This window comes from Desulfosarcina widdelii (assembly GCF_009688965.1).
Classification (GTDB): Bacteria; Desulfobacterota; Desulfobacteria; order Desulfobacterales; family Desulfosarcinaceae; genus Desulfosarcina; species Desulfosarcina widdelii.
Genome location: NZ_AP021875.1, coordinates 6,393,207 through 6,450,877 on the forward strand (window position 1 = coordinate 6,393,207; position 57,671 = coordinate 6,450,877).

Annotated in this window: 46 protein-coding genes and 2 pseudogenes (1 of these 48 only partly in view); 16 read left to right on the forward strand and 32 right to left on the reverse strand. The window is 50.8% G+C overall.

The window, feature by feature from the left end:
* Nucleotides 1-14: 14 nt before the first annotated feature.
* The 5 genes from GN111_RS29215 to GN111_RS29235 all read right to left on the reverse strand — a co-directional run bounded on the left by GN111_RS29215 (nucleotide 15) and on the right by GN111_RS29235 (nucleotide 7,247).
* Nucleotides 15-1,484: an NAD-dependent succinate-semialdehyde dehydrogenase gene (locus tag GN111_RS29215; RefSeq protein ID WP_155307131.1), complete on the reverse strand. Its 1,470-nt coding sequence runs from the start codon at nucleotides 1,482-1,484 to the stop codon at nucleotides 15-17.
* A 165-nt stretch (nucleotides 1,485-1,649) separates the two neighbouring features.
* Nucleotides 1,650-2,885 (reverse strand): nickel pincer cofactor-dependent isomerase, group 22, encoded by a 1,236-nt coding sequence (locus GN111_RS29220; protein WP_155307132.1) that lies wholly within the window; start codon nucleotides 2,883-2,885, stop codon nucleotides 1,650-1,652.
* Between the two features lie 15 nt (nucleotides 2,886-2,900).
* Nucleotides 2,901-4,787, reverse strand: a complete 1,887-nt coding sequence (locus tag GN111_RS29225; protein WP_155307133.1) for a TRAP transporter permease — start codon at nucleotides 4,785-4,787, stop codon at nucleotides 2,901-2,903.
* Between the two features lie 208 nt (nucleotides 4,788-4,995).
* Nucleotides 4,996-6,144 (reverse strand): TAXI family TRAP transporter solute-binding subunit, encoded by a 1,149-nt coding sequence (locus tag GN111_RS29230; protein WP_155307134.1) that lies wholly within the window; start codon nucleotides 6,142-6,144, stop codon nucleotides 4,996-4,998.
* A 131-nt stretch (nucleotides 6,145-6,275) separates the two neighbouring features.
* On the reverse strand, nucleotides 6,276-7,247 hold the full coding sequence (locus GN111_RS29235; RefSeq protein WP_155307135.1) for a phosphoglycerate dehydrogenase: 972 nt from the start codon (nucleotides 7,245-7,247) through the stop codon (nucleotides 6,276-6,278).
* A 370-nt stretch (nucleotides 7,248-7,617) separates the two neighbouring features.
* On the opposite strand from GN111_RS29235, the gene GN111_RS29240 reads away from it, so the two are divergent.
* The 5 genes from GN111_RS29240 to GN111_RS29260 all read left to right on the forward strand — a co-directional run bounded on the left by GN111_RS29240 (nucleotide 7,618) and on the right by GN111_RS29260 (nucleotide 11,712).
* Entirely contained in the window at nucleotides 7,618-8,334 is a 717-nt protein-coding gene (locus GN111_RS29240; protein ID WP_155307136.1) for a FadR/GntR family transcriptional regulator, read from the forward strand.
* 340 nt (nucleotides 8,335-8,674) lie between these two features.
* The gene (locus tag GN111_RS29245) at nucleotides 8,675-8,980 is read left to right on the forward strand and encodes a UxaA family hydrolase (RefSeq protein WP_155307137.1); all 306 of its coding nucleotides are present in this window, start codon (nucleotides 8,675-8,677) and stop codon (nucleotides 8,978-8,980) included.
* Nucleotides 8,980-10,167, forward strand: a complete 1,188-nt coding sequence (locus GN111_RS29250) for a UxaA family hydrolase (RefSeq protein ID WP_155307138.1) — start codon at nucleotides 8,980-8,982, stop codon at nucleotides 10,165-10,167. Before GN111_RS29245 ends, GN111_RS29250 begins: the two co-directional genes overlap by 1 nt.
* A gap of 67 nt (nucleotides 10,168-10,234) precedes the next feature.
* Entirely contained in the window at nucleotides 10,235-10,525 is a 291-nt protein-coding gene (locus tag GN111_RS29255) for a UxaA family hydrolase (RefSeq protein WP_155307139.1), read from the forward strand.
* Nucleotides 10,526-10,551: 26 nt separating this feature from the next.
* A complete protein-coding gene (locus GN111_RS29260; RefSeq protein WP_155307140.1) occupies nucleotides 10,552-11,712 on the forward strand; it encodes a UxaA family hydrolase in 1,161 nt (386 codons plus the stop codon).
* A gap of 159 nt (nucleotides 11,713-11,871) precedes the next feature.
* Here GN111_RS29260 and GN111_RS29265 read toward each other — a convergent pair whose 3' ends face one another.
* Nucleotides 11,872-13,320 (reverse strand): amidohydrolase family protein, encoded by a 1,449-nt coding sequence (locus GN111_RS29265; protein WP_155307141.1) that lies wholly within the window; start codon nucleotides 13,318-13,320, stop codon nucleotides 11,872-11,874.
* A gap of 51 nt (nucleotides 13,321-13,371) precedes the next feature.
* Nucleotides 13,372-14,199, reverse strand: coding sequence for an alpha/beta fold hydrolase (locus tag GN111_RS29270; RefSeq protein WP_170302509.1), 828 nt, complete (start codon nucleotides 14,197-14,199; stop codon nucleotides 13,372-13,374).
* Between the two features lie 397 nt (nucleotides 14,200-14,596).
* Here GN111_RS29270 and GN111_RS29275 point away from each other — a divergent pair, with 397 nt between their 5' ends.
* Nucleotides 14,597-14,959 (forward strand): DUF4186 domain-containing protein, encoded by a 363-nt coding sequence (locus GN111_RS29275; protein ID WP_155307143.1) that lies wholly within the window; start codon nucleotides 14,597-14,599, stop codon nucleotides 14,957-14,959.
* Between the two features lie 95 nt (nucleotides 14,960-15,054).
* On the opposite strand, the gene GN111_RS29280 is transcribed toward GN111_RS29275, so the two are convergent.
* Nucleotides 15,055-16,350: a tetratricopeptide repeat protein gene (locus GN111_RS29280; RefSeq protein WP_155307144.1), complete on the reverse strand. Its 1,296-nt coding sequence runs from the start codon at nucleotides 16,348-16,350 to the stop codon at nucleotides 15,055-15,057.
* 1,320 nt (nucleotides 16,351-17,670) lie between these two features.
* On the opposite strand from GN111_RS29280, the gene GN111_RS29285 reads away from it, so the two are divergent.
* The 3 genes from GN111_RS29285 (at nucleotide 17,671) to GN111_RS29295 (ending at nucleotide 22,594) form a co-directional block, all read left to right on the forward strand.
* Nucleotides 17,671-19,053 carry an IS4 family transposase gene (locus GN111_RS29285; RefSeq protein ID WP_155304909.1) on the forward strand — a complete coding sequence of 461 codons (1,383 nt, stop codon included), beginning with the start codon at nucleotides 17,671-17,673 and terminating at the stop codon, nucleotides 19,051-19,053.
* A gap of 903 nt (nucleotides 19,054-19,956) precedes the next feature.
* The gene (locus tag GN111_RS29290) at nucleotides 19,957-21,240 is read left to right on the forward strand and encodes a hypothetical protein (protein WP_155307145.1); all 1,284 of its coding nucleotides are present in this window, start codon (nucleotides 19,957-19,959) and stop codon (nucleotides 21,238-21,240) included.
* Nucleotides 21,241-21,376: 136 nt separating this feature from the next.
* Entirely contained in the window at nucleotides 21,377-22,594 is a 1,218-nt protein-coding gene (locus GN111_RS29295) for a B12-binding domain-containing radical SAM protein (RefSeq protein ID WP_231715819.1), read from the forward strand.
* Here GN111_RS29295 and GN111_RS29300 read toward each other — a convergent pair.
* The 7 genes from GN111_RS29300 to GN111_RS29325 all read right to left on the reverse strand — a co-directional run bounded on the left by GN111_RS29300 (nucleotide 22,591) and on the right by GN111_RS29325 (nucleotide 28,781).
* The gene (locus tag GN111_RS29300; protein ID WP_155307147.1) at nucleotides 22,591-22,854 is read right to left on the reverse strand and encodes a hypothetical protein; all 264 of its coding nucleotides are present in this window, start codon (nucleotides 22,852-22,854) and stop codon (nucleotides 22,591-22,593) included. The genes GN111_RS29295 and GN111_RS29300 overlap by 4 nt on opposite strands.
* Before the next feature lie 293 nt (nucleotides 22,855-23,147).
* Complete coding sequence (locus GN111_RS34250; protein WP_269433797.1) at nucleotides 23,148-23,282, reverse strand: hypothetical protein; 135 nt, start codon at nucleotides 23,280-23,282, stop codon at nucleotides 23,148-23,150.
* Nucleotides 23,283-23,695: 413 nt separating this feature from the next.
* Nucleotides 23,696-24,328, reverse strand: a complete 633-nt coding sequence (locus tag GN111_RS29305; RefSeq protein ID WP_155307148.1) for a class I SAM-dependent methyltransferase — start codon at nucleotides 24,326-24,328, stop codon at nucleotides 23,696-23,698.
* A 23-nt stretch (nucleotides 24,329-24,351) separates the two neighbouring features.
* Nucleotides 24,352-24,849 carry a hypothetical protein gene (locus GN111_RS29310; protein ID WP_155307149.1) on the reverse strand — a complete coding sequence of 166 codons (498 nt, stop codon included), beginning with the start codon at nucleotides 24,847-24,849 and terminating at the stop codon, nucleotides 24,352-24,354.
* A complete protein-coding gene (locus GN111_RS29315) occupies nucleotides 24,812-25,306 on the reverse strand; it encodes a hypothetical protein (RefSeq protein ID WP_155307150.1) in 495 nt (164 codons plus the stop codon). The genes GN111_RS29310 and GN111_RS29315 overlap by 38 nt, the downstream gene beginning before the upstream one ends.
* A 228-nt stretch (nucleotides 25,307-25,534) precedes the next feature.
* Nucleotides 25,535-27,436, reverse strand: coding sequence for an adenylate/guanylate cyclase domain-containing protein (locus GN111_RS29320; RefSeq protein WP_155307151.1), 1,902 nt, complete (start codon nucleotides 27,434-27,436; stop codon nucleotides 25,535-25,537).
* A 544-nt stretch (nucleotides 27,437-27,980) separates the two neighbouring features.
* Nucleotides 27,981-28,781, reverse strand: a complete 801-nt coding sequence (locus GN111_RS29325; protein WP_155307152.1) for a glutaminyl-peptide cyclotransferase — start codon at nucleotides 28,779-28,781, stop codon at nucleotides 27,981-27,983.
* Between the two features lie 149 nt (nucleotides 28,782-28,930).
* Here GN111_RS29325 and GN111_RS33570 point away from each other — a divergent pair, with 149 nt between their 5' ends.
* Nucleotides 28,931-29,290: a site-specific integrase gene (locus tag GN111_RS33570; RefSeq protein WP_176603304.1), complete on the forward strand. Its 360-nt coding sequence runs from the start codon at nucleotides 28,931-28,933 to the stop codon at nucleotides 29,288-29,290.
* A 210-nt stretch (nucleotides 29,291-29,500) separates the two neighbouring features.
* On the opposite strand, the gene GN111_RS29335 is transcribed toward GN111_RS33570, so the two are convergent.
* Entirely contained in the window at nucleotides 29,501-30,661 is a 1,161-nt protein-coding gene (locus GN111_RS29335) for an adenylate/guanylate cyclase domain-containing protein (protein WP_170302510.1), read from the reverse strand.
* Nucleotides 30,662-31,485: 824 nt separating this feature from the next.
* Here GN111_RS29335 and GN111_RS34545 point away from each other — a divergent pair.
* The 5 genes and pseudogenes from GN111_RS34545 to GN111_RS29360 all read left to right on the forward strand — a co-directional run.
* Nucleotides 31,486-31,620 (forward strand): annotated as a pseudogene (locus tag GN111_RS34545) (helix-turn-helix domain-containing protein); the annotation flags it as partial.
* Nucleotides 31,621-31,658: 38 nt separating this feature from the next.
* A pseudogene (locus GN111_RS34050) lies at nucleotides 31,659-31,766 on the forward strand (methyl-accepting chemotaxis protein); the annotation flags it as partial.
* 238 nt (nucleotides 31,767-32,004) lie between these two features.
* Nucleotides 32,005-32,613, forward strand: coding sequence for a type IV toxin-antitoxin system AbiEi family antitoxin domain-containing protein (locus GN111_RS29350; RefSeq protein WP_231715597.1), 609 nt, complete (start codon nucleotides 32,005-32,007; stop codon nucleotides 32,611-32,613).
* Entirely contained in the window at nucleotides 32,610-33,518 is a 909-nt protein-coding gene (locus tag GN111_RS29355) for a nucleotidyl transferase AbiEii/AbiGii toxin family protein (RefSeq protein WP_197740453.1), read from the forward strand. Before GN111_RS29350 ends, GN111_RS29355 begins: the two co-directional genes overlap by 4 nt.
* A 2-nt stretch (nucleotides 33,519-33,520) precedes the next feature.
* On the forward strand, nucleotides 33,521-33,970 hold the full coding sequence (locus GN111_RS29360) for a TOTE conflict system archaeo-eukaryotic primase domain-containing protein (protein WP_155307155.1): 450 nt from the start codon (nucleotides 33,521-33,523) through the stop codon (nucleotides 33,968-33,970).
* Here GN111_RS29360 and GN111_RS29365 read toward each other — a convergent pair.
* From GN111_RS29365 to GN111_RS33740, 8 genes are all read right to left on the reverse strand, one after another.
* The gene (locus tag GN111_RS29365) at nucleotides 33,928-34,671 is read right to left on the reverse strand and encodes an ISL3 family transposase (RefSeq protein WP_155307156.1); all 744 of its coding nucleotides are present in this window, start codon (nucleotides 34,669-34,671) and stop codon (nucleotides 33,928-33,930) included. The genes GN111_RS29360 and GN111_RS29365 overlap by 43 nt on opposite strands.
* A gap of 587 nt (nucleotides 34,672-35,258) precedes the next feature.
* Nucleotides 35,259-36,824, reverse strand: a complete 1,566-nt coding sequence (locus GN111_RS29370) for a long-chain-fatty-acid--CoA ligase (protein WP_155307157.1) — start codon at nucleotides 36,822-36,824, stop codon at nucleotides 35,259-35,261.
* Between the two features lie 56 nt (nucleotides 36,825-36,880).
* A complete protein-coding gene (locus GN111_RS29375) occupies nucleotides 36,881-38,902 on the reverse strand; it encodes an alkyl/aryl-sulfatase (RefSeq protein ID WP_197740454.1) in 2,022 nt (673 codons plus the stop codon).
* 75 nt (nucleotides 38,903-38,977) lie between these two features.
* Nucleotides 38,978-40,561 (reverse strand): GMC oxidoreductase, encoded by a 1,584-nt coding sequence (locus GN111_RS29380; protein WP_155307158.1) that lies wholly within the window; start codon nucleotides 40,559-40,561, stop codon nucleotides 38,978-38,980.
* A 47-nt stretch (nucleotides 40,562-40,608) separates the two neighbouring features.
* Nucleotides 40,609-42,588: an aldehyde ferredoxin oxidoreductase family protein gene (locus GN111_RS29385; RefSeq protein ID WP_231715598.1), complete on the reverse strand. Its 1,980-nt coding sequence runs from the start codon at nucleotides 42,586-42,588 to the stop codon at nucleotides 40,609-40,611.
* 187 nt (nucleotides 42,589-42,775) lie between these two features.
* Nucleotides 42,776-44,644 carry a sigma 54-interacting transcriptional regulator gene (locus tag GN111_RS29390; RefSeq protein ID WP_155307159.1) on the reverse strand — a complete coding sequence of 623 codons (1,869 nt, stop codon included), beginning with the start codon at nucleotides 44,642-44,644 and terminating at the stop codon, nucleotides 42,776-42,778.
* 331 nt (nucleotides 44,645-44,975) lie between these two features.
* Nucleotides 44,976-45,731, reverse strand: coding sequence for a tyrosine-type recombinase/integrase (locus GN111_RS29395; RefSeq protein ID WP_155307160.1), 756 nt, complete (start codon nucleotides 45,729-45,731; stop codon nucleotides 44,976-44,978).
* Between the two features lie 266 nt (nucleotides 45,732-45,997).
* The gene (locus GN111_RS33740) at nucleotides 45,998-48,463 is read right to left on the reverse strand and encodes a mechanosensitive ion channel family protein (protein WP_197740455.1); all 2,466 of its coding nucleotides are present in this window, start codon (nucleotides 48,461-48,463) and stop codon (nucleotides 45,998-46,000) included.
* 67 nt (nucleotides 48,464-48,530) lie between these two features.
* On the opposite strand from GN111_RS33740, the gene GN111_RS29405 reads away from it, so the two are divergent.
* Entirely contained in the window at nucleotides 48,531-49,889 is a 1,359-nt protein-coding gene (locus GN111_RS29405) for an ISNCY family transposase (protein ID WP_155301899.1), read from the forward strand.
* A gap of 792 nt (nucleotides 49,890-50,681) precedes the next feature.
* Here the strand turns inward: GN111_RS29405 and GN111_RS29410 are convergent.
* From GN111_RS29410 to GN111_RS29445, 8 genes are all read right to left on the reverse strand, one after another.
* Nucleotides 50,682-51,533, reverse strand: coding sequence for a hypothetical protein (locus tag GN111_RS29410; protein WP_155307161.1), 852 nt, complete (start codon nucleotides 51,531-51,533; stop codon nucleotides 50,682-50,684).
* 213 nt (nucleotides 51,534-51,746) lie between these two features.
* Nucleotides 51,747-52,157, reverse strand: coding sequence for a cysteine rich repeat-containing protein (locus GN111_RS29415; RefSeq protein WP_155307162.1), 411 nt, complete (start codon nucleotides 52,155-52,157; stop codon nucleotides 51,747-51,749).
* Nucleotides 52,158-52,316: 159 nt separating this feature from the next.
* Nucleotides 52,317-53,735 (reverse strand): DUF748 domain-containing protein, encoded by a 1,419-nt coding sequence (locus GN111_RS29420; protein ID WP_170302511.1) that lies wholly within the window; start codon nucleotides 53,733-53,735, stop codon nucleotides 52,317-52,319.
* A 205-nt stretch (nucleotides 53,736-53,940) separates the two neighbouring features.
* On the reverse strand, nucleotides 53,941-55,113 hold the full coding sequence (locus tag GN111_RS29425) for a BamA/TamA family outer membrane protein (RefSeq protein ID WP_155307164.1): 1,173 nt from the start codon (nucleotides 55,111-55,113) through the stop codon (nucleotides 53,941-53,943).
* A 121-nt stretch (nucleotides 55,114-55,234) separates the two neighbouring features.
* The gene (locus GN111_RS29430) at nucleotides 55,235-55,816 is read right to left on the reverse strand and encodes a lipid-binding SYLF domain-containing protein (RefSeq protein WP_155307165.1); all 582 of its coding nucleotides are present in this window, start codon (nucleotides 55,814-55,816) and stop codon (nucleotides 55,235-55,237) included.
* A gap of 98 nt (nucleotides 55,817-55,914) precedes the next feature.
* Nucleotides 55,915-56,856 carry a glucosaminidase domain-containing protein gene (locus GN111_RS29435; protein WP_170302512.1) on the reverse strand — a complete coding sequence of 314 codons (942 nt, stop codon included), beginning with the start codon at nucleotides 56,854-56,856 and terminating at the stop codon, nucleotides 55,915-55,917.
* Nucleotides 56,857-57,110: 254 nt separating this feature from the next.
* The gene (locus GN111_RS29440) at nucleotides 57,111-57,428 is read right to left on the reverse strand and encodes a hypothetical protein (RefSeq protein ID WP_155307167.1); all 318 of its coding nucleotides are present in this window, start codon (nucleotides 57,426-57,428) and stop codon (nucleotides 57,111-57,113) included.
* Between the two features lie 86 nt (nucleotides 57,429-57,514).
* A protein-coding gene (locus tag GN111_RS29445; RefSeq protein ID WP_170302513.1) for an outer membrane protein crosses the window boundary here: on the reverse strand, nucleotides 57,515-57,671 show its final stretch. The gene runs 707 nt beyond the window's last position; only the last 157 of its 864 coding nucleotides appear in the window; its start codon lies off the right edge, out of view; it ends in the stop codon at nucleotides 57,515-57,517.

Sequence of the window (57,671 nt, forward strand, 5' to 3'; positions counted from 1 at the left end):
CTCCAAGGGAAACCTTACCCGGTTTGAATTCCGGCCATGCACAGGTATTTCGTCTCCAGGTAGTCGTCGATGCCGTATTTGGAACCTTCCCGGCCAATGCCCGACTCCTTGACGCCGCCAAAAGGAGCCACGGCATTGGATATAAGTCCGGTGTTGATGCCGACCATGCCGTATTCGAGCCCTTCGCTGACGCGCCAGGTGCGGGCCAAATGCATGGTGTAGATGTAGGCGGCCAGTCCGAACTCGGTGTCGTTGGCCCGCTGAATCACCTCTTCTTCGGTTTCGAACCTGAAGACCGGCGAGACCGGGCCGAAGGTTTCTTCACGGGCCACCACCATGGACTCATTCGCATCAGCGATGACGGTCGGTTCGTAGAAGGTGCCGCCCAGTGCATGTCGTTTGCCGCCGGTTAAAAGCCTGCCCCCTTTACTCAGGGCATCTTTAACATGGGACTCGACTTTTTCCAGGGAGGCCATGTCGATCATCGGTCCGATCTGGGTCTCTCCCTTCAAACCGTCACCAACGATCATTTTCTCCACCGCGGTGGCGAGTTTTTCGCAGAACTTATCATAGACGTCGTTTTGCACGAAAAAGCGGTTCGTACAGACACACGTCTGTCCAGTGTTGCGATATTTGGCAATGAGGGCACCCTGGATGGCGAGATCGATGTCGGCATCGTCGAAGACGATGAAAGGCGCGTTGCCCCCCAACTCCATGGAGATTTTTTTCATCGTGTTTGCCGATTCCCGCATCAACAGCTTGCCCACCTCCGTCGAACCGGTGAAGCTCAGCTTGCGGACAATTGGGTTGGAAGTAATCTCTTTGCCAATCGCTCCCGAGGAGCCGGTGACGACGCTGAGAACGCCATCCTGGATTCCCGCACGCATGCCAAGTTCCATCAGCGCCAGGGCGGAAAGAGGCGTCGCCGTTGCCGGTTTCACGATCATGGTACAGCCGACAGCCAGGGCTGGACCCGCCTTTCGGGTGATCATGGCTGCCGGGAAATTCCACGGGGTGATCGCTGCACAGACACCGATGGGTTCTTTGACCACGACGATCCGTTGATCGTTGTTGGTCTGGGGAATGACATCGCCGTAAGCTCTTTTTCCTTCTTCGGAAAACCATTCGAGAAAAGCCGCCGCGTAGGCAATTTCAGCCCTGGATTCGGCAAGGGGTTTGCCCTGTTCGGCGGTCATTATCGTAGCCAGATCCTCCTGGTTGGCCATCAGCAATTCGTACCATTTGCGAACGACTGCGCAGCGTTCGGCAGCAGTCTTTGCGCGCCACGCCGGTAGCGCAAGATTGGCCGCCTCGATCGCCCGTCGCGTCTCATGGGTTCCCATTCTGGGAACCATGCCGATCACCTCGCCGGAAGCAGGATTGGTAACATCGATGGTCTCGCCGTTATCCGCATCCTGCCACTGGCCATCGATGCAGCATTTTTGACGAATCAAACTTGGATCTTTCAGTTTCCGATTGAGCATTGCATTCCTCGCAGTCTAATTAGGTTCGAGATTTGAGCTAAACAAGATCCGGCGTGGGTGGGTAAATTCGAAAATACTTCTCAAAATGAAAATGGAGCAGGGGACCGATTAAAGTACATCCTGAAACTGGAAAAAAACCGATCGGAGGAAATCATTGCCAATATCTCATTTGTCGAACGGTAAAAGTCTGTTTCGATCGTCAAATGCAAGTTTGAGGACTTGATGGTCGATTGAAATACCGGCTTTTCCGCTTAACGCTTCGATGACCGGCTGCGTCGCCCAGAACGTGTCCAGGTTGCATGTATCCAAAATCCGGACGATTCTGGCTGACCGGGAGTCGGGATTCAGGCTCACCGCTGCCTCAATGGCAGTCTTGTCGTCATCCGCGATCATCGGCATCCGGCCGGCTCTGGGACATTTGGCTGTCAGCGCATTTTTATAGGTGGCCTGGAAGTCAATTTTGTCCTGCATGCGCTTTGGAATGATATCCGCGGCGCCCATGCCGGTGGCGTTGCCATGGGAGGCATCTGTCAGATCCAACACGACGATGGTTTTATAATCGGGCTTGCGTTCGCCGCCGTCGCGACGCCAGGAGCCGATGACATTGGGGTCCATTCCGGCCCCACTGACCTCCTTGCCCATCCGGTCGACGATGAGCAGATCCAATTCGTCCATGGGCAGTCGCGGCAGCAGTCGGTAGGCCTCTTCGAGCAAGTCCGAATCGGTTTGAACGAATTGATCGGCGGTGGTCAGGCGGATGTTGTACGTTCCTCCCATTGCGCTCTCGGTTACGGCCAGACCGCAAAGGAACGGCAGTTTTTCGAGGATCAGGCGGGCCGCCGGGACAATCACCTTGGCCAGATCGTACTGATGCAGGTTTGAGGCACCGGCCTGCCGGCCGAGGCCGATCCCGACCATTTTGCACAGACCGGATTCAACCTTGCTGGTAAACAGCGTATGCGGTTTGATCCGGTTGATCACCATGATATGATCGGCCGCCAGTACGTCCTTGGCGATAAATAATTCAGGCCCGGCGTCGATTCTTCCCAGCGAAACGACATCCATGCTGGCCTTGATCGGCACGCCCATGGCAGACTCGGTGATGCCAAGATGCGCTAAAATATCGATCTGCCCTTCGGCCGTTGCACCGCCATGGGAGCCCATGGCCGGGGTAATAAAAGGCTCCAAAGAGAGTGCCTTGAGACATTCGACCGAGGTCCGGACCAGTTCCGTCAGGTTATGAACACCCCTGGAGCCGACACCCACGGCCACCGTCTGCCCCGGTGCGATCCTGCCGCTTAGGTCGAGACGGTCAAATTCCCGCCTGACCGCCTCGGGTACATCCTGGATGCACCGGGAATCGAATTTCTGCTCAACTTTGAAAAAATCCTGGAACGGCATTTCAGCATCCCTTAACTATGCTTCCGATAGTGACTGTATATTTGCTTCCGACAACCTGTTAGTGGCCGGGAAAATTTTGATCAACAGAACGCTGGCAGCCAGAATAGCTGCACCGGCCAGGTTTGACCAAATTCCGGGATACATCAACAACAGGGCCGACAAACCCACCGGCACCCGATAGTAGAAGTTGATCCTGCCGACGAAAAGCAGCCAGCCTTCCAATGAGGCCGCCAGAAGAATACATCCGACCACGGCGGTGGCAACCGCCAGCAGGACGCTGCCGACACTGCCTACCAGAATCAGGTGGGGGTCGAGAACAAAAAAGAAGGGGACAATATATTTCGCGGCCCCGAGCTTCATCGACAACCAGGCAGTTTTCATCGGATCGGACTCGGCCAGTGATGCCGCGGCAATGGAGCCGATGGCAACCGGGGGGGTGATAAATGACAGGCAACCCCAGTAGAGAACGAACAGATGGCATGCCATGGCGTTGAGCCCCAACTGAACAAGCGCCGGGACCAGGCAGACGGCCAGAAAAACGTAGCAGGCGGTAATGGGCATCCCGATGCCCATCACGAAACTGGTAATGGCGCCGATAATCAGCAGCAAAAAGACATTGTTGCCTGCCAGCAAGACGAGTTCTCGCGAAAAAGAATTCGCTACACCGGTGCCGCCCAGCGCACCCATGATCAGACCGATGCCGGCGAGGATCCCCACCAGATTTGCCATCAGCTTGCCGAACTCGAAAACCAGATCGATTAGCGTCGAAAAGGTGTATCGTGTTTCCCGTCGCAACATGGCCGTCACGATCAGGAATATCGTTGTGAAAAAAGGCGCCCAGGATTCAATGCGCATAACGATAAGGATGTAGACAAGCATGGCCAGAGACCCGATAAATGGCCACCCCCATTTCAGGGTCGGCCAGAACTCGGGAAGTTCTTCTTTTGGCATGCCGCCGATACCGGACACGGCCGCCTGGTTGTCCACCTGCAGCAGTAAGGTCAGATAGTAAAGCGTCGCAGGGAAAAATGCCGCGACCATTACATCTGTATAGGGCACGCCCAGAAACAGGGCTACCAGAAATCCGGCAGCACCCATAATCGGCGGCATTATTGCGCCACCGGTTGAAGCGCATGCTTCAATGGCGCCGGCGTAGCGGTTCGAGTACCCGGTCTTTTTCATGGCCGGAATGGTGATGGCACCGGTCGTAACGATGTTGGAGATTACACTTCCGCTCAAACTGGCCATGAATGCGCTGGAAAGCACCGAGACCTTGGCGGCCCCACCCCGTTGCCGTCCCATGATGGCCAGGGCGAATTCCATGAAAAACTTGCCGCCGCCGGATGTGACCAGGGCCACACCAAAGAGCATAAACCCGATGAGCAGGTCCGATACCACGCGAATAGGCAAACCAATGATACTTTCCACACCCATTGAGTGATAAGCGATGGCCTGGGTAAAGCTGTACTGGGAGCCGTACAGGAAGCCGGGCAGGCACCCGCAGAAGATCGGATACAAGGAAATAGCGGTACAGATGAAAAAAAGGATTTTTCCGCCGGCGCGACGGATGCCTTCCAGGGCCAGAAGCCACAAAATAGCGCCGCATATCATTGGCACCAACGGAGCCTGAAATTCCCACCCTTTGGAAAGACTTTCGCGGGCATGGGCGGCCATATAGATATTGACGACGATGGTGATGGCAAACAACGCCCAGTCGTACCAGGGCAGCCTTTCCTTATCTTTTTCCCTTGCCGGATAAATCAGAAAACAGGTGGACAGAAAGCAGGCAATCACGCAGTAGTAGTAAGCGGTATTGATGGGGTTGAATCCAAATATATGCAAATGAAACAGCTGGTTAATTGCGAGCAAAGCCCCAATCACACCTGCACTGAACGTTACCATGTAACAACTTAAAGAAATTCGGTTACCTTTTCCTTTATAGTTCACTAGTTCTCCCCCTTTGACAGGCAACGCTTGAAGCGCAAATCAATTCATTGAGGCTGTATAATCGCCCATTAGCCAGGGGTGAACCCTGCTCATCGATTTCGATGGTCGAGCAGGATTCACCCCTGAATTGTTCAGCAAAGATGCAACTGTCGTAATAGTGGCGTCATTCGCCCAAAGCCTTGGCTCTTTCCTTGACCCAGAATGCAGGGAAATCTTTGGATTTAATCTTCTGGTCCTGGGCTTTGTCCACGGCCTCTTCCCACGCAGCCTGGACCTTTTTCAGATGATCCAGCCTGGCATCGTTCCAGGCCTGGTCCTCGGCCGTCCAGACTCCGATTTCCTTCAAGTAGCGAACGGCACCTTCATGAAACGGAACGTCGGCAGGCGTACTTCCGGCCAGGTGGATCTCCCAGTTCGGCATGTTCTGGTGGGAGTTTTTGTATACGTCATAGCTCTGGTGAACCGCTTTGAGAAAGTTGTAGATCAGATCCGCGTCCGCGTCGGCATAGGTAATGGCCATGGGGAATCGCTGCTGGGCAACCCCTTTGGGATGATTTTCCTCGATATCGATGCCCTTGGACTCCTTTACGGCTTTCAAAAAGGGCGCATGTTTTTTCAGACGGGCCCAACCTTCGTTGTCGTCCGAGTAAAGTTCGAGCAGATGCGCGCCTTTCGGCGAAGCCGCGGCCTTGATGATGCCGCCTTTGGTCGTGCCGCCGATGGCATCCACGCTGCCTTCGATCAGACCGTTCAGTGAAGCTCCGAAACTGGCGAACTCGACTTTTTCGACGTCGTCCCAGGTCAGGTTGCCGAAAGCAAGGTATCCGGTCGTTTTCACATTGAGGCTGGGAGAGCCGATGACCCATGCCACCCGGCGTCCTTTGAGATCCTTGATGTCTTTGACGCCGCTGGTATTGGTCGTATATAAACAGTGGGTCGCCGGTGGTGCGATGACGCAGCGAAGATCCTGCGGGCCCCATTCATAGGTCGAAAAATCGTAAAGACCTTCCGAGGCGAAGTACGCCCCATTTCCCAAAAAGGTCATTTCGACCCGTTTGGTTTTCATCGCCAGGATTCGGCTGGTATCGGAACCGGTCGGCATCAGACGAACCTTGACGCCGTACTTTTTCAGCAGCCCGTCAGCGATAGCCGAGGTCTGAATATAGGCGCCGGCACCGACATCGTAGCAGCTCCAATGCATCATTTTCGGCAGTGTGACATCGCTGTCCGCAGCCGCTGCCATTCCCGAGCTCATCAGACAGACCGCAACGATGGTAGTAAACAAGGCAACTTTATAAAATCGGTTTTTCATGTTCTTCCCTCCCCATATGCACAACGATTGAAATCCATGTTTCGAGGTCCTTTCTCTATGCTACAAAAAAAAGAATTACCACCTCCTTTATCAACATTATTTTCAAGTGACTTTAATATCATTCACCGAGTTCAGTGCGTCGCCTCGGGATTGACCAGATTTTCCAATTGCCGTCCGCTGAAAAACGAATGAATGTTGCGAGCGCAAATCAGCCCGATTTCCCGGGCAACCTCGACGGCATAGCCGCCAAGGTGAGGTGTCAGGATGACATTGTCCAGATCGTACAAATCCATGTGGGCGGGCGGCGGCTCCTGGGACAGCACATCCAGGGCGGCCCCGGCGATGGATTTATTTTTCAGTGCGTCGTACAGCGAAGATTCGCAAACCACACCGCCCCGGGCCACATTGACCAGAAACGCGGTCGGTTTCATCCGCCCGATTTCTTTCTCGCCAATGAGATTGCGGGTGGTTTCGGACAAAAAGACATGGATGGATATGAAATCGCTGCGGGACATCAGTTCGTCCAGTGCGAGATACTGGACGTTGTTGGCCTGTGCAAAGCTTTCGTCCTTGTATACATCGTAAGCGACGATTGTCATGCCGAACGCTTTTCCCAGGTGGGCGACTGTCTTGCCGATCTTTCCCATTCCGATGATGCCGAGGGTCTTTCCCTTGAGCAGCGATCCCACCACCTTGGGCCATTGCCCCTGCCTGACAGAAGAATCGCCAAAGGGAATCCTGCGGGCCAGCGATATAAAGAAACCAAACGTCAGCTCGGCTACGGCATCCTTATTCACTCCCGGGGCATTGGTCACCGTGATCGCATTTTTGCTTGCCGCTTTGACATCGATGTGATCTACACCGGCACCAGGCTGGGTGATGATTTTCAAATGGGGTGCGTTTCGGATGACATTGGCCGTAATCGGCATAAGCCCGCTGATAAGGGCATCGTAGCTGCCAATTTTTTCGATGATTTCCGCCTCGGTCATTTTCGCGGTTTGGGCAACCCTGTCCACCTGATATCCGCGGGTCTGGAGATAATCCAACCCATCGGTTGTAAAATAGCCGAATGACGGCGACATCGACCAAACTTTAATAGCCACTAGCCCTCAGCCCTTCGTTGAGGTTGCTTCTGAAATGAAATGCCAAAATTCGGTGTTGATTTAAACATGGTTATATGATTTAAAATTTGTATGATGAATTTTTTATATTGGTACCCGACAATATGTCAAGCTTTTTTTTTAAATGATCTTATGATAAATAAAGCCTATCGGGATGCATCGCAGATAACGTGTAAGCCACCTCTTTAAGTCCCTGTTCCCGATACCAATAAAATCGATAAACGTACTTTTTCGAAAATGGCATGGAAGAGTTGTGAGCTGATCGTATCCGGTCAAATCATCAAACTGTTGCATTAATAGACGCACCCAGCGGATTCAGTTGTTGAATTGAGCTTTTTAATGGGAGGGAGTCATGAGCAGAACGACCACCAAGGCACTTAAATTTGAGCGAACCCCCAAGCTTGTTGATCAGGTCACAAAATTCCTGAATGACCAAATTGAAAACAACGTGTACGAGGAAGGGGACAAACTGCCGACGGAGAACGCTTTGGTCGAACAACTCGGTGTCAGCCGCCCGGTTATTCGGGAGGCCCTTTCACGCCTTATCTACGACGGCATTCTTGAATCCAGGCAGGGAAGCGGTGTGATGGTCGCAGACTCGGCGAGCAAAATCACCTTCAGGCTCGAACCTTTTGATGACTCCAACATCACGGAATCCAAAAGCCTTTTGGAACTTCGGGCCATTCTTGAGGGGGATGCTGCATTTCTTGCTGCAAAAAGGAGAACTGAGAGCCACTTAAAGGATCTGGAAAAATGTCTGAAAAGAATCCAGGAAACCAGTCACCTGGACGATCAGTCGGTAATCGAAGACATCAAATTCCATGAGTCGATCGCCATTGCGAGTTGTAACCCCTATTTGTCAGATTTTATTGAGTTTTTCCGCAACCGCCTGAAGCCGTTGTTCATGAAAACGCATAGCATCCATCTTCATGGCGATACTTGGAAGTTCGAAGACCACAACAGGATTTATCAGGCGATTTTAAAAAAGGATTCTGAAGGTGCCCGGAACGCCGCCATCCGCCACATTCAATCAGCAGCATCGGGCCTGAAAATCAAACTTTTCGATTGAATCGAATGATAACGGACCGGTCGTCCTCTTTCGTCGAATCCAACCGCTACGCTACGATCATTGGACCCCAATCGGGGCGGTGGCCCTTGCCAACGCCCCGGCGACCAGAATGATCCCCACCCTGTCTCTCCTAACCAATCGAACCGCAGCAATATTTTTCACCGGATAATATAAAAAACATTTGACATGTTGTCTGGTAACTTTATATAAAATTCATCAGACAAATTTTTAGTCACATGTTTTGTCGAGGCCGGATTGAGATTGACTATTAAGGTAAACGCCGGAGCAACCACGCAAATCCCTTAGCCGCATCACACTATTTTTCAAGGAGGAAGGACCCATGCCCGCGAAACGCGCGCTCATCATGAACCCCAAGGATAATGTGGCAACCACCCTCAAGGAAATCCAATCCGGGGACACGGTAGAGATTTCCCGGGGCGACGAGGTTTATACCGTAACCGCCACGGAGGACATTCCCTTCGGTTTTAAAATTGCCGCTGACGACATCCCCAAGGGAGCCACGATCTTGAAATATGGGGAGACCATCGGCTTGGCCAGTCAACCGATTGCAAAGGGCGAACTGGTACACGTTCACAACCTTGAAGGCACCCGGGCACGGGGAGACCTGGAAAGGAGTAAAGAATAATGAGCTTTTTAGGTTATATACGTCCCGACGGGTCGGTGGGAACCCGAAACCACGTCCTGGTCATTCCCCAGGGTCTTATCTCCAAGTCGATCAGTGACTTTGTCGTAGGCACCAAGACCATTCGAACGGTCGACCACGGCTCCGGCCGCACGGCCGAGGATCGTGAAAGGGTAGCTCGCGTTCTAATCGGGCTCGGACTGAACCCCAACGTTGATTCGGTGATCGTGCATGCGGCCAGCCCGGGTGCCATGTATCCTGAGCTTAGGGCCGAACGTCTGGCGGATGAAATCGCTGCCAGCGGTAAGCGGGTGGAAGTCGTCGACCCGGTAAAGGAAGGCGGCGTTTACCGGGCCATTGCAAAAGGGTGTCAACTGGCCCGAATGATGGTGTACGAAGCGTCCAAGCTGAGGCGGGAAGAGGTCGGGGACGAGCATCTCTGTGTGGGCGTGAAGTGCGGGTATTCCGATACCACCTCCGGCATTGCCGGCAACCCGGCCGTGGGATATCTTTTTGACAAGATCGTAAACGCCGGCGGCACCACGTTTTTTGGCGAAACCACCGAACTCATCGGAGCGGAGCAGGCGATAGCCAAGCGTGCGGTAAGCCCTGAGGTGGCCACCGCGCTTCTGGACGCCGTGGCTCATCGGGAAAACCTGGCCAAATCCACCGGTCTGGACATCCGAACCATCAACCCCATCCCGGCCAATATCAAGGCTGGCCTCAGTTCCCTGGAAGAAAAAAGCCTGGGGGCCGTCTACAAGGCGGGTACGACACCGCTTCAGGGCGTACTTCAATACGCGGAGAGACCAAAGGGCAAGGGGCTGTACTTTGTGGACAACTGGATGGGGGCCTATTCCATTTTTGTTGGATACGCAGCGGCGGGCGCCAATCTTGTCATGTTCCAGCTGGGAGGCGGAGGTATGGCCGGCCGCGACCTTCTGGAAGGCACGCCTTCGGTGGTAACACCCTTCATGTGGTGCACCGCCAATCCCAAGACTTACGAAATGACTGGAGACAACATCGACTTTTACTCGGGTACCGTGATCGAAGGAAAGGAAGATCCGGAGCAAGTGGGAGAACGACTCTACCAGACCGTGATCGATATTGCTTCCGGCACGCTCTCACGGAACGAAACCATGGTCTACAACGAACCGATTGATATGTACCTGGAAGGACCCAGATTCTGAGGACTCCCTTATTCCAAGGTCAACCTGCGCAACGTGCCGGTTTGTCTGATCCAGAAAGGACATTCCTATGAATCGTGATGCCATCGTGATCAAAGAATCGGATAATGTCGCAACTGCTCTTCATGATTTGCCGCATGGACAGCCGGCATCGGTCGGGATCGGCGATGAGACGATTTCCGTCATCCTGGTCGGAGATATTGAACTGGGGCATAAGTTCGCAATCCGGGATATCTCCAGAGGACAAAATATTATCAAATACGGGGAAATTATCGGCAGGGCGACAGACCATATTGCCAAAGGTGCGCATGCCCATGTTCAGAATATTGAAAGCCTGCGGGGTCGCGGAGACCTGAGCTGAACAACAGGTTTTAAAGGGGGCGGGAAATGCAGTTCCTGGGATATCGAAGACCTGACGGCCAGATCGGGACGAGAAATTACGTCGGTGTTATTTCAACGGTCGTCTGTGCCAACGAGGTGGCTGAAGATATCGCGCGTCAGGTGGAAGGCGCGGTGAGTTTTACGCATCACCAGGGGTGTTGCCAGACTCCGGTAGACATCAAGCGGGTCAACGATGTCCTGATTGGGCTCGGCAAAAATCCGAACCTGGCGGCTGTTTTGCTGGTGTCGCTAGGCTGTGAGAGCACCGCAGTCAACGAGGTCGCGGAAGAGATTCGCCGTTCCGGCAAACAGGTTGAGGTCGTCGGGTTGCAGGAAATTGGCGGGGCTGCAAGGACGAAAGCCGAAGGGATGCTTATCGTTCAGAAAATGGTGGCCGAAGCTTCGTCCCTGAAACGGGAAAAATGCGGTGTGGAGGACATTGTACTCGGGCTTAAGTGTGGAAGTTCGGATACCACCCAGGGGCTTTCGGCCACACCCGTGATTGGCTGTGTCTCCGATCGGATCGTCGAGGCCGGCGGCACCGCCATCCTCGGAGAAATTACGGAATTCATTGGTGCTGAACACATCGTCGCGAAACATGCTGCCACGAAAGAAATTGGCGAGCAGATCCTGAACCTTGTTGCGCGTATGGAAAACCGGGCCAAAGCTGTCGGCTGCGATATGCGGGGCGGGCAGCCGACGGGTGGGAACATCAAGGGCGGGTTGACCACCATTGAGGAAAAATCGCTGGGAGCCATAGCGAAGGGCGGAACCGCCCCGATACAGGCCGTGTATGAATATGGCGTCAAACCCGATGCAAATGGTTTGGTTGTCATGGATTCGCCCGGCCGGGAGCCTGAAATTCTGACGGGGTTGGCCGCTGCCGGCTGCAATCTCATCGCATTCGCCACGGGCCGGGGGGCGCCACAAGGGTTCCCTTTCGTTCCGGTGGTCAAACTGACCGGAAATGCGCGTACCTGGGATCGTCTACGTGACCATATGGATCTTTCGGTTGCAGGCGTCATCGAGGGATCGGAAAGCCTTGTCCAAGCCGGAAATCGCCTTTTTGATACCATTGTCAAGGTCGCAGAAGGCCAAAAGACCAAAGCGGAGATTACCGGCTATACCCGGGCCATGGATATTTATGTTACCGGACCGGTGATATAGGCTTTTAACAAATACACTTCATGTCTTCAAATCGTTCAAAACCGGTTTTGTTTTTTTAATGGTTTTGGAGAAAAAGAAAAAGGGGTTGCAAGCCGAAGTCTGTAACCCCTTGATTCGTTATAGTTCCCAAATCTTCTGCCCAGCTTTACTTTCTTTACATTATTCAATCGCCAACATTTCCGAGATCGCCTTTTGATCATACCACCGGCCGGCGGCCATAACGCCGAGAATTTTGCGGGCGTTGGCAACATCCTCAAGCGGGTTTTCTTTCAGTAACAGCAAATCGGCGCGTTTTCCCGGCACAATGGTGCCAAACGCATCCCGCCCATTCATGCGTTGTACGATTTCCGATGCCACGACAGTCCCGGAAGCAAGGGCTTCATAAGGGGTAAAGCCGTTTTCGACCAGAATCTTAAGTTCATCGTGCAAGGAGAACCCCGGTACGATCCCCATGCCGCCGGTTCCGGCGTCCGTGGAAAGCAGCAATGGAGTGTTTATCGCTTTCAATGCCGCCAGGAGTTTTTTGTCCAGCAGGTATTTAAACGGCGCGAACACTTCTCCATCCTTGAATTGCAACTGGTGCTTCTCACGGCCCATTCTAAACCGTTCGAGGTAGCTTGGCGGCAGGTACCGGTTCTCCGGTTTTTCCAAAAAACGTTTCGGATCGAACAATTTTTGAACGATACCATCGTCAATGACCAACGTTGTGCAAACTGGAATCGGCTTTTCTCTGAGTTTGTCTACAAGCGCAGCGACCATGGATGTAATCTTTTGTTCCTGTTCCCCGGGAGAAAGTTGAAGCAATGGTCCGAGTCGATTGAACGTCATCTGGATCGCGTACGTCATCCAATCGTCCTCTCTTTCGAAATAGCGTTGGCGATCCAGGTCGGAAAACTCCCATAAGAACTCTTCGATATGCGCGATTTCATCCATCCATTCCGCCATGACGCCCTCCAGACCGACCTGAAACGGGATGTGCCCGGCGACGTATATGTCTATCTTTTTGGCCGTGGACATGATCGAATGGAATTCTTCTCTGGTTACAAAAGAGTAAACCTTGATAAAATCGAAATGCTGATATTTTTGTCTGATAACGATATGTTCCGGATTCTCTTTAAAATGTCCCCGCAACTGCGGACCACAGGTGAGGATATTCGGCCCGGCCAGTTCACCGAATGCGATTTTCTTGCGCCATGCAAGATCGGAACGGCCTTTTTTTCTCCTCGGTCCAAAACAGCGAATGGTCGTAACGCCATTGGCCAGATAAAGCTTCAACGGTGAAACAGGCCAGTTGTCAACCACCCCGTCACGCGGAAGATGCACATGCATGTCGGCCAGGCCGGGCATCAGAAACGTATTCCGACAGTCCATTACAGTTGAATGCGGAGGGATATGTGTCTGGCTGGAAGAGCCTACCGTGATAATTTGGTTTCCCTGGACCACCACGGTCTGGTCTGGAATTACAGCCTCGGTGGTCATGGGAATGAGATTGGCATGAATGAATGCGGTACAACTTTTCTCGGAGGCCATGGCAACCGCGGCAATTTGTATCAATAATGCCCAAATGGCGATTATGAATGACAGACGCACTGGGGGGTCGGTCGACATGATAGCTTCCTTATAAACGATATTTTTTAAGAAAGATGGTGATCGGTAAAGTTATAAAACGGATTTACCTCGATCCAAGAATGGATTCACTTCCTCTTGAATCCATGGACATAGCATTTGTGCAATCTCAATGGCACGCATTTTTTGAATATTGTGGCCTCCCGTCTCAAAGTGCAAGCGCGGGCCGGAAGGCGCTATTTCTTTCAGGATCTCGCTTATCCGCGGTTCAACGATTCTGTCATCTTCCGCCCAGATGACCATTGTCGGTTTGGTCAATTTCTTCAGCGTTTCGCCATGCCGCTTAAAGTTTATACTTGCCGCACATTCCAAAGCCGTTAATACCGTTTCATCGGAGTTTCCAATATGGAATCCTGCCCATCTCAATGCTTTCCTGCCCATCGAGACGATTAAGGGACGGGTAACCGGGTTGCACGCAAGTGGTAACAGGGCTTTATACGTTTTTGGGAAGTGACCGCGATGGGAGTAAGGACCAGCCGATGAAACCAGTACTATGGCAAGAATACGTTCATCCATCGCCGCTGCTTGCGTTGCGATGGCCCCGCCAAGAGAATGCCCCAGCAAAGAGACGCTATCGAGTCCAATGGAATCTATAAATCGCAAGATGAACTGGGCCATACCGTCCATATCCGGGCCTGGATGTGCTGCCCTGGGCGTTTTTCCGAATCCGGGCAAATCGATCCGTATTACTCTTAAATTTTGGCTCAAAGCTGGCGCCAACCAGCGAAAATCAAATGTAGATCCTGGAACCCCATGTACGCAGACCAGTACTGGCCCGAAGCCTTCATCCGTATAGGCGGCCACACCTCCCTGCATTTCAATAAATTGGATTTCGGCGTTGCTTGGTTGATCAGGAACCATTGGAGCCTCCAACCGGCAAGATGGAGATGCCTTCGAATCAGAGAAATTGTTGGGATCTATATCATTGACAGTCTCGCAAAAAGTTAAAGACCTGTCATACCGGACTTGATCCGGTATAGGCCGGAATGACGCCAACTCGCGATTTCCGCTTTTTTGCGAAACCATCATCATTGAGGAAAAGATATTGGTTCCGGTTGAATAAACAGGAAAGGCAGTTTCAGGCTGCGGGGCAGATAAAGTCGAGAATCAACTTCTACATTCGCATGAAAAGGGAATCATTTTCTTCATTAAATGGTTCATGGTAAATATTGATAGAACGGATTGACAGCAATGGCGAAGTTTATCAAAAAAGTCATGCATTCAAAGGATAAAATTTCATAGAAGCGGTCGATATCTAATGACAGCTAAGATTTTAATAGCACTCACCGCCCTCAAGAAATCAAAATTCCGATCCCGGTTCAAATTGACCGACAAGGAAAAGCAATACATCCGGGACAAGGGCATCGACACCATCCGCTCCCACGCCATGGATTTTGTCACCGCAAGGTTGGCGCCGGCGTCGCCCAAAAACGATGGCAAGCAGACGCCGATGAGGGGGCATCCGGTATTTATCGCACAGCATGCAACCGCCACCTGCTGCCGGGGATGCCTGTGGAAATGGCACCGGATTGAAAAGGGGAGAGCGCTCATCCAGGATGAAATCGGGTTTGTGGTGGCGTTGGTGATGGGGTGGATATTGGATCGGTCTCCTCACGGCTGAACCCCATTTTTAAATCGTTTGCCTGGATTCACCGAGCCTCCGGGTGATCGATGAATGGGGCCAATCATGCCCGGTCCCAGATTCCACGTCTATCTCTATTTCAGCCCCTTTTGGGCCACGATCAATAATCCTTTGACTTCCTCCCCGGACTGCTTCCGGATAACGGAGTCGATCCCCTCAAGGGGTGTTAATCCATGATGCTCCAGGCAGTTGCTTATATACCGTTGGGAATGGGCATAACGACCACTGGGAAACAACCGATACCCCATGCTGTCGTCTTCCAATTTTTCCACCGAAAAGGCAATCATCCCTCCGCAAGCGAGATTGGATGATGCGGATCGCATGATCGAATCCAGATTCCCGAAATATACAAATACGTCGGAGCTGTAAATAAGATCAAATGGTTGGGAAAATGTCCAATCCTGAAGGACGTCAAAGACGATGAGATCGTCGTAGATATTTTTCTCCGAAGCCTTTTGAAGCATTTTGGGCGACACATCGACGCCGATCAGGTTTTTTGCATAGGGCCGGTAGAATTGTGAGCCCAAACCGGTGCCGCATCCGAGATCCAGAATCGTCAGATCCTGTTTCAGGTGTGGGTGCACGAGGTTGAACAGAAGTTCAGGGGTCTTGTATTCCAGATCGTTGACCAGGGTCTTTTCGAACGTCCCGGCACACTGATCGAAAATCCTGCGAACATGCTGTGCCGGTGCGGCGTCGGGTGTTGTCGAGGTCCCCAGGCTCTGGAGCATGAAATTCGCCGCCTCATCGCCCGGCTTGATCTCCAGCACTTTGTTGTAATGGTCCTCGGCTGATTTGAATCGCCCGAGTTTCTGTAAAGAGACCCCGAGGTTGAAGTGGGCGGATGCATAATCCGGCTGTAACTCAATTGCCTTTTGGTATGAGCTGGAGGCGTTTTCATTCATATGAAACTCATCCTGAGCCACGCCCAGGTTGTTCCATGCCTCCGCCATGTCAGGAGCAAAAGCCACGGCCCTTCGAAAACAGGAGATGGCTTCCTCCGGCTCGCCGATTTCCCGGTAGGCCACCCCCATATTGTTCCATGCCAAGCCAAACCGGGGCTGCTGCTTAACGATGGCCCTGTAAAGGGTTATGGCTCCCTTGTCGTCTCCCTCCATCTGCTTGAGCCTGCCAAGATTATAGCATGCCGATAGATCGGGGGGATTTAAGCTGGCTGCTTTTTCGAAAACCGTTTTTGCCTGATCCGGTTTAGACCGATCCAAGAAGACCGTTCCGAGTGCGTTCAGCACCGGTCCCGAATCCGGGGTTTCGTTCAATACTTCCAGATAGGCTTTTTCCGCATCGGCGAGCCTGCCTTCGTCGTGGGCCAACTCCGCTTGCTTGAGAATCTTTTTGCAATCGTTTTTCATGGGCTTCGATGGGAGACTAAAAAAGTAGAGCCAGAAAAACAATCAGAAAAATGATGATAGCTGTCAGGACGACCAGTTTGTAAAAAACCTGTTTATTGAAAACGTCTAAATGCTTTTTAATAAAATACCCAAAGTTGGAAAAATCTCTCCCGAAAGTCATTTCTGAGATTCCCATGGAGAATGAAGTTAAATTTCAAATGTGATTTGGCTTTAATCGAATCATCTTGACTGCCAATGTATGATATTGGCAGTAACTTTTCAAACACAACATCCCTGGGCTCAACGCCCCTCTATATTACCGGCAGCGTCAGGATATATATTCAGCGGGGACGTTAAGCCTGTACGGCGGCTGCCGGATGTCGGTGCGCTAAAAATAAATAAATACGTACAATAAATCTTTTCAAAAACCCGCCTAAAAAATTAATTTATCGTGATTACAATGCCATGAATTAATTAATGCCAGTCCAATATTTAAAATATACTTGACAATTAAAAATAAATGTACGTACAAAATAATCAAACGCGCACATATTGGCAATCACTTCCTTTTTATAACCGGACCTTTCTATCTGTTCAGTACTGGCTGTTTGCCCACCCACCCCCAACCAAGAAAGGGGTTTGACAGCATGCCTGTCTTTCGGCAGCGCCTTTCGCATCATGCATGCCGCCGTGCCGTGACCGCCTGATCGTTTATCGGTGATTAGGGCAGTCCGAAGTCAGTCAAGATGTTACAAAAAGAGAAAAGCTGATGGCGGAATTAGAAATTTTCCCTTGGTAAGAATTGCATTGTTTCACAGGGAAATCAATTTTGAATTATCATGTGAATAGTAATGTAATGGGTGTTTACATTCATTGCCTTTAAGTCGCTGAGTTGAATTACTGAAAAGCCAATCTCTCCATCATCGTTTTTTAGAATTGCAAATTCCAATGTGAAAGTAAAATTGCTCATTTCAAACATAGGAGGGGTATTATAGGCTTTTCTTAATGAGTATTTGACTTTCTTTATGGGTTCAACCAATCCAAGAGATATTTCCGGAGAAAAATTTGATTCATCGACCGGCTGAAATGAAAAACTCAGTTTATGGTGTGATTTAGAGGTTAAAACTTGATTTTCAATTTCGTTATCGTAGCCAACAATTTTGACAGCCAGTTTGCCTTTATCCGTTTCAGTAGAAATTACAGCTGAAGTTTCGCAGCTAATTTTTGGATATTTTAGAGGGATAATAAGTTGAAAATATTAGGAAAATAATTGAAAAGCGGCTCTGAGTTTAGTATATTAGACATCGCCAAACACCTAATATCACTAAAGAAAGAACCGCTATGAATTACCCTAATACATTTTCCCTCTCCTTGCAAAAACAATCTGATTCGGGCCGGATCATTGACGACCATGAACTCAATCGTGCGTTCACCGAACTCAAGTTCCGTTCATTGGCCCGACAAAGCAACATCACCAAAAAAAGAGGTTATGAAACACTCTCGCTCATATTTGTTTTCGTACTACTGCCTTTTCTCAAGCGAAGCCTCAACAGTTTCTGTAATGGCGGCTATATACAAAACTACGTCCAGGCCCATAAAGACACGTTCTACCGGTTCTTGAACAATGAACACTTCAATTGGAGAAAGCTGGTCCAGATGTTGGCATCAAAGATCATAGCCATGCGTAAGAATGTCCCATTGAAAGAAAAAGTATTGATCGCCGATGACTCCATCTGTCCCAAATCGGGCAAAGAGATCGAATTGGTCAGCTATCATTTCGATCACAAAGTCAGGCGTTCCATTCTTGGCAATCAGTATCTGCAATTGGGCTTTCATGACGGGTTACATTTTTTCCCTATCGATGGTGCCTTTCATACATCCAGTCACCGGCCCAACACTGATATGCGGAATATCGACAAGCGTACCAACGGCTGGAAACGACGCAAGGAAACGCTGAGTAAAAAAACCGACGTTCTGGTTCAGATGCTCGACAGAGCCTGGAAGTCGGGCCTCGATGCCAGCTTCGTCTTGTTCGACAGCTGGTTTGCCCACGACGATATTATCCGTCGCATCGTTGATGTCGGTTATGGCGTCATCTGCCGATTAAAGCGCAACCGGGTCAAATACGGTTATCAAGGCGGCGCATATACGCTCAAACAACTATGGCAGCAGGTCGCCAAGAAACAGACTGTCTGGATCAAGGATCGCACGATTAAGGGCGTATGCCTCAATGTCACGTTGAAAAAGACCGGCTCGGTTCGGGTACTGTTCGTTTCCGATGGTCGCAAACAGTGGCAGGCTCTGCTTTGCACCGATACCGAGCTGGAGCCATCCCGGATTCTTGACTATTACGCCCGCCGTTGGTCCATCGAAGTATACTTTAAAGATGCCAAGCAGATGCTTTACATGGGAAAAGAGCAAAGCAATACGTTTGACGCTTTGATTGCCAGCCAGAGCCTGGTTATGATTCGGTATCTGCTATTGGTCTACATCCAGATAAAACACGGGCTGAACGCCTGCGTTGGTCCGCTGTTTCGGCAAACGTCGGACGATCAGTCATTGTGGATGTTCAGCCGTGCCGTCTGGGACCGTGTCAAAGAACTAATTTTTAAGTCAAGCGATATACTTTCGTACCGTATCGAACCTGATTTACTTTTTCATTTTATTGATATCATAGAAGATCTCATCGCTGAACAAAGTCGATGGGTTACTGCGAAACTTTAGTTACAGTTAAGGTTACATCAACGCTTTCAATTTTGAAATTGGGACTCCCTAATTCAGAGATGTTGGCTGTTTGGATTTCATTTTTGATTGCAGTTATAACTTGATCGATCTCAAACTCAAATGAGTAGGCGATGTCTGAAACTATAAAAGTAAAAAATAGGAAGGAAAATAGCGAAGCCTTAAGTGTCTTAAAAAATTTTAGTTTTTCCATCTTTTATTCTCTTTTTTTATAAATAGACTCATATGGGTAGCTGCCGGTCTATTATTGTCATAAATTTCCAGTTTTTGATGAATAACTTTGTTGCCTTCAACAAGTATCAGGCTTGCACGAACAATAGATAGGCACATTACTTCATTCAAAACCGGTCCGTTTTCGGCTGGCTTCTGATTAATAAAGATTACCTTGCTTCAGCCGGTTCTGTCAAATGTTGGGATAGACAGGATCAGGTAATCTCGCTGTAAGTGAGTTCGGGTCCAGATACCCAAATAAAAGGCTCGAGCCTGCCATCGGTCCATTATGAAATTCCAATTGGGTCAAGAGCAAGAATTGACCCTTTTGCGGGTCTGCCAACTTCCTGACCACAAAATCTTGATTGGTGCCAAATCCCACTGTACCCCTATGTTGCAAAAGCCGGAGGGCGACAGAGCCAAGGCGCCAAGGGTGACGCTGTAGTCGGCTACCGCGATCCCTTGGCAACGCCGGATCTGGTGGCCTCCGGCTTTCCCGAAGGGGAAAAGATGAAGAAAAATTCGCCCCATCCTGGAATGCACCGGTGGTTGATTCCAAAAATGAGAGCCGGATGTGTCTCATGGAAGATAACCATGGTAATTGGCAATTTTTCTCAGTCTTTTTATGCAACATTGGGGTGTATCTGAACGCCCATTCCATTTATACTGTCCACCATGATGGACTGGTGGTGGATCATAAAACTGTTCTGGGGCGGAATCGGTCTGGGCCTCGCCTGTCTGCTGCTGATTGTGGTGTGGCGGGCCCAGGGTTTTATCGCCTGGAACCGTTCCCTGCAAAAGGAACTGAAATCCCTAGCCCGGGAGGCGGAAACCGTTTCCTTGAACCGCAGAAAAGGCATACGGGTGATCCAGGATCGGTGCGATGAAATTTTTTACTCCCTGTCGCCCCGTCTCGGTGATCTGGATCAGTTGCGGGACTATGTCCGAGCTATCGCAGCCTGCTTTTTCCCGGACGCCAAATTCCCCGAACTCCAGGTATCTTTAGGGTATTTGATTCATTGCATGAACGATTCCCTGGTCCGGTTTGACCGGATTCTTCAGCGACCGGAACTGAATCGTCTGAAATCGATGAATATCAAAAGCATCCGCAGCCTGTATCGGTGGTTCACCGGCGTGATGCAGCACCCTTCGGTGAAGTGGTATACAGAACATCGAATCATGATTCGGAGAATCAGCCGCATTCGCTTTTTTTTCTTTATCGATCCATTCTCCTGGATTTTTTTATTGTCGCGAAAAGTTGTGGTCCTTTTGCTGATACGGACGCTGGTCCTGGATATCACCGTTTATGTAGGCAAAGTGGCCCTGAATGCATACGACCAGGACCATGACAGCTCCGAGGAAGAAGATGTTGACATCCTGGAAGAGACTCTGGAAGATCTTTCACATATGCAGATGCCATCGGCCATGGAGACCGATCCTGTACTTCTTGAAATTCGCCAGGAACTGGTTGGTTTTTCTACGGTGATGCTGTCCAACCCAACCTGGGAGAAATGGAAAGAAACCGTTCGGAAAGCGGCGGACCATATTGCCCGAAAACATTTCCCCGATTCCGAAGCTCCCGTGGAAGAGGCCGCTATTGGTCCACTGCTCTATCGGACACGGTCCTGGCTGGAAACGCTTGGAAAGGGAGAGACGATTGCCATCGTTCGCTATGCATACCGCACACGACTTGAAACCTTGTTTCAAGCCAGGGATGTCTCCGACCTGATTCTCACTCCAACGGTTCGCCGCACAATACGGACCGCATTGGATACGTATGGTTGGCTCAAATGGCCGCTGCTCATCTACCGGCGGGCCAAACGGTTCTCCCTTCCCCGCATAGCCGTTGATCTCGGGTGGTTCGTGGGCAAGAAAACGATTCTGGTTTTGATCCATGGCCGCACATTTGACCAGGTTTGCCGTGAATTGGACTGGGTCTACCGGATTTCATCGAGGTAAATCAGCTGGAGCTGTAAAAAAACGATATCTTGTGTTTCAATACTGATCAAAGAGGAAGTCGTGGTGCCTTAATATGAAAGTTCTTTTGATATCCGCCAACACGGAACAGATCAACATGCCGGTACTGCCATTGGGGATGGCCTTTGTTGCCAGAGCCGCCGAAGATGCCGGACACGAGGTATCCCAGATCAATCTGATGGCCGACCCAGAGGCCCTGACATCCCTGGCAGCGCGCATCCGGATGATTCGACCGGATATCATCGGCATATCCGTTAGAAATATCGATGATCAGGTCTCTCTGCATCCCCGATTTCTTTTGGAAGCGGTAAAACAGGTGGTGGCCGCATGCAGGCAAAACTCCAAGGCCAGGATTGTGCTCGGGGGTGCCGGGTACAGCATGTTTCCCGAACATGTACTGGCCTACCTCGGAGCCGATATGGGGATTCAGGGAGAGGGGGAACACGCCTTTGTCACACTTTTGGATAAGATCGAAAAAGGCAGGGACCTATCGGCCATCCCCGGCCTGCATCATGCCGCCCAGGGCATCACCAACCTTCCGGATATCAATACCGAGCTCGACCGGTTTCTATTCCCTGAGCCGGACAGGCTTTTAACTTCATTGACACCTGCCAGCGATGAGATCATCTGGTTGCCGTTTCAGACCCGCAGAGGCTGTCCGTTGAATTGCAGCTACTGTTCGACCGCGCTGATCGAAGGTGACCGCACCCGCATGCGGTCGGCCAGATCGGTCATAGACGCCCTGTCTCAATATTCGTCCGCCGGATTTAATCATTTCTTCTTTGTGGACAACACCTTCAATCTGCCCCCGGGATATGCTATCGACCTTTGCGATCGAATGATTGAAGCGGACTTGGGTATTTCCTGGCGATGTATCCTCTATCCTGGAAAGGTAAAAGAAGAACTTGTAGAAAAAATGGCGAGCTCCGGTTGTGTCGAGGTCAGCCTCGGAATGGAAAGCGGATCGGACATCATACTGAAAAAGATGAACAAGCAGTTTCGCACAGAAGACGTGCGTCATGCATCCGAGCTGCTAAAGAAATACGGAATTCGTCGCATGGGGTTTTTGCTTTTAGGAGGGCCGGGAGAAACCAGGCAGACCGTCATGGAAAGTCTGAAATTTACCGATTCGCTTGAACTCGAAATGGTAAAAGTAACAGTTGGTATTCGTGTGTATCCGAATACGGAAATTGCCCTCCATGCCAAGCAGATAGGGGCATTATCTGTTGATGATAACCTCTTGTCTCCAAGGTTTTACATTGAAAATGGTATGGAGGCGTGGTTGCGGAAAACTGTACAAGAGTGGCTGAAAGATCGATCCAACTGGATAAATTAATTCATTCGGAGGATTGCGTTCTGATCGTCCGTAACAACTTTCCGAATCTGTTCTTCTTTCGACTCTAAAAAATCAATAATAGAAGACCTGTCCGAATCGTCCCAACGTTTCTGCCCGATTTTTAGAAATATTCTGGATTTCCCTGTCTTGATGATAAAGTCGTATGATTCTGTTATCGAGTTCTCTCGATAATCAACATGATATTCATCATAGCCAGTTCTAAAGAAGTCCAGAACAGTTTTTCTTTTTGTTGCAGCCATTTTTTTCTCCCTTATGCATATTTCTGTTTTCTCAATTATCATCCAAAAATAATTTTTTGAAAAACACTTTGGAGAAGTTCCATTAGAGAGGCAGAGCCCCGTTAGAGGCTCTGCCGTGTACAACATTTCTGCTGATTTTATCTTATGCCTATGTTTTCGAAGCTCTGCCGTTTATCGTGCCCTTAAATCTTGCATGCGGCTGTCGATGACCGGCCAGCGATACATCTGTTGATGAAGTAACCCAGCGTAATGAGCGTAATCGTTGTTCCTATCATAGGGCACCTTCCTTTCATTTATCCCGCCACATCGATCCCAGGATCACATCCCAGATGTTCATCTTTGTTTTCGCACTCGAAGTTTTTTTCGCGGGTGTCAACGTGTCCTTCGTTTCTGTCGTCGCTGTAGTCCTGAACTTTATTTTCGGCCATGGTATCACCTCATTAATTGCTTGTTTGTTGTTTGCATTTCGTGTTGCGTACTAAAAAGATATAACACTCGAGCAAATCGGCAATGTGAGCTGGTTGAGCGTATGGTGGTAGGTTAAAACTACCGATTGGGCGAGGAGTGCTTGTAGTCTGGACCGCGATAGCCCAAGATGTCATTCTTGATGAAAAAGGGGAAATCGCTGATTCAAAGGGGCCGGCTTGAATAATGGCTGAACGAATGACTGTGATAATGGCCATGGCATCAAGGCCGGAATTGATCCGGTTACCGGAATACCAGGTCAAATGTCGCCGTCGTTCAGGTCGGAAACTATGCCCGGGAATTATCGAATCAAAGTGTCAAGTCAGCCCTCGGCTCGTTATGAAATTCCAACTAGTTCAAGAGTAGGCCTGATCCTTTAACAATTTGGTCGTAGCATGAATATTCCCAAGTTGCCACTACTTACAACTTTACTCTTTTCTATGTCTAAATTTCGATTTTCAATTATTCCAGGGATTCCATCTCTGGCAATGAAGTCCCGAAAATTCTTGAAGTGCTCCGAACCGGCCATAATTTCAAAAAAGAATATTACCGATTTATTCATCCATCCCTTAGGGAAGATCTGGTTACTCGGATGATAATCAACTGCTAATATTCGGCCATCCTTTTTCAAGACACGGATCATTTCATCACAAATCTTTAAACGGGTGGTGTGGGATATCTCATGTAGGGTCATCATGGTGATAACCAGGTCAAAAAAATCATTTGGATACTCCATATTGGAAGCATCTCCTAGGCGAAGATTAGCTTTTCTACTTAATCTGGATTTGGCGACCGACAGCATTGAAGGAGATGAATCGATTCCAAAAACATTGCAATCAGCTTCTTGGTAGTGGTTTAAGGTTGTCCCAGTACCACACCCCACGTCTAAAACATTCATTCCAGCCACTGGGGGATGCAATCCTATCCCTATTTCCCGTAACGTTTTATTGAAAGGTTCTACAAAAAAATCATACTTTCGAGCCCAGCTTTTATAGGGATCTTCTTTCATATTGCCTCACTATTTAGGTGGGATCATGATTGGGAGGGGGCATTGAAATCAGGATTCATCGGGCACTTCGTATTGATGCAATTTGGGCATCCTGTATGATAAAGCAGGACATAAAAAAACAGTATGACAATGCCAGAGTATAAAACAAAATACATCATCGAACCGGCTTTGATGATCGCCACATAGGGGATGCATAGCCTTAGAAAAAAGGCCAGCAATCCACCGACACCAGCAATTAAGCCAAAATTGTTTCCCCGTTCAAATGTCAGGTGTGAACAACCCCCTTCCAACGGAACTGGGCACTGCTTACCGTGGTAGACGCAGTTTCGGCAGGTTGTGGCATGGATAACAAAATAGGATGCCACCCACAGCAACAGGTACAGCATTCCTGCAAAATTCGAAAGCTCCCAACTGAAATACAGACCGAATAGAAAAATGATTGCCATCAAGACGGCGTTAATGCCGTATTCCTTGAGGGTGAATTTATCCAGTTTCTTCTTCCTTTTGATTCCGGTTTTCATGTATCAACACCTCTTCACCAATATTATCAGGTTTTTCGATGCCCGAAGATGTAATATAGCCAGTGAGTATGACAATTAGCACTGCAATGGAAAGGGGCCATGGTGGTGATGCCTCTGTTTTTATCGCCACTGACGCCGAGACATATAGACAGAATCCGTTAAATACCATCAAGACCAATGGCACAGCCCTTTTGGCCCATAATTCTCCATTTCTGAAGGGAATTAGCAGCATGATCAGGCAAGAAAGGGAGCCTGTTATAAATGCGGCCCCAGCAAAATTTACGAAATTTACGAGCATAACCTGCAGGCCAGGGCCCAGATCCTCCCAGTTTACGCCAATCGCCCGGTGATGGTAAGGCATAACCGTTGGGCAGGCCAGATATGTAATCCCAAAGGCCATTCCAAGCAGGTTAACAACCAAATAAATGGTGAAAGCGATCTTATCTCTCTTGTTCATGCGGTGCTCCTATCTCGGGAAAGGCTGATTTTTAATTACAGGAGCCGACATACAGTGGAACATAAAACAGGTAGGATTTTTTAAAATAATCTCAAAACAGCACGCTTGTCAACGTTTAGCAACCCCTTGACAAGGAACGGAATTATTTAAAGTCTCAAGTCTGCCCTCGACTCCTTATGAAATTTCGATTGGATTAAGAGCAGACTTGATCCTTTTACTGCACCACTGTCATGACGTCGATTTTTCCGGCAACCCAGCTTTGCGCAAAGCACCCAGCTCTCTCTCTATGTCAGCTTTATTCTTATAACGCAGTCTTTTCGCATACGATTCAATCGAGAATTTGGGATTTATTCGAAGGACTTCTTTAGCAGCCGCCTGTGCGTCTGCCTCACGATCTAATGAGCTATAACAAGCAGCAAGATAACGATGGGCAGCAATAAAATTGGGGCTTACTTGAATAGCCTTTTTGCATATCGCTATCGACTCATCATACTGACCAGTCATGAAATAGGCGCGACCTAAGATCCAGTAAACAAACACACCGGGGAATGGGTTGAGCCGCAGAGCCATTTCTCCATATCGAGCAGCATCTTCCCACAGACCTAAATTGCTTAAAATACCACCCTTGATCGCTTTTGCATCCGCCGCATTGGAATTCAGTTCTATCGCCCGGTCTATCTCGGAAAGCGCTTTTTCGTACTGACGGGTGACGTTGTAGTAAGCGGCCAACAAAGAATGGGCTCCGTCGTGTAACTCATCTATATTTAAGGCCTTTTGAGCCAGTTCAAATGCAGCTTTAAAGGATTCTTTTGGTGATTCACTCCAACCGCGAACCCCTAAATTTAAATGTGTATAACCTAAATATACATAAGGCCAGACAAAGTCGGGTTCGAGTTCAATCGACTCTTCGAACAATGGCAGTGCCTTCTCGTAATCTTCTCTTGTATGCCGACAAAAAAATCCCTGGGCACGATAGTGCTTTTCAAGGGCCTTTAGATTATATTTCTTTTGCGTCCAGCGTCGAGCCTGTTCTCCCTCCGTCAGTTGGGCAACCATGGCGTTCAGGACGTTGGCCGTAATTTCATCCTGTATTTCAAAAATATCTGTGAGTCGTCGGTCGTAGCGCTCGCTCCAGATATAACTGCCAGATATTGCATCAATCAGTTGAACCGTTATGCGTACTTTATTGCCGGACTTCTGGACACCCCCTGTCAATACGTAATGTACGCCTAATTCTTCAGCCACTTGCCGGATCTCCACAGATTGTTCCTTGTAATGGAAGGCTGACTGGCGAGTGATCACGAAAATACGTGGATAAGTGGAGAGCGTGGTGATGATTTGTTCTGTCAATCCATCGCTGAAATAGTCCTCTTCGGGATTGTCACTCATGTTTTTGAACGGCAGAACAACGATAGAGGGCTTTTCCGGCAAGGGATAAGCCATCTTGTCAATGGAGGCCGCTTGTATCTTCGCCGGTCGCGGATAGAAGACCCATAGAATCGAGACACTACAAATTAAGATTAGCACGATGGCTATTGCGTATGGTTTTTGAAGTTTCGTCTTCCGGTGAGATTGCTCATCGATGATTTTACCCTCGAATTCCGGTTTCAACAGAACGCGGTAAATCCGAACAGGTTCAGATATATTTTTAACCTCATGTTCCCCCATATATTCAAACCCTTGCCGGACTTTATTTTTAACCTGATCAAAAACACCTCTGGAAATGCTGATACCTCCTGGATCGGCCAAGCTTTCAATTCTGGCGGCAACATTAACACCGTCACCGTATATTCTGTTGTCTTTGTGAAGAACATCACCAAGATTGATGCCGATTCGGAAATTCATACGACGATTGGATTGCAGTTTCCCATTTTCGATTTCCAATCTTTTCTGAATTTCAATGGCGCTGTTAACCGCATTCAATGCGCCATTGAATTCCGCAAGGATATTGTCCCCGGGAGTGTCAACGACTCGTCCCTGATTGTTTTGGATCAAATCAGCGATGATCGCACGGTAGGCGGTGATGGTATTGACGGTAGATTCGTCATCGTCGCCCATTAGTTTGCTGTAGCCTTTTACATCCGCGCTTAGAATCGCTGTCAATTTGCGTTGAGTTCCATTTTCAGCCATAGGTCCTCCCGGAATTGTAGAAGGATAGATTGTTAAATCATTAAGATATCGGGATCGCTGTCGATTAAGCCGTATTTCGAAATAATTGTGCAGGTTTAGAACAAGGAGGGAGGAACAATTAACTATTCCCGATATTTATAGATAGAATGGATTGGCTTTAGTGGTCAAGGGGCGATTACGTCTACCCTATAGTTGCATAAAAAGATGCTTTCATCATTGTTACCTATTGTTATCTAAGCAAGAATGGCTATCGAAAGAAGTTATGTTCGAATTCGCCATTTGTTAATTCCTTCAGGTAACAATGATTGAGGCATCTTTTCGACCCTTTCGGGAAAGCCGGAGGGCTTCAGATACCGCGTTGCCGAGGGCTCGCGGTAGAATCATTACAGCTTCACCCTCGGCGCCTTGTCTCTGAAGCCCTCCGACTTTTGCAACGTTAGGGTCTACCTTACCCATGGGGAGGTTCGAACCGCGGTCAGGTCCGATTTGGAAGTAATTATGTAGAAATCACCGGAATTGAACAAAGACCGATTGGCCGGTCCCCTCAATGGCGGATCACCTCTATCTCAAAAAGCAGCGGCCACAGCTTGCCAGTAACAAACAACCGATCATTCTCTGCATCATAGGCGATCCCGTTGAGAACAGCATCGCGATGATCCATTTTTTTATAGCCCTGGGGCAGGAGGTTCGTCAGATCAAGCCATCCAAGCACCCTGCCTGATTCCAGTGAAATCATGGCGATTCGGTCCGTATGCCAGACATTCGCGTAGATCTTTCCGCGCACGTACTCAAGTTCATTTAACCGGTGGACAGGAATGGACCCATCCCTTACGGTGAGTTGTCCTTTTTCCTGGAAGGTTTCGGGATCGAGCAGGCGCAATGTGCTGCTTCCGTCGCTCATAATCAATTGGGTTCCATCATGGGTCAACCCCCAACCCTCGCCCGAGTAGAGAAAGGTTCGCCGAAGGCAAAAGGAAGCGTGGTCATAAACAAATGCGACCTTCCCATGCCAGGTGAGTTGTATCAGCCGATCTTTCCAGTCGGTCAGTCCTTCGCCCCAGTACCTGGCATCTAGCCGTCGCTCCTGGACGACCTCGCCCGTTTCCAGCTTGACCTTCCTTATAGAGGAGCGCCCTTTTCGTCCGGTGCTCTCGAATAGATACCCATTCTGGTAGACCAGGCCTTGCGTGTAGGCCTGTGTATCGTGCGGGTAGGCGTTGACGATGCGATACCCGTAAATTGGTGATCGATCCTGCGCGTTCGACTGCCCGCCCAGGACATGGCATGGCAGACAGAGCAAAACGCCGAGGCCAAAGATCTTGACCCCAATGAACTTTCTCAACATAAATACCATCCGGTTTTTACCAGCGAGGAACCTGAAGAGGCCCACATCGGATGCACGCCATACTCGCTGGAAATTTCGACCAGGGCTTCTGTCCTGGACAATGCAGCCATGGCAACTTTAACTTTGAATAGGGCACTACGACGGATACGGTGTCTGATGTTGTTTCCAATGTGATCGAGATTCTATCTATTGATGTTGATCCCGATGGTCTTTCCTTTTTCCATGAGGATATTACCGCAGAACACATTACAGATGATGCTGAGTACCAGGTGATTACCTATGAGGCTGCCAGAATGATGGTGATCAAATCCGGCAAGCTGGTCGGTGTCAAACTCAGACCTCATGACCTGCGTCGGCATTCTGATACCTATGCAAGTCGATCTGGCGTACCTATTGAAATTATTTCAAAAGGCATCCTCCGGCACGCGAATCTTTCGACCACACAAAGGTATCTGGGAACGATCAGCGATGTGGAAGCGATTCGTTGGATTGAGAATATTTATGGGTGATGCAAAAAGGGGTGATGCCGGTTTCGGTTTCACCCCATTCATATTTGCCAGTAAAGATAGGCAGAACAAAGCGTTGCTTTTATCGGGAAACGGGAGCCACAACATGATGTATGAGGTGGCTTATTATTCTGAATTTATTCACATAAACGTCCATAGGAGTAACCACCGGTTTCACAGATCGTGTGATACGATCTGGCTATTTGCGGATTGTTAACCGACACTCTCGCCAGAATCGTGATTTTTAAACTGAACATGAAAGGGGTCAAGCTCGTATACGGATATGGGACGGTGGTATCCCTTTACTTCAATCTTACCCAGAGGGGTGCAGGGGAACTCTTCTCGGGCAAGTGCCCATGTGGTATGGCTAATCAGAATCCGCCCCGGCTTGCAGGCACTTTCAAGGCGGGCAGCAAGATTAACCTGCATTCCCATTGCCGTATACTCTTTCCTTTCAGAAGAGCCATAGCCGCCTACGGTTGCCATTCCTGTGTTGATCCCGCACCTAATTTTTAAATTTTCATCAATTCCGGAATCAAACCACTTCTGGTTTAATACTTCCATTTTTAACTGCATATCAATTGCCATATGCAGGCATCTTACAGCGTGGTCTTTATCTTCTGTTTTATTGGGCGCGCCAAAGATCACGTATAAACCATCTCCGATTAGCTGGGCCAGGGTACCTCCGTATCTATTAATTATTATTATCATTTCGGAAAGATATTCATTCAATAGATTTCCCATGTCCTCTGGTTCAAGAGAATCAGTAATCTTTGTAAAATTTTTGATGTCCGAAAAAAACAAGGTCAACTTTTTCCGGTGATGTTTCCAGACCAGGTCGATAGGTCCGTGGGATATTGTCTCCGCTATTTGGGGGGGCACGTATTTTGAGACAATCCTGCAAGCTTTTTGAACTTTTTCCTGCTCTTTTCTTAATTTCTCTTCAGCAATCATACGTTCATGGATATCTGTTACAATGCCCTGATGATACCGAATGTCGCTTTCAGGATCTACATAAATGGATGTCTGATCTTCAACCCATCGGAGTTCCCCATCATTAGTAACGATACGGTAAACCTGGGTATAGTTCTCTCTCTCCTTTGCTACAAAATCCTTTATTTCTTGTAATATTTTTTCCTTATCCCCCTGATAGACAATGTCCCGAAACATGATTGTATCATTGAGGAAATCTTCAGCCCGGTATCCGAAACGGGATATGTTGGGAGAAACGTAGACCATCTTGCGCTGCTTTGGATCATCTGCAGCCAGGCGGCGAAACAGTATTGAAGGGCTGTTTTGAATTATCATTTCAGCAAGTGCTAAGGCATGGGAGTCTTCGCGGTTGCTGTTTTCTTTTTTAATTGGCCAGTTCATTTCCTGAAAATAACACATTGTGGTACTAAGTAAAGGTTTTTAGATAAAATAATGGAGGGCGCTGGATTACAGAAATTTTGCAAACACGTAAAAATGGGCTTGGGTTTATCACCAATCAAGATGTTGTGGTTATTGAAATTACCCTGCGTCGGTCAGCCCTGTCAAATGTTGGGATACGTGATTATTTAATCTATCTGTGGATTCGGTGCGTATAAAGATTCGTTATGATAAACAAAAATAGAACCGGCCATAATCATGTCTTTGATGTGCATCAATTATGCACCGATTCTCAGCGGGAGGAGGAGGTGCCTGAATGGCTTGAACAGCAACCTTTTACTTAGTTTCTTTAATTGACGAAAAACTTCAGCGAGCCTCCATAATTTTAGGATGGCAGTGAATGGTTCTATTACACATGAGTTCGCGGTCAATACAACATAAGGGTAATACTGTCAGTAAGATACTGCATAGGGCAAAGAAGCGGTAGGTGAGTTGATGAATAGGATTGGATAAATTGGGATGCAGCGGATACTTTTATTCGGACGAGGGGATTGTTGCGGTAGAAAAACCTCGGCTGCTGCCAGTTAAAGTTTCCTTCAGGTCAGGGCATCCATTCATATTGGCTTTTTGCCCAAACTTAAGCATAAATTGCCAAAGACCAAGACATCGTTAACCCAAGTCTAACGGTAAAAAGGGTCAAGACATCGTTAAGCCTGAAAGAATGCGGGGCGCTCAATCCACACCCACAGAAAGTCGCTGAAGAAACGTTTTCAGATGCGACGATCACTTTTTTCGATCCCCGTGATCTTGTTCAGGTCAAGTACGAGATGCTTCGTTCCGTCGAAAAGGAAGGTCGCTCGGTAAAACACGCATCCGAAACATTTGGGTTCTCGCGGCCAGCTTTTTATCAGGCACTGTCGCAGTTTGAAAAGGGGGGCGTAAACGGTCTTGTCAAAAAACGGCCAGGACCAAAATCGGCCCACAAATTGACTGATGATATATCGAAGCCGCTCGAGCCGGTGATGCGGGTCGGGGATTTGCCGTGGTGGCCGATGAAGTCCGAAAACTTGCTGAAAACAGTTCCAAATCAGCAGTGGACATATGCAAGCGGCTGCCCTCCGAGATCACCGATTACTTGATGAATATTGATGATCCAGAAACTCTGAAATTTTTCACAGAACGGAGGCTCAGGCCTTTGACCCTGATGGCAACCGATGATGATAAGATCACCAGATTCAAAGAGATGGTAGAAGCAATAAACATAGATTAAAGCATCGTCGACTTTCCCTTGATTTTTTATCCAAAATCAGACATATTGTTACCACTTATTAACAAATGGGGGCTTTTTGTCTGCAGTTGAAATGAAAAGTCATTTTATAGAACTGTTTCGTAAGAACGGTGGGCAACTTCGGATGAGTGAGGCGATAGCGGCAGGCATTACACGCTATATGCTTTATTCGCTCAGAGACAAAGGCATCATCGAACAGGTGAGCAGGGGCGTTTATCGCCTCGTGGAACTCCCTCCGATGTCAAACCCTGATCTGGTGACGGTGAGCCTTCGTTTCCCTAATGCAGTCATCTGTCTCATATCGGCGCTGTCCTATCATAATATCACAACTCAGATTCCGCACGCTGTTTCCGTGGCTGTACCGAGGCAATCAAGAGTACCATCACTCAACTATCCTCCAGTTCAATCCCATAGATTTTCGAATGAAGCATATAATTCCGGCATTGAAAATCATAAGATTGATGGCGTGTCTGTAAAAATTTACAATCCCGAGAAAACATTGGCTGATTGCTTTAAGTTTAGGAACAAAATTGGAATGGATGTTGTCCTTGAAGCTCTTAAAATTTACAGATCCAGACAACAGTATAATCTCGAAAGGCTGCTCGAATACGCGAAAATCTGCCGGGTTAAAAATATTATGACGCCTTATCTGGAGGCAACGATTTGACCAAGACACCGCTGAAAAATATCGCAGCATCCGTAAGACAGCGTCTACTCGATAAATCAAGATCTGATATGCGGCCTTTTCAAGAACTTGCCCAATATTATGCCATGGAACGGTTTCTATACCGGCTTTCTCTATCCAAACATTCCAAACGCTTTATCCTCAAAGGCGCTTTGATGCTTCGGATATGGAAAGCGCCTCGGATTAGACCCACCATGGATATTGATATGCTTGGAAGGACAAGCAATAAGGTGTCTGATGTTGTTTCCAATGTGATCGAGATTCTATCGATTGATGTTGATCCCGATGGTCTTTTCTTTTTACATGAGGAAATTACCGCAGAACACATTACGGATGATGCTGAATACCAGGGGATTAGAATTCGCTTTCCAGCAAAACTTGATACCATGACTTTGAACATGCAACTGGATATCGGATTCGGTGACATTATCCATCCCAACCCCGAAGAGTCGGAATTGACATCAATTTTAGATTTTGCCGCACCACGATTACTTTGCTACAGCCGTGAGAGCGCCATTGCTGAAAAATTTGAAGCCATGCTCAAACTCCGAGGGTTGAATAGCCGGATGAAAGATTTCTATGATATTTGGCTGCTTTCTCGCCAGTTTGGATTCGATGGGAAAACGTTATCAGAAGCCATCAGGTTGACATTGGAGCAGCGTGGAACAGAACTTACCGATGAAATTGTTGCCTTTTCAAAGGAATTTATCGTGGCAAAAAGAAGCCAATGGAATGCTTTTAGGAAAAAGCTTGGACAAGACCATGTTCCTGCTGAGTTCGAACATATTGCCATGACGCTCAAAGGATTTATTGATCCGATAGCATCCGCCTTGGCTTCGAGGAAGCCTCCACCTTCGAGATGGTCTGCACCTGGTCCATGGGTATAGTTATGGATTATAAGGAATTAATCGGAAAATATACTGTTTTATTGGAAGAGGTAGAGCGATTAAGAAAAGAAAACAGGCGCTTAAGAACCCACCTTGAGATAGCGACGTCCGAGCCTCCCGGAAATACTCCCGAAGATATAAAAATCGTTGAAAAAACGCCTTGCAAGGAATCTGTTGCCCAAAATTCCAAATCGGTTGTAGATAATACGTCGGATTCCTCCGCTAAAATCCACCTTTTTATGTCGCTTTTTAAAGGCCGCAGTGATGTTTATGCAAAGCGATGGGAAAACAAAAACAAAGGCATATCCGGCTATTCACCTGTTTGCCTGAATCAATGGCAGGCAGGAGTGTGCAAAAAGCCAAAAATTTCCTGCTCAAAATGTGAAAACAAAGATGGTTCCTCGCTATTTCATGTGGGTAAATCGAACTTCAGTTTGCCTGCAATAAGATAAATCATGGTGATGAGCGTTCGTTCTGTTCGATACCCTCGGGCCCTGGCCTTGGCAGCTTGAATCAGGCTGTTTATCCCTTCCAGGATTCCATTGTTGATCCTGGAGGTAAACCAACGTAGGACGCCGTCCCAGTGGCTCTTGATGGTGTATGCGGCTTTTTTCATGGGCTCCAGGCGGCTATGAGTTGCCCAGAAATACCATTTCTTCAAGTAGGTTTCGGCGGTCCGGGCTGTCTGATTGTAGAATTCCTGAAAGTTGAGTTTGATGTGGTATGCCCGACTGGTTTTGAGGTTGAGCTTTTTGATCGTCAATTGTTCGAGTTGCTCTGCCTGGGACGCCTTGAGGTTGAATGGGTTCTTAAGCCAAAGATAGCGGCTGCCCTTTAGCACCGGCCGGTCTTTGGATTCCTCCCGGCGAACCTGGTCCACCGCTTCGTTGAGGACTTTGAGCACATGGAACTTATCGAAGGTGATATGGGCCTCGGGGAAATGTTTTTCGACACCGCTGATGAACGCCGGAGACATGTCGCAGCACATCTCCTCGATAGCGCCGGGATTGCCGCCATGGTCGGTGAGATCTCGTTTGAATCGATCCACGGTTGAGGCGTCCTTGCCGCCGGTGGCGAACAGAACCCGGGTTTCGTCAAGATCGACAAACAGGCTGACATAGTTGTGGCCGCGTCGTCTTGAGGTTTCGTCCATGCCGACATGCTTGACCTGACTGTGGTCGGCTGCCTTATGATGAGCGAAAAGGTGGATCGGACTTTCCAGGGGATGCCTCTATGCCCCATTTTTACGGCGCCCAATTTTTCAGCGTGACCAAATAGTTTGTTCTGGAAAGCACCGGTTTTAGAAGGTGGACGATTTTTGAGTGTATTTCAATGTATCTGGGATCAATCCAAAGTTGGGAGACTGGCATTTACTTTGTATGGGCATTGATTCCGGCTCTGGTTGGGATTACACCGACTAATCGTTGATTTCATCGAGAAATTGGAACCACAAGATATTGTATAGACGGGCTTAGTTTACTGAAAATATAAACATAAACGTCCATAGCAGAAATCTATATTTTTGCTGATTTGCAGGTAGGTTCAAGTTATCTTTAAGTTTGATGGGCTTGCCAAGGTTCGGATTCGCAGCAAGTACCTGTAAACAGTTGATCGACGGAAGGATAGCAATATGGATGCGGTTCACCCATCTATTTATCAAGGTACGATGATGATCTGGTCGCCATCAAAAAGGCCCGCACAGGGTCGTTTGTAAAAATAGACGATGTGCGGGCCTGATGGTTAGCCGGCGATTTCGGCTTTGAGCTCTTTTTTAAGAATTTTGCCGGTGGCCGTCATGGGCAGGGCTTCCCGGATTTCGATTATACGGGGATATTTATAGGCCGCCATCTGCTCTTTGGACCAGGCCAACAGGTCGTCTTCGGTAGCTGTCTCGCCTGGCTTTAACACGATATAGGCCTTGACTTCCTCCCCATGGGAATCGTGGGGGACACCGATGACCGAGGCCAGGGACACTGCCGGATGGGTCATCAAGACCTCTTCGATTTCCCGCGGGTAGACATTGAACCCGCCCCGGATAATCATGTCCTTGACGCGGTCCACGATGTAGACGTACCCGTCCTCGTCCTTCCGGCCCAGGTCGCCGGTATGAAACCAGGCCGTTCCCTTGAAGGCCTCGGCCGTGGCGTCGGGTTTGTTGTAGTAGCCCTTCATGACATTGTGGCCCCGAATGGTGATTTCGCCCACCTCGCCGGCCGCCACTTCGTTGTCGTCCTTGTCCACGATTTTGACCTCCACCCCCCAGATCGGTGTGCCCACCGAGCCGGGCTTACGCTCCTTGTGGAGATGGTTGAAGGTCGCCACAGGGCACGTTTCCGACAGCCCGTAACCTTCCATGATGGGAATGCGATATTTGGCCTCGATGCCCTTGATAATCTCCAGGGGCAGCGAGGAGGCTCCGGACACCCCGATCCGCAACGTATCGGCGATGCTCTCGAGGTCAAAACGCTTCTCTTTGTCCTCGTAAGTCAGCAGCGCCCAGTACATGGTCGGCACGCCGATAAAAATGGTCACTTTTTCGTTCTGCATCGCATCCAACACCGCCTCCGGCGTGAACCGGGGGATGAGCACGATGGTGTTGCCCAGGGAAAACCCGGCATTCATCTGGCAGGTCTGTCCGAAAGAATGAAACAGGGGCAAAACGAGGGCATGCACATCGTCGGGCTGCAAGTTGATGATATCTTTGGTGCCCCGAGCATTGAACGCCATGTTGGCGTGCGAGAGTTCGGCGCCCTTGGGGAAGCCCGTCGTGCCGGAGGTATAGAGAATGACGGCCGTATCTTCGAAGTCCGTGGCAACGGTATCGAAGGTGGGCGGCTGCTTGCCGATCAGTTGGCCCAGGGTCGCCGTGCCCTCGATCGGCGAAGGGGATTGCGGATCGGCCGTAATCACCCAGAAGTGCCGGCATCCGTCCACTTCCTGAAACCCTTTCCAGCCTTCCTCGGCCATGGGCAGGTCGGGAGTGCCTTGAAAACAGAAGTACGCCTTGGCGTCGCTGTCCTTGAGGTGGTAGGCGATCTCACGCCCTTTCAGGAGGACGTTCAAAGGCACCACCACCGCCCCGGCTTTGAGGATGCCGTAGTAGATCATCGGGAAATAGGGCAGGTTCGGGCAGCTCAGCGCCACCTTGTCCCCCTTGACGACGCCGGCGGAGGCCAGTCCATTGGCCACCTGGTTGGCAACGGCGTTCACCTGCGCGTAGCTAAATCGTTTGTCTCCAAACACGATCGCTGTTTTCGAAGGCCCTTCTTGGGCACTGTGTTCCAGCATGGCGGCCAGGTTTAGCATGTCTGAATCCTTTCATTTCTTTGCGTCTGCCCATTTGGCGTATGGTGGTTGATTCGCTAGGGCGTGACAATATTGAACAGAGGGTTAAACTGCTCGAGATTAGCCAAAATCGCACCGATGGCCTTGGGATTGCCTTGGGCGACGATTTCGCCGGACTGCATCAGCTCCGCAAAAGTCGCCTTTTTGCCCAAGAGCTTGGCAAAGGCCAGGGTGCTCAACTGATAGGTTGCATCCGGGTTTTGGAGGATGCGCCCTTTGGTATTGTTCAAGACACTGTTGCTCAACTCAAGGGCATAGTTCGTTTTGATGTCGGTGAATTCCATGTTGATGTTCAGGGTCAGGTCGGCCACCTTGTCGCGTTGCAGACGGACACCCAGAAAGTCAAAGACCATGTCCAGCGTCATGGCACGCATCACGTCAGGTCCTGTTGTGGTGGTTGATCGGGCCGGTTTTACGCCGTGTCGCAATTCAGCCGCAGCGGCAAGATACTCATTTCGCCACACGCCGGATTCGGCCTGATACCCGAGTTGCTCCAGCGCATCGGCCTGGAGGTTCAATGCGGCTTTGTTGTCGGGATCGGCAAAAACCAGATGGTTCACGACTTCGGCAACCCAGCGGTATTCCCCGGCGTCATAGTATTTTTTTGCCTTTTCAAGCAATGCGTCCGCCCCGCCCATGAACTCTACATACCGTTTTCCTGCTTCCACCGGTGGTAGGGGGTTCAGGTTGGCCGGGTTGCCGTCGTACCACCCGAGGTAGTACTGGTAGACCGCCTTGGCGTTATGACTCAGAGTCCCATAGTATCCGCGCGCTGAAAATTCCTTCGCAAGGGACGGCGGCAAGGTCATGGTTTCGGATATTTCGTTCGGGGTCAATCCCATGTTGGCCAGCCGAAGGGTTTCGTCGTGCATGTACCGGTAAAGATCGCGTTGCTTGACCAGAAAATCCCGGATACGTTCCTGGCCCCACGTGGGCCAGTGGTGGCAGCCAAAGGCCATATCGATTTTGTCGCCATAAAGGTCAATGGTTTCGTTGATGTATTTGCTCCACCCCAGGGCATCGCGGACCTGGGCGCCCCGCAGGGTGTAGAGATTGTGCATGTGATGCGTGGTGACTTCGGCCAGGCACAGGGCTTTGAAATCCGGGAAAAAAATCATGAATTCGGCCGGGGCTTCGGACCCGCTGGCCATCTGGAATACCATGCGAACCCCGTCAACGGTCATTTCCTGGCCGGTGGTCCCGATCGTGTCGGTCGGCGGAATCAGGCCGATGGTGCCCATGGAAAAGGTCTTGCCCAGACCGGTTCCCACGCGGCCGCGGACGCCCGGCTCGAGAACCCCGCCGAACTGGTAGAATGCCCTGCGGCTCATGGCCGTTCCCGCCAGCACGTTTTCTGCGATGGCATAGTCCATGAAGCCTTCCGGGGCGATGATTTTGACGTTCCCGGCCACGACGTCCTTTTCGTCAACAACCCCGCGCACGCCGCCGAAATGGTCGGCATGGGTATGGGTGTAGATCACGGCCTTGACAGGACGCTCCCCCAGATGCTCGTTCGCCAGTTGCAGAGCGGCATGGGCGGTTTCCTTGCTGACCAGGGGGTCGATCAGAATCCAGCCGGTCCGGCCTTCGATCAGGGTCATGTTTGAAAGGTCATAATTCCGGATCTGATAAATTTTTTCGTGAATCTTGAAAAGCCCGTGGATATTGTTCAGCTGCTCCTGCCGCCATAAACTCGGATTTACGGTATCCACGGAATCCCCGGACAGGAAATCGTAGGCGGGCATATCCCAGACAACCTCTCCGTTGTCATCCTTGATCACCAGAGGGGCGTCGGTCGCGATGAACCCTCTCTGGGAATCTTCAAAATCCTGGCGGTCGCTGAAATCGAGCACCTCGACCATGGCCTTGTTGGCGGCGATCGTTTCTGGACTGGCCTCTTTAGAGGATGCATCCTGGGCCGATGCCAGCACCGGCATCAGGCAATAGATGAGCAGTAATAGGGTAATTAGCGCTCCTTGTGGAATCGGGAAGGCACCCTGTTTAGCGCCCGGCCGTCCTGTACTGAGATGATATGTCATTTTTTCCCTTTCTTTATGCCAATCTCTCCCGGTGCTTATACCGGATAGTGGATGAAGATGTTTTGGTCCCGACCATCAACTTTTTACCGGCACCTGCGACATGATATATTCCGACAGGGCCGTGATGGTCAGGCTGGGATTGACCCCCAAATTGGCCGGCACCACCGACCCGTCGGCGATGAACATGTTGGGATAGCCGAATACTTCCCCGTTGGTCCCGACCACCCCCTTATCGGGGGATGTTCCCATGCAGCAGCCCCCCAGAATATGGGCCGTGCTCGACGCATTGAAGACAGCTTCGGGCAACAGGCTCAGGGGAATGCCGTCCATCTTCTTCGCCAGGCGTCGCGCCACCTCGTTCGCGATGGGGATATAGGCCGGTGCCCGTTCTTGTCCCGGGGGGGTCTCGGAGTTAAGGCTGTAGCCTCCCATGCGCCACCAGCGGGGCTTGTAATCCAGCTTCAGATAGTTCTTGTCGGTCTGCATCACCAGAACGACCGAGGTGGATGCCGCCGCGCCAAACGGCCAGAGGAGTTTCATGAAGCGCAGGGGATGCCGGACAATCTGTCCCAGGTAGCGCACGCCGCGTGGAATGACGCCGCCGCCGTCGGTCATCAGGGTGAGCAGGTTGAGCAGCACGTCGGAGCCCTTGTTGTAGCGCACCATCTCGATGTGGGTGGTGTCGTCGGCATAGATGCCCGACGTAATGGCGATCTGATCGTTCCAGTCGACGCTTTTGTCCCTGGACTGGACGCCCAGAATTGCTTCCGAGTTGGTGCGTACATAGTTGCCCAGTTGCGGGGAAAGTTCCGGCAGCATCCCGCTATGACGGCACTTCATGAGCAGTTTCACGCTCCCGAGAACGCCGCCGCTGAAAACCACCCCTTTGGCCCGATAGATCCGCTGGGGATGGCTGAACCCCGTAGACTTCCGGGTTAGAATTTCGTAGCCGCCGTTCCAGGGGCGCACGCCGGTGACCTCGGTTTCCGGAAAGATACGGGCGCCGTTGCCTTCGGCCAGATAAAGGTAGTTGCGATCAAGCGTGTTTTTAGCCCCCACCGGGCAGCCCACCATGCAGGATCCGCAGAAGGTGCAGCCGGTGCGCGCGGGGCCGCGCCCGCCGAAATAGGGATCCGGGACGGTTTTGTCCGGTTCGCCGAAGAAAATGCCCACGTCGTTTTTATGGAAAGTGTCCTTGCCCCTCATATCGATACCGACCTCGCGAAGGCACTCGTCCGCACGGCCGACCTGGGGACTTGGATTGGAGCCCAGGATCCGTCGGGCCTCCTGGTAATGGGGCATCATGGTCGCCTTGCAGTCGGGAATGCCCCATTCCGGGCGCTCGAACACCTCGTCCGGTGGGATCAGCTGCTGGTTGGCATAGACCAGACTGCCGCCGCCCACACCCCCGCCGTGAAAGATGAGCACGTGCTTGAGCTGGGTCAGCATCTGGTAGCCGTAGCAGCCCAGCTGGGGCAGCCACATGTATTTGCGGGTATTCCAGTTGGTCTTGGGAAAGTCTTCCTTCTGCCAGCGCTTGCCTTTTTCCAAGACCGCCACGGAATAGCCCTTTTCGGATAACCGCAGGGCGGAAACACTGCCGCCGAAACCGGAACCGATAACAATGTAGTCGTAGTCGAATTGATTCGCGTCTTTCATGTTGTCTCCTGTTCAATGGTGTGCGCGCGGTTGGATAGCCATGACGGTCAACCCGTCAGGCCCAGGCGGGACAAGGTCTCCGTTTTGGGTATGCCGCGGCTGTCAAATCCCCGCAACCGGTAGTAGGCATCGAGCATGGTTTCCAGCGGCACGGTGCGCTTCTTGGGATCGCAACCACGCCCCTCGCGCAAAAATCGGACCGGCAGGGTATCGTCCTTGCGGGAAATCCCTTCGCGGGTGTTCATCAGCCGTTCGAGGGTGTGGATCCGTTCCCCGGCGGCGAGGAATTGCGCCTGGCTGACGGACAGGCCGGTAACGCTGTTGTACAGACCGGTCAACGTGGGGATGAAAATGAGATTCTGCGCGATCCGCGGGAGATACTGCATGGTCAGCCGCAGCATTCCCTTGGGCGTGTATTTGACGATGGGCTCCTCGAGGACATAGGCGAAGGCGGTGAACTGGCAGACATGCAGGGAGTTGACCGCCGCAAACAGATTTTCGAAATATTTGACGAAATGGGCCTTGGCCCGGGTGGTGTAGGGGTTTAGGAACCCCATGAACACTTCCAGGGAAAACGTCGTCGCGGACAGGTGGCAGGCGCCCCGGTTGGCCACAGCGTAGGACAGGCCCTGGCCCCAGGCGCCGCGCGGATCGTAGCCTGCCATATCCAGCCCCTTGATCTGGATGGCGAAATCGGCGCCGCCGTATTTGGCCGCCAAACGGCGGGTCCCCTGGGCCAGTTCGTCGCCCTGTCCCTGGCGGTGGGCGATGGCGCGAATCGTGTCGCTGATCCCGGCGGGCGATCCGAAAGACAGATCGGTAGGCCGCAGATTGCGCTCGCCGGCTTCCATCACCCAGGCCAGGGTGGCGCCGGTGGAGATGGTGTCCAGCCCCATGGCGCCGCAAAGGTCGTTCCATTCGGAAATCTTCTCGGTGTCGAAGATGCCGATGTTGGGGCCCAGCAGGCTGGTGGTTTCGTATTCCGGGATCTGACGCACCGACCCGTCGGGATAGGTGCCTTTGTGGCCGCAGAGAATTCTGCACGGCAGGCAGGTGCTGGGCCGGGTGTTGTACTTCTTCTGCATGGTTTCGCCGGAGACCTCCCCCGCACGCTGGTGGGTGCCTCCGCGAAAATTGCTGACCGGGAGAATGCCCCCCTGATTGCACAGGTTGACGTTGGCCGCAGTGCCGAAATTGCGATATGCATGCCCGGTGAAATGGTTGGCATCCACCTGCCGGCCGGCTTTGTGGGAGACTGCTTTGAAGCGGGCCGAATCGTGGGGCTGGATTTTGTAGCGGCCCCCGATGGCCATGACGGCCTTCAGGTTTTTGGCGCCCATGACGGCCCCCATGCCGCCGCGCCCCAGAAACCGGTGACCGGAGGCCACATTGGCAAACAGGACCCGGTTTTCGCCGGCCGGGCCGATGGCCATGACGCCGCTTTTTTTCCCGTCGGCCAGCCTGGCCTGGGTCTCGCGGGTGTCCAACCCCCACAGCTCCGAGGCGTCCTCGAAAGCTACCCGATCGGCATCGATGTTAAGATAGACAGGCGCCTCCGAACGCCCGCCGATGACAAGGCCGTCATATCCGGCCGTTTTAAGGGCCATGCCGAAGGGCCCCCCGCAGGAGGAGGACAGCATGATGCCTGTAAGCGGCGATTTGGTCAGGGCGGCGAAGCGTCCGCTGCAGGGCGCGCCCGTGCCCATCATGACCCCCATCATGAAGACCAGAAGATTGTCCGGGCCCAGAGGGTCGACGCCGGGCGCCAGGCGTTCGTGGATCAATTTCAGACCCAGCCCCTTGCCGCCGAGATAGAGTTTACGATCCTCTTCGGTAACGGTGATCACATGCCGCGTCCGATCCGACAGGTTGACCTCGAGGATGCGATTGCTGGTGCCGACAATGGTTTCCATTATTTCCCTTTCATCGATGGTGGATGACCCTTCTGACAGATCGCCGCCAGAGCCGCCCTGCCCGTCGGGCAGTTCGTCCGGCCGGCGAATGCCGTTCAGGGTTTGCAGCGCCACCCATAAATCAAAGGTCGTGCCAGGATCGCTTGACCCACGACCTATTTTTTTATTAAGTGTATTTTCAGGTGGTTGAATAATATGAAAGGAAGGTGGGTGACAAAAAGGATAACTGCCATTATTGGCAATCTATAATTTTAAATCGTACATATCAAATTGATTTTATATATTATATTTTTATTTGCCATTATTGGCATTTTTTATGCCTTATTAGTCCATGCCGTTTTAGTTTGCGATAAAAGGTCCGCATCGGCAGTCCGAGCGATTGTGCGGCACTTTCCCGATGCCATTGGTGTTTTTCCAGCGCCGCGACTAGCAGTTGCCTTTCGAAATTCACCATCGCCGTCTGAAAACCGGCTTCCGGCACCTCGCCCGCATGATCGGCCCCACCGTGACCCAATGGTGGCAGGCAGGATGGTTCCTTGATCAAATCGAAGTCATTTAACGAGCGGTAGCGCTGGAGGACGTTTTGCAGCTCCCGCACGTTGCCCGGCCAGTCATGACGCATCATGGCTTCCAGCATCTCTCCGGTCAGGGGCGGTGCTTCCGCCGCGTCCCCTGACGATTGCGCAAAATGCTCGATCAGCAGCGGGATGTCTTCCCGGCGCTCACGGAGGGGCGGGAGATGAATCGGCAAGATATGAATGCGGTAGAAAAAATCCTCGCGCATCAAGCCGCGATTCACCTGGGCCCGCAGGTCACGGTTGGTGGCGGCAATAATCCGTACATCCGGTTTTTTGACGTCCCGGCCGCCTACCGCCGAATACCCACCCCCCTCCAGAACCCGCAGCAGTTTGACCTGCAAATTAGGCCCGATTTCACCCAGTTCGTCCAGAAACAAGGTGCCGCCGTCGGCCAGGTCCAGGTAGCCCTCCTTGTCGGCGGCAGCCCCCGTGAAAGCGCCTTTGAGATAGCCGAAAAATTCACTCTCCAGGAGGTTTTCAGGGATGGCACCGCAGTTGACCGGAATGAAGCGCCCCTCCTTCCGGTCACTGAGCCGGTGGATGGCCCGGGCCACGAGTTCCTTGCCGGTGCCGGACTCCCCGTAGATGATGGCATTGGCATCCGTGGCGGCAGCTTTCAAAATCCATTCGTAGACTTCCTGCATAGCGAGGCTCTTGCCGATGATGTCGCCGAAGCGGTAGCGGTCCCTGATGTTAGACCGCAGGCGTAGGTTTTCCTTACGCAGATAGGCCTCGCGTTCACGCAGGGCGTCGGCCTGGCGCCTCCTTTCGGTAATGTCATGGACGATGCCTTCGATCAGCCTCAGGCGGCCGTCGGTTTCGGTGATCGGGCGGGCGTTGAGGGAGACCCAGATGTGCCGTCCGTCGCGGCGGCGAAATTCCACCTCGTAGCCCGACACCGGCTCGTTGCGCTCCAAAATGTCAAGGAACCTCCGGCGCGCCGTCACGGTGACGTAAAGATCATGGCCGACATCTTTTACCGAGGTCATCAGCTCATCGACCGAAGTGTAGCCCAGCATGCGGGCCATGGCCGGATTGGCATTTACCAGCAGGCCGTCGGTGGTGGTCTGATAAATCCCCTCCACCGCATTTTCGAAAATGGCCCGGTACTTCTCCTCACTTGTGCGCAGCGCCTCCTCGATTAGCTTCTGCTCGGTCAGGTCGATGCCCACCCCCAGGATATATATCCTGTCTTCGACGGTCATGCGTACACCGGTCAAATAGTAAGGCACCACGGCACCGCTCTTGACGATGAGACCGGTTTCGATGCCGGAGCGCATCCCCTCGGCGTAGATCCGGTCAACTTCTTCCGCCACGCGCTTGCGGTCCTCTGCTGAAAACCAGTCAAACATCTCACGCCGCGGCAACTCCTCGGCACTGAAACCGGTGAGGGTTTCGTGGTTTTTGTTCCAGCGGATGAGCTTCCCGTGCTGGTCGTAAAGGTAGAAGATGCCCGGCAGGCTGTCGAGCACCTTTTCCGAAAACAGTTGTTCCTTCTGGATATCGCCAATCGCTTTGCGACTTTCCGCGACCTCCTTTTCAAGCTGCCGGATACGTTTTTTTAGCTGTTCGATAGTGGATTTGGAGGGCATTCTTTCCTCCTTTATATCAATTTGGTCCGTTCGCCTAATTAGGCAATATTTTGTGAGAGTCTTGCATTTGGTACACGCTAATAGAAAAGAGAGTCAAGTTATAGGTTAGTTGAACACGAATAGGCATTTGACGATGAAACCTATTAGAACGATCAAGCTATTGCCGCGATTGATTATTAAGTACGATAGCGTTCCAGGAAGCCGACTATAACAGGATTACGAATAGATTGGGATAATCCAGCCAAAAACGGAACCTACTAAAAGTTCAGATTACTTGCCAGGCCCCATAAGTATAAAAGAAGACTTCAAATTTGCATTTAGCAATTGGATATCATACGCTTAACTTGGGTGCTACCCTTATCGTGAACCCTTTAACCCAAGGAGGTCGGCCATGAAACTTTCCAAAGCAGCTAAAATCTGGATCGATTATCAAAAGACCCATTCGAAAAAAAAATACGGTGCGATCCTCCACACTGGTGTTCAACAGCTCGCCGATGCGCATGCCGGTTCGAAGAAGCGTCAATATCAGCGCCCGATCACGGATTGTTGAGACCGCCGCCAACAACAGTTGGACATCCTCCGGATCAATCGCCTTCGGCAGGGCCTCGGGCACCCTGATGAGAAGCTTACGCTTGATCACACCAGTTCCGATCACATCGCGACTGACCAAAAAGTTTAAAAACGCGTACAGTCCCTTTAGCCGACCATCGACAGAGGTTGGGGCCATACCGCGATCTTGCTCATGTTCGACAAACGCGCTGATATGTTCACGCCCGATCGTCGCCAAATGCTGACCGCCGCTGCGTTTAAAAAACGCTAAAAACAGCAAGAGGGTGGAACCGCTGGCGCGAATGGTGTTGGGGCGGCAGTTGTGTCGCAACTGCCGGCGCAGGTAATCGCGCACCATTTCCCCTCCGCACAGCCCGCCAGCGGAGATTCTGCGCATGATATGCTCGATGTGTTCATGGGATACACGGTAGGCAGGGCGAAGCGACTTCTTAGGAAAAAGGGATAGTTGAATCGGGTTGGGTGGGAACGCTTTCAGGCCGTAGGTGCTTTTTTCGACAGACACATGCTCGAGGTTCATCACTACCTCCTTTCGCTTTTAGTCGAAAAAACAGGTAGATAATGACCTCGATGGACTTTTCAGTCAATTATCATTTTATGTCGTACAGGTTGGAGCTGTCTTAACATCGATTCGTCATCATTTCAATTCATATAGAACACCCGAATCACCACCTATCACACTAAACGGTCACAATCGTAAAATGGGTCTGACCTTTTGGTATTCTGGCAGCTGGGGAGTTCTAAATAGAATTGGTGTCATATGTATATTGACAAACAACAAGCGCCTTAACTTATTGTTCCCACAGGCTTCAAGCTGACCGATTGATCCACACTGCGTAGATGCAGATCCCGCTGTGGAAATGCGATTTCGATTTTTGCTTCCCTGAATTTACGATCAATCTCTTGGTTAAGTTCGCTTTTGGCCTCCATTCGTTGGTCAGCATCCTGCACCCAGACGCGGAGTTCAAAGTCAAGTGAACTTTCTCCGAAGTTTAAAAATAGGACCTGAGGAGATGGTGTTTTGGCAATGTTCGAATTTTTCTTTGTGCTTGCCATTAGTGTTTCAATCACCAAGGAGACGTCTGAGCCATAGGCTACTCCCACCGGAATAATCAGCCGCACAAGACGATTCCTGAGTGTCCAATTGACCACCTTATTGCTGACCAAATCCGCGTTGGGAATGATCACATCAGCCTGGTCAAAAGTTTGGACGGCAGTAGCCCGAAGACCAATCTTTATGATTTCAGCCCATTCCCCATCGAGTTCAATATAATCACCTTCCCTGACCGGTCGTTCAAAAAGCAGGATAAGTCCGCTGACAAAATTATTAACGATACTTTGCAGGCCGAATCCGATGCCGACGCCGAGCGCACTCAATATAATGGTAAGTTTTGTGACCTCGATTCCAAGTGCAGCGAGGGCCAAAATAAAGCCGACAGAAATGAGGACATAGTTAACCAGCCTTGCAATTGAGAGCCTCACCCCTTTTTCCACGAGACGCTTGGCGAGCACTTCATCGATAAGCACCTTTTGCACGATCCAGGAGACGAGATATGATCCATAGAGGATACTGGCTGAAACAACCACCAGGCCGACATTGATGCGCTGGGATCCCACGTTGACTCCGGTTTCCAGGAAACCTTTTATTGCCGCCGGTAGGCTATCGAAAACCCCCCAGATCGACAGAATTGTAGGGAAAAGAAGCAACCCGAACAAAGCGACGTTCACAAAGAGTACTAACCGGCGAATGATAAGATCGGCGTTTTTGTGAAAGAATGCTGCCCGGTGTAAAGATGAACGACGAAACACCAATTCTAAAAAGCCACGAATCATGTATATGAACAACATATAGCCAATTACGATTGCCGTTGAACGGATCAATGATATGAACAGATATTCGGCCAGCATATTTTTACCCGAAATCTCCGCAACGGTGATAAAGGCCAAAAATAAAGCACCTGCCCGAAGAAGCCAACAGTAGAAACGCGCGTCCTTTTCACCAACACTTTCACCTGCCCATCGCCAGGAGATGACTATACCGACAAGCGCCGTTAAAGCTGTGTATAAACGGAATAGAGGCATTGGCAGCTTGATAACCTGTAGGAGTTGGGTAACCAGCAAAACGATGGTCAACCCATAAACAAATTTCATTCTCCATGGTGCCTGATTCAGGGCTCCGATAATTCGGCTAAATGAGACGCCAGCAGCCGTCGCAATGGCAAGCCCAAACATATCTTGAAATAACAACTGTTCATAAAACCACAAAATTGCTAAAGTACTAAAGAATAGCCCTGCTGAAAGCGGTCGGGCTGCCAGAAAATGCCAGCGTTTCGAGTCGTATAACATTTGCCGATTCTGATAGATGGCGATGATTACCACGAGACAACAAAAAACATGGACAAAGATGATCAGTCCCTGTTGGTCAAGAAAATGGCTGTCCGGCCATGCGATCTCAATCAGACCTTTTTGCAATGCGTACCACAACTCGTTTGAATACTGAGAAACATACTGGGAGGAAAACATTGGGGGAGATATTTTGACTTTGATACCGGAACGTGCTCCCGAAATCAAAGCGTCCAATTCGGTGGAAAAAACGATGATTTTTGCCTCTACGTTGCTTGCTCTCTCCTGAACTGCCAGCATCGAATTTAGCTTTGCAACGACGACCTCCAACGCCTTGTCGATCGTATCTATTGCTCTTGAGAAGGTCGATCGTAGGGGGACGAGATCTCCATCCTTGAGCAGGGCAGACTGCCACTGGCTCCAGCGTTGTTTCTCCTCCAACCAGTTTTTTCTCAATGTGCCAAACTGATCAATGGCTTTGCTAAGGGGTCTGCTAATTTCTTTGAACGTTTTATTATTCCGCTCAATGACCGCTCTCAGCTCCACAAGATTATTTAACCGGTCATTCTTTGCGTCCTTTATTTCTTCTAATTGCGCGGCAGGTTCCTTCAGGCTCACCTCGATGCCGGCAATCTCTTTTTCATATTCTGCGATATCCAGTGAATCGGTAACGTTATTTTTGAGAGTCGCCAGATCGGCGGACAATTTTGCTGCTTTGGGTATGATAGCTGATAGGTCAGGTACGGCCACTGATTCATCTTGCTGAGTTATCGACGCTAGTTCAGCATTCGATTGCGATTGCGGTAGCGCGTATCTTGGAATTAATAATATAGTTAGTGCCCATCCGGCAACGTAACCTGCCGTTATTGATAAAAAAAGCGCATTTTGCACTGGCTTTACTTTTCTCATTGTAGTATATTGAATGTCGCCAAACGTTCAATATCAATACAAAAAAAAGAAAAGGGCCAAACACAAAATGCGCGAAAAACATCAAAAACAAATGCTGCTTATCGATCCCCCAACCGGTCATCCCAAGGAAAAAGAGCTGGAAGCGATCAGCATTGTGCTCGATAGCACTCCTACCATTTGCGATCATGTACTGCAAGATCTCAACAAGGGAAAAATCATCAAGCGTCGAACCGGGGCTCGCGGCATGACGGCCGAGCAGATTATTCGTGCTGCGGTGGTGATGCGGCTTTACGGTTTCACATATGAAGACCTGGCGTTTCATATCTCCGACTCCAGGGCCTTGAGACGATTCTGTCGCATCGGCATCGCCGACAAGGGATTCAAAAAGTCGGCCCTCAACGCCAATATCAAAACGTTGTCGCCGCAAACATGGCAACGTATATCCGACGACCTTTTGGCCTGCGCTAAGGACGATAAAATCGAAAAGGGCAGGAAGGCACGGATCGATTGTACGGTGGTCGAGTCCAACATCCATAAGCCTCTCGATTCCGTGCAACTGTTCGATTCGGTGCGCGTGATCGCCCGTTTGTTGACCAAAGCCCGAGACGAATTCGGGATCAAGATCGTCTTTACCGATCATCGGCGCCGCGCCAAGAAAAGGATGATCGGTATCCAGTACGCCAAAAATGAGAAGCAGCGTATTCCCCTGTATAAAGATCTGCTCAAGGTCACTGGCAAAACCATCGGCTATGCCATCCGGGCCGAAAAGATCCTGGCACGACACTGCAGCGCGGACCCGCTTTTGTTGGGCTTGTTCGACGAAATCAGACACTATGGCGACCTGGCCCGGCAAGTATACGACCAAACCTATCGCCGGATCGTTCAAGGCGAAAGCGTCCCGGCCGGCCAGAAGGTGTTTTCCATTTTCGAAGACCATACGGACATCATTATCAAGGACCGCCGAGAGACACATTACGGTCATAAAATCTGTTTGACGGGCGGTGCCTCCAACCTGATCCTGGATTGCGTCATCTTGGAAGGCAACCCCGCCGATACGGAATTGGTCGAAACCATGCTCGACCGTCAAAAAAGGATCTATGGCCGCTATCCGTTGAAAGTCGCTTTGGACGGCGGTTTCGCCTCCAAAGACAATCTTGCCAAAGCCAAAGAACGCAGAATCAAAGACGTATGCTTTTCCAAAAAACGAGGCCTAAAAGAAGCGGACATGTGCCGCAGCGACTACGTTTACAAAAAACTTCGCCAGTTTCGTGCCGGAATCGAATCCGGCATATCCTGGCTCAAGCGCAGCTTCGGGCTGACCCGTTGCACCTGGAAAGGATTTCGTTCGTTTAAATCCTATGTCTTGTCATCGGTCGTTGCCGCCAATTTGCTTACGATGGCGCGCAAGAAACTGGCAACCGTTTAGAAACGGGATTTTCCGTTCGGCGCAACGACCCGATGGAAAGGTAGGCACGAAAAGAGCCTTTATGCACATATGACCGTAAAATAAGAGCGGCACCTTCGTAAGTACTTCTCAAAAAAGTAGCGCTCAATTTTTTGTTCCGCGAAGAGAACTCAAATACGCTGTTTCTGGACGGGCACTAGTTATGGCCAATACGGCTTTCAGAATTTCCTTTTCAGGACTTTTCATGTTTGAATTCCCGACAAATTAACGTTATTTGCACTGTTAGTGCATTACAGAGTCAACGGAGCTAATTTCCATAATTATTTCAGTTTTTCATGATCAATTTTTGTTTCCTCTCCGGGCCAACGGGCAGGGTGATGCCCTTTGATAAAGAACGGTGTCCCAATTTATGATAGATGGAAATTAGGCTGAATCTGTGGGGCAGGTCAATAATATAGCCTGTTTATCAGGATCTTGCTACAGGCTTGCCTGCGACAGGTATTAATATGTTTTGGTCGGACAGAGGGCCTCTCAGGTAACGATTACACTTTGTACATTTTGTATGTTACGCGAGCCAGGCAAGTTGGGATACATTGAGATGCTTCCACGAATCGATCCCTCGTCTAAACCGGCACTTTCCAAAACAAACATGCATTTTTTTTCAAGGTCAACGGGTGGACTGGGGAACTACAAGATGTTGTATATAACCGCCTAAGTTAAATATAGATAGGCAGTAACCCAAAGCCAGGCACATCGTGGGATAAATACTGGATATCTTCGACGCCAATTCGAATAGATAGCGCTTGACAGTTATCAATAAAACAACCTCAGATAGAGCTGTAGGCCGGCATAATTGAAATTTACCTTACCATTGAGGTCGACCCCCGGCCAATCCTCACCTTCGGCTTGCACATCGATATGCAATGTGTCGAAACCCAATCCGATGCCCACGTGCTTCCAAGGATTATACTCCACGGCGGCATCGACTCTTAGAATCGATCCGCTGAAATCCTCATACTCCAGGTAGAACGCCTGTGTGCTAGTGCGGAGAAACCAACGGGGTGTTAGGGCGATGTCCATGCGCAAGCCCACCACCGGTAGGGGCGCGGTGAAACTTTCCTGGCCTTCCTCGTCGATGAGTCCAGTGGCATTGAGGCCGAAGTCGATGGGCATGATGTACAGGCCGATTCCGGCGGCCAGATCGATGCGCTCGTCCTGGAAGAAAGAGTAACTGTAAGAAAGTTCCCAGATGTCTATATCCAAGAAGGATTCGACATCGGTCCCGGCTGGAATGACGACCTCCTTGCCGTACAACTCGACGGTGATGTCCTCCAGGATCTGCCTTTCGCCGCTGCGGTTCAACGAAAACCAGGAAAAATCCAGCCGGTGGCGCCGGTTGTCCGAGAATCGCCATAGGGCATCGGCACGGAAAACGAAATTGCTGGTGTCCAACCCCAGAAAGTCCTCCACATCCAGATCCACACTGATCCCCGATCCGAAACGCAAAGTGCTGTCCACGGCGGATAAGAACACACCGACGTTGACGCCGAATTCCTCCCACGGCTGTTCGTCGAGGGCCGGCTCTTCGGCAATGCACACAAAAGGAGCCAGGAATGAAACCGCGAACATGATAAAAGGGATGAATCGCCGGGTGAACCGGTGCATAGGAGCTCCTTTGCTATGATGATGTTACGATCCTGCCTTCCGTATCGACCACCGCCACTTAAGATTCTAATCCTGTTGGGCCAGTCGTTCTAAAATGCCCCGGCAGGCGACATCGACCAAGCTCTGTGTTTGACACGTTGATACCACGAAGCCCTTGTGCGGATGTGACCGCCTGCCCGAGCATGCTGCCGGTGACGCTGCCCATCAGGCCGGTCACTGCTTGACGACCTCCTTTACTGCCTGTTTGCAGCGGCCGCTGACCTTGGCATCATTTTCCTCAAGACATTTCAGCAAACGGCCCTGGCCGGCAGGCACCCCACTGCAAAGCGCATCCAAATCGTCGCGACACTCGTTGACCAGATAGCTCAACGCCGCTACAGCCCGCTCCAATTGGACGGCAGCATCATAAAGGGCATATTCGCATTGACCGGACAGCTTATCCCCATGGGCATATAAGCAGGCCAGCAGGCGTCCCTCTCCGGGGGTGACATCCTTGCAGTAGGTCTTCAGTTCCCGGTCGCAGCCGTCGAGGACGCTTTGTACCAAATTGTCCCCGGCCAAGGAGGGGGCAGCCAACAAAAGGACAACCAACATGATCGATACTAAGTTTGCGGATTTTCTCATGGTCTTTTCCTCTCTGTAGTATTGCGTGTTTAGATTTCCAACCAAAATTAACCGGGTAACAGCCACGAGCGGCTAACGCTCATGCCTTGGGCTGTTGGTATGGTCTCCTTGCACCCGTCAATTGGACAGGCCTTCGATCATGTTCAGACGATCACCCCTTTAATCGACTGCCGGCGGATAAGGCATCGCATCGAGCGCTTCACGTGCCTGCTGCATGGCTTTCCGAAAGCGTTGACCAATGCCCTGATCCCAATTCTGAACATTGTTCTTGCCTGTCAATCGGGATACGGAACCATTCAATCCGAGACCGGCGTCACGACCGGCGGTTTCCACGGTTTTCATCGTATCCCCGATGGTTCCGGCGGTGGAGTCGACCAGTCCTGCCTTGACTTGTTTGTCGTCCATGGCGAGCAGGCCCTTGCCGGCATCGAGCAAACCGGTCAGAAGGTTTTTCCCGGCCTTTAGAGCGCCTTCGCCGATTTCCTTGGCCACATCGACGCCGCTTTCGGCAATATGGATGCCGGTCCCCAGGCCCCGCCTGCCGACATTCAACACGCCGCCGCTGACTCGAAATACTCCGGCCGCGACAGGGGCAATTTTCACGACGGGTTTATCGAGCGGACCGCGAATATGAATCGTATCGTAGTGCACATTTCGGTCCGTCAGCACCTGGGCGTCGAGGTGGATGCGGCCGGCATTGAGCGCCATGGCCATGGCGGAATCCAGCCCGTCGCCACCCAGCGTCGTGCGGGTGGCCGGCGGCAGCAGCACGCCCAACGTATTCAGCTTGAGACCGATCAAGCGCGTCTGCACATTCATCATCGGCATGTTCTGACTGATCGGCGCCATCTGCGCAAGGATGCCGAAATGGGCGTCCGGCAGTTGGCCGGGTTGCTGCAATTGGCCGGAGATGACGATGTTCGCCGTTTCCGCCGCAGTGTCGCCATCGAACAGCCGCAGACGACCAACCGAAACAGCGATATCCTTCAATGGGAATCGCATCGGTTTGCCGGTCAGCGCAATGTCCTGGTAATTCACCACGCCATCTGCCACACGGATCTTTTTGATGAGAATCGACGGCCGAATCGTTTTCTCGGCGACAGGCTTGGCTGCCTTGGGTGTGCCGGCCTTATTTTGGGCTGTGGAGGAGTCGTCCGATCGCAACAAGTTGTCCAGCCCCGTTTTGCCCTGCGCGTCGCGCATCAGATCGATTGTCATGCCTTTCAGGATCAGTTCGTCGATCACAATCAAATCATCGAATACGGTCGCCAGATCGACATCTAAAACCATGTTGTCCAGCACCAGCAGCGGTTTACCGCTGTCTCCCTTGGGTGACTGGACGGTCACGCCGCTAAACGCAATGCGCCCGGTCGCCAATCGGATATCGATCGCCTCCAGCCGGCCGCCTTCGGTTAGATGACGTTTCAGCGCGCGATTGATCTGATCCAAGGCGATCGATTCGATGGCCAGTATCACGCCAGCCAGGGCAATCAGAATCAGCAGCACCAAGCCTAATGGCAGTTTCCACCGCCAGCCATGTGACGGTTGCTTCGGGTTGTCTTCAGTTGTAGCGATCATGATTATTTGGGTCATCTATCCGAGAAGAATCGATCCCAACAGCAGTAAAACAATCGATCAAAAAATATCCTCAATTGATCTGAAACCCTGATGAAACCAGTGATGGATGCTTTACCCACGGTAAGCGCATCATGTATTCAGGGCGTATGAAACGCTGCGGACTCGATGCGCCAAGCCCTTCCAACCCAGAATCGGCGTCATCTCCTCACCACGCTTGCCCCACGATAATATACGCGTATGTATCCTCCGTGCCGCGAGCGACATCCACGCCCAACCACAGGCCTTCATCAGGCATGAACAGATACCGGCCACCGATACCCCCGGAGACGATGTCATCCTGGGTTTCCAAGGCCGCATCATCGCCATAGACGCTGCCGATGCCTGCAAATCCTAATACCGCCCAGCGTGTAAAAATGTCCCAACGCAGTTCCGTCCCTGCCATGCCCACCCGTTTTCCCTGGTAACGCAGTGCCGGGATACCCCGCAAGGTCACCCACGGATAGGCATAAAACGGCGGCCGTCCATCCACTGCCGAGCCTTCCAATCGCAGTCCAAGCACGAGTTGCGGCAACAGCTGATGAAAAGATAGGAGCTTGAGATTACCACTCCAGTAGTTGTAGTCGCCACCAAATGCTTCATCGTACCGCCAGGCAGTCAATTCCATCAGTTGTCCGCGATTGGGGGTGAACACATTGTCCCGCCCGTCAAAACTGAGCTCTGCAGCGATGCCGACATTGCTTGAGGAGATTTCGCCGATGTCAATCCCGGTATCCACATCAGGGGTTAAATCGAATGCCGACTCGGTTTCCAGGTAGAGCAACTTGCCCCCCAGGAAAAAACGGGTATCGCCCAGCCGGAATTTGAGGTCCTGCAAAACGCCGAACCCCTCCAGGTCGAAGTCCAACGGCCGGTCCAGGATGTAGTAGGTGGATTTCACATCGGCATAGACCGCTGCCCCCACATATCGAATCGTGTCGTTGTGCCAGGATGCCGAGTGGCCCACAGCGCCAAACCAGGTTTCATTATCCGTGTATCCACCCGCCACACCGGTGATGTCCGGCGGGGCTTTCTGGGTATTCCTGCCGGATGCAATGGATTGCGGCGTCTGCAGCGATGGAACCACTTCCGTCTCAACGCCCTCTTTGTGAGGATGGATGTAGCCAAGCCCCACCCCGAGTCCGTATCCGAAGGCCGGTTCTGTGAGGAAGATCGGCAGCGGCAGCCATTTGCCGGATGAACGTGATTCGTCGTCGGCTTCTGCGGCCTGCGACCCTTGCGATTCGATTTGCGGCGATACCGCGGTGGCCTCCTCCGCACCCGATGGCGCAGGTCCTACCGCAACGGCCAACAATTGAAGCAGCAGAACAATGCCGATCATCAAGCGCCGACCCACTACCGTATGCGGGGACCATCCGTTTATGGGGTACTTTCGATGAATATGAAAAACCTTTTTATCCATTCCCGTGATTGCACTGGAGGCTTACATTACCGGCACAGGGTCATTCTTTGGACTTGAAACTGAACTTCTGGCCGCCGACGGACGCTTCGTACATCAAGCCCCCTTTGGCGTGAGTGAATACGACCATGCCTTTGTAATAGTCTGCTTTGGCCTGCTTGCCGGTGGCGGGTCCGGCAGTGGCGCTGGCCGAGGCGCCTTCACTGCCTGCCTTCGCCTGAACGCCGGCGGTGATCGCTACCGCCGAAGCCGCGGCATCAAACTCGAATTCCCCGCTAATGAATTCCTCATAGGCCCGTTTGTCCTCGAAAAAAATCATCTCGCTGAAGGCCTGGCCGCCGGCCTGAAAACCAACGGACACTTTTATCAGTGAGGCCTCGCCGGTAACTTTACCGCCTTGATACACATGGCCCTTGCCAAAGGCGCCACCGACGACGAAGCCGCCCTTGCCGATGGTCGGGAAAACCGCATAACCATAGGCACTCGTGAAAAAAGGCGCGACGACCTGAGATTTTTTATAGATTTCAATTGTGTCTGTAAACTCGTCGGCCTTCACCGACATGGATAGCCCCAACACCACCATCATAACGATCAATACTACGGGTAGACAAGGTTTTGCTTTCATAGAAGGCCCCTTTCATATTTCGATGGATCATATTGGTATCTATCACTTCTCATTTTGTTTTGCTAAAAAAAGCATTTGTATGCTTAGTTTTCAAAAACCTACTCTAAACGCATACGTGTAATGATTGCTTCCAGCTTCCCGGATTGACGCATGGCCTCGATATCGGAGCGCAGTTTTTCGGCTGCCGCCGGATCGGGCTCCCCCAAGACAAAACGCATGGGCTCGTCCTTAAAAACAGCATCATCAGCGATCTGGAGGTTGTTTTTGCGAATGATGCCTTTCAACGTATCCACATAGGCCTGGCCGCGTTCAGAGTAATTCTTCAATCCTTCGGCCAGGGCCAGAGAACTCAGCTTTTTGCCCGCCGCCTTGTTTTCTGCACGGATGCGACGAAAGTCTTCATATGCCGGATGGGCGCACAAATTAATGAAATAGCCGCGCACGCTGTCGAAAGGCCATTCGAAACTGGCGATGCGGTGATCGCCTAACTCTTTACGCTGCTGCTCCGGCGTCAATCCCTCGCCACCGAAGGTCCACTGACCGAAAAGGGCATTGCCTTTGACGGCAAACCGAGAGGTGCCATAACCGCTCTCGTAAGCAGCCTGCCCCAGCGCCAGTCCTGCTGGAATCACATCGAGTTTGTATAGGGCCTGGTCGATGATCTTTCCCAATGCCTTTGAATCCAACGGCGTGCTGATTTCTTCACGGTTGGCAATGCGCAGCAGGACGGCAATCTCGCAAAGCCACGTTTCATCGCTATCAGCCAACGGGTCCCCCTTGACAATCGTTGCCTGCATTCGCTGCAGACGTTCGCGGCGATTCAAGACCATGGTATTGGCGTGCACGACCAATGGCAGCATAAACCGATAGAAGAGTTCCTTTTTAACAGGCACGTTCAACTTCTGGGCAGTTTTCTGCCACCGCTCCGAGATGGCCACGATTAAGGCCCGAGGCACCTCGAGCTGTTCATTGTGCTTCTCTTCTCCCCAAAAATTCTGGGCTCTAAACCAGTCGATGGTCTCTTCCGGACCAGATAACACAATCACTTCCTGGGCCGGAATCGGCGAAGTCGCCGCAAACAACAGGATCCCCGCTAATAAACAACAACAAATTTTATTCATAGAAAATTAACCATTTGACCGGTCAACGGTTTTTTGGTTGGGCGGCCCACATTGGTATGATCCTGGCCGAAGCCCGGCACGCTTTCATAAGGGCAACAGCGGAGGACTGACAGTCAATAAAGCCATCTTTCCTTTCATCTGAGCATCTCATGCTACCTGTTTGAGTAGACGCCTTATTCGAAATCGACAGTGTAACTTCGCTGCTCGAAACACCCCACGGGAACGTCTCCAGAGTAAGGCTGTGAAGGATCCGGTTTGGATTGATAACGAATAAACCCATCCTTGGATTCAACTTTTATCTTCTGACCGGCTGCGATTTTTCCTTTCCAGATGATATTCTTGCGGTTGCCGTCTGCATCGGCATCGTAGACGATGACCCAGACGTCGTTTTGCTGGGGTGCCAAAATCCAGCAGGTATTGTCATCTGCCACTGCAGATGACGCCAAGAGCAGACTCAACACGAAACAGATCGATAACGAAAGTGTTCGCATAAAACCTCCTTTATGCCAGTTACGGGGTTGTTGGTCCAAACGCTATCCTTGTGTCATGGGTTCCACGTCCTTTTCCACGAAAGCGATTAAAACAGCCGGATAATGAAATCTATCCGCCAGATATCGAAATCGGTGGTTCCAGATGTATCAAAATCGGTCCAGCTCTTGTTGTAGCTGCCTTGGATACTGAAATACTGGCTGAAATCATATCGGACGCCCAGTCCACCGCCATAGGTCCAATCG

Excerpts from the sequence above, each read along its gene's own strand:
- GN111_RS29215 (WP_155307131.1), bottom strand. The coding sequence starts at position 1,484 with ATGCTCAATCGGAAACTGAAAGATCCAAGTTTGATTCGTCAAAAATGC.
- GN111_RS29220 (WP_155307132.1), bottom strand. The coding sequence starts at position 2,885 with ATGCCGTTCCAGGATTTTTTCAAAGTTGAGCAGAAATTCGATTCCCGG.
- GN111_RS29225 (WP_155307133.1), bottom strand. The coding sequence starts at position 4,787 with ATGGTAACGTTCAGTGCAGGTGTGATTGGGGCTTTGCTCGCAATTAAC.
- GN111_RS29230 (WP_155307134.1), bottom strand. The coding sequence starts at position 6,144 with ATGAAAAACCGATTTTATAAAGTTGCCTTGTTTACTACCATCGTTGCG.
- GN111_RS29240 (WP_155307136.1), top strand. The coding sequence starts at position 7,618 with ATGAGCAGAACGACCACCAAGGCACTTAAATTTGAGCGAACCCCCAAG.
- GN111_RS29245 (WP_155307137.1), top strand. The coding sequence starts at position 8,675 with ATGCCCGCGAAACGCGCGCTCATCATGAACCCCAAGGATAATGTGGCA.
- GN111_RS29250 (WP_155307138.1), top strand. The coding sequence starts at position 8,980 with ATGAGCTTTTTAGGTTATATACGTCCCGACGGGTCGGTGGGAACCCGA.
- GN111_RS29255 (WP_155307139.1), top strand. The coding sequence starts at position 10,235 with ATGAATCGTGATGCCATCGTGATCAAAGAATCGGATAATGTCGCAACT.
- GN111_RS29260 (WP_155307140.1), top strand. The coding sequence starts at position 10,552 with ATGCAGTTCCTGGGATATCGAAGACCTGACGGCCAGATCGGGACGAGA.
- GN111_RS29265 (WP_155307141.1), bottom strand. The coding sequence starts at position 13,320 with ATGTCGACCGACCCCCCAGTGCGTCTGTCATTCATAATCGCCATTTGG.
- GN111_RS29270 (WP_170302509.1), bottom strand. The coding sequence starts at position 14,199 with ATGGTTCCTGATCAACCAAGCAACGCCGAAATCCAATTTATTGAAATG.
- GN111_RS29275 (WP_155307143.1), top strand. The coding sequence starts at position 14,597 with ATGACAGCTAAGATTTTAATAGCACTCACCGCCCTCAAGAAATCAAAA.
- GN111_RS29280 (WP_155307144.1), bottom strand. The coding sequence starts at position 16,350 with ATGAAAAACGATTGCAAAAAGATTCTCAAGCAAGCGGAGTTGGCCCAC.
- GN111_RS29285 (WP_155304909.1), top strand. The coding sequence starts at position 17,671 with ATGAATTACCCTAATACATTTTCCCTCTCCTTGCAAAAACAATCTGAT.
- GN111_RS29290 (WP_155307145.1), top strand. The coding sequence starts at position 19,957 with ATGATGGACTGGTGGTGGATCATAAAACTGTTCTGGGGCGGAATCGGT.
- GN111_RS29295 (WP_231715819.1), top strand. The coding sequence starts at position 21,377 with ATGGCCTTTGTTGCCAGAGCCGCCGAAGATGCCGGACACGAGGTATCC.
- GN111_RS29300 (WP_155307147.1), bottom strand. The coding sequence starts at position 22,854 with ATGGCTGCAACAAAAAGAAAAACTGTTCTGGACTTCTTTAGAACTGGC.
- GN111_RS34250 (WP_269433797.1), bottom strand. The coding sequence starts at position 23,282 with ATGGCCGAAAATAAAGTTCAGGACTACAGCGACGACAGAAACGAAGGA.
- GN111_RS29305 (WP_155307148.1), bottom strand. The coding sequence starts at position 24,328 with ATGAAAGAAGATCCCTATAAAAGCTGGGCTCGAAAGTATGATTTTTTT.
- GN111_RS29310 (WP_155307149.1), bottom strand. The coding sequence starts at position 24,849 with ATGAAAACCGGAATCAAAAGGAAGAAGAAACTGGATAAATTCACCCTC.
- GN111_RS29315 (WP_155307150.1), bottom strand. The coding sequence starts at position 25,306 with ATGAACAAGAGAGATAAGATCGCTTTCACCATTTATTTGGTTGTTAAC.
- GN111_RS29320 (WP_155307151.1), bottom strand. The coding sequence starts at position 27,436 with ATGGCTGAAAATGGAACTCAACGCAAATTGACAGCGATTCTAAGCGCG.
- GN111_RS29325 (WP_155307152.1), bottom strand. The coding sequence starts at position 28,781 with ATGTTGAGAAAGTTCATTGGGGTCAAGATCTTTGGCCTCGGCGTTTTG.
- GN111_RS29335 (WP_170302510.1), bottom strand. The coding sequence starts at position 30,661 with ATGAACTGGCCAATTAAAAAAGAAAACAGCAACCGCGAAGACTCCCAT.
- GN111_RS29360 (WP_155307155.1), top strand. The coding sequence starts at position 33,521 with ATGGATTATAAGGAATTAATCGGAAAATATACTGTTTTATTGGAAGAG.
- GN111_RS29365 (WP_155307156.1), bottom strand. The coding sequence starts at position 34,671 with ATGGACGAAACCTCAAGACGACGCGGCCACAACTATGTCAGCCTGTTT.
- GN111_RS29370 (WP_155307157.1), bottom strand. The coding sequence starts at position 36,824 with ATGCTAAACCTGGCCGCCATGCTGGAACACAGTGCCCAAGAAGGGCCT.
- GN111_RS29375 (WP_197740454.1), bottom strand. The coding sequence starts at position 38,902 with ATGACATATCATCTCAGTACAGGACGGCCGGGCGCTAAACAGGGTGCC.
- GN111_RS29380 (WP_155307158.1), bottom strand. The coding sequence starts at position 40,561 with ATGAAAGACGCGAATCAATTCGACTACGACTACATTGTTATCGGTTCC.
- GN111_RS29390 (WP_155307159.1), bottom strand. The coding sequence starts at position 44,644 with ATGCCCTCCAAATCCACTATCGAACAGCTAAAAAAACGTATCCGGCAG.
- GN111_RS29395 (WP_155307160.1), bottom strand. The coding sequence starts at position 45,731 with ATGAACCTCGAGCATGTGTCTGTCGAAAAAAGCACCTACGGCCTGAAA.
- GN111_RS33740 (WP_197740455.1), bottom strand. The coding sequence starts at position 48,463 with ATGAGAAAAGTAAAGCCAGTGCAAAATGCGCTTTTTTTATCAATAACG.
- GN111_RS29405 (WP_155301899.1), top strand. The coding sequence starts at position 48,531 with ATGCGCGAAAAACATCAAAAACAAATGCTGCTTATCGATCCCCCAACC.
- GN111_RS29410 (WP_155307161.1), bottom strand. The coding sequence starts at position 51,533 with ATGCACCGGTTCACCCGGCGATTCATCCCTTTTATCATGTTCGCGGTT.
- GN111_RS29415 (WP_155307162.1), bottom strand. The coding sequence starts at position 52,157 with ATGAGAAAATCCGCAAACTTAGTATCGATCATGTTGGTTGTCCTTTTG.
- GN111_RS29420 (WP_170302511.1), bottom strand. The coding sequence starts at position 53,735 with ATGATCGCTACAACTGAAGACAACCCGAAGCAACCGTCACATGGCTGG.
- GN111_RS29425 (WP_155307164.1), bottom strand. The coding sequence starts at position 55,113 with ATGATCGGCATTGTTCTGCTGCTTCAATTGTTGGCCGTTGCGGTAGGA.
- GN111_RS29430 (WP_155307165.1), bottom strand. The coding sequence starts at position 55,816 with ATGAAAGCAAAACCTTGTCTACCCGTAGTATTGATCGTTATGATGGTG.
- GN111_RS29440 (WP_155307167.1), bottom strand. The coding sequence starts at position 57,428 with ATGCGAACACTTTCGTTATCGATCTGTTTCGTGTTGAGTCTGCTCTTG.